The organism is Breznakia blatticola, assembly GCF_004365815.1.
Taxonomy (GTDB): domain Bacteria; phylum Bacillota_I; class Bacilli_A; order Erysipelotrichales; family Erysipelotrichaceae; genus Breznakia; species Breznakia blatticola.
In genome coordinates this window covers 1-57,671 of record NZ_SODD01000004.1, presented here as the reverse complement: position 1 = coordinate 57,671, position 57,671 = coordinate 1, and the positions used below count along the sequence as shown (strand labels likewise).

Sequence of the window (57,671 nt, the reverse complement as noted above, 5' to 3'; positions counted from 1 at the left end):
AAAATCCTCCAATGATGGAATTGCAATTAGTCCTTTTAAATCACTAAGAAATGCCTCTTTATATTCATTCATTATTGTATAAAAATCCATAGTGTTCACCTCGACTAATAGTTTAACACATATAAACAATTTATGGTACATGATGCACCTATCTAATTTGAATAATTTTCATATTTTATCCACGTTTACAATAAAAAAACATCACCGATGCACACAGACAAAGATGATGTTTAATGTAACTTATAGATACTTACTTTTTAATTTTTTGAATCAGTTTATTTACTGTGTGATAGTACGATATCGGAAGAACAAAATCTCCAAGATATTCTAAGACATATCCTTGGAATCCTTTCTTGAATTCATACACTCCATAATCCGGGTCACTTTTATCAAAGTTACCAGAGATTCCATAGAAATTGTAACGTTTGAATCCACCAGCAATACCATGTTTGATTACATACCATTGAATCGCATATTGTGCGTAAAAATTCATGTATTTTTCATAACTTCCACTAAACATGTATGTTATTTCATCTTCAAACAAAACAAACATTGCAGCTGATAATGGAATATAATGTCCATCTTTACACAACTCTTGCGCTTCATTCAAACGTTTCTCTAAACTATTAACCGTAATTCCCAACTCTTTTGTTTTTCCTGAATCCGGATTCTTCGCTTTTGAGTTCTCATATTTTTGCGATTCACGAGCAAGTGAAGTTTGTAGGCTTTCAATATACTTATCAACATTTAAATATGCAATTAAGAATTTCACTTCTCCATTATCATGAAATTGACGATACATTTCTTGGTAGTAAGCAAGTGGTTTGTCTTCAAATCCACGACGATCACTTGTTTCTTCAGTGATTCGTTTGTATTCAGCTAAATCGTCATATCCAACTTCTTTAATTTCAATAAAGAACTTTTCTGTTTTCTTGATGATATTTCGATGGTTTTGTTTCATCGCTTTGAATACTTCGGTTTCACTTTTACCTTCTAAATCAAGTACAAACATCCAACGTACTTGTCGTGAATAATCGTATTCCGTAATAAATCCTTCGTGTTGATAACCTAAACTTTCAAGTAGTGGTACTACCTTTGAATTATCAACTCCACCTTCCACAACATCTCCATTAATATCACGTTCTTTATGAATGATTCCTGGATTAATATCCAATTCATAACCCTTTTTTGATTTTAGAAATTTCTTCACTTCAGTTGTAAAAAATGAAAGAACTTCCTTATCGTTGTAATCGAGTAATGGTCCACGAAATGCACTAAAAAAATACTGACCAAAACGGTTTTTTATTCCAGCCAATCGACAAGCACCAATGAGTTCACCATGTTCACGAATTCCAACATAGTAAGAGACTTGCCCACTTACTTTTCCAACTTCACCCATTTGTGAAGTTTGCATAAAATTATGTAACGGATGTTTTCTAGCAAATGCATCAAACTCCGTAGTTGTTATTTCTTCAAAAATCATAATTCACCTTTATCTTATATGTTCCATGTAATTATACACGTTGTCTACGTGCTTCTCAAGTTAATCACAGTTAAAGCACTCATAAAAAGAACATCCTGTTATGGACGTTCTTTTACTTATTTCTTATCCGTGTTATTTGTCTCTTTCGCTTTTTTTGCATTTGCTTGATAGATAGTTCCCATCGAAAGTGAAATCACAAAATAGCAAATGGCTAGTACCATACTATCAGATAACAACATCAAGACTGAACAAAGCAAGAAACAAACACTAGAAATCAAAAATAGAATATTAAACTTTTGATTTTTCATCGCTTATTTTACTTCCGTTGATTCAGTACTTTCTTCTGTTTTAGCTTCTTTCACTTCTTTTTTTACTTCTTCACGTTTTGGACGTTCGATAAGTGCTTTTGCTGAAACATTAATACGACCACGGTCATCAATTTCAGTAACTTTAACTTTGATTGTATCACCAAGTTTAAGTACCTTATTTACATCTTCCACTCGTTCGTGTTTGATTTTTGATACGTGAAGCAATCCATCAACTTTACCAAATAGGTTCACAAATGCACCAAATTTTTCAATACGAACAACTTTAGCATCATAGATGTCACCAACTTTTGCTTCTTTTGTGATATCCATAATCATTTGTGCAGCTTTATTGATTGCATTTTGATCTGAGTGATAAATAATTACACGACCATCATCCTCAATGTCAATTTTTACATTGTCACAAGCTTCGATGATTTCGTTAATCATTTTCCCACCAGGTCCGATAACATCTTTGATTTTATCTACATTGATGTACATGATGTGTGTTTTTGGAGCATATTTAGAAACTTCTGGACGAACTTCAGAAATTGTTGCCATCATGTTTTCTAAGATTTGTGCTCTTGCGATACCAGCTTGTGCAAGTGCTTCTTTAAAGATATCTCTTGTAATACCAGTAACTTTGATGTCCATTTGAAGAGCTGTAATTCCTTTAGGTGTTCCAGCAACCTTAAAGTCCATATCTCCAAAGTGGTCTTCCATACCTTGAATATCGGTTAATACTGTATATTTTTCGTTGTCTTCATCCATGATTAGACCCATCGCGATACCAGCAACTGGTGCTTTAATTGGTACCCCTGCTGCCATCAATGACATTGTACCTGCACAAATTGATGCTTGTGATGATGAACCATTTGATTCTAATACTTCAGCAACTACACGAATTGCATATGGGAATTCATCAACACTTGGTAATACTTGAAGTAAGGCACGTTCACCTAATGCACCGTGACCAATTTCACGACGTCCAGGTGCACCCATTCTTCCTGTTTCCCCTACTGAGTATGGAGGGAAGTTGTAGTGGTGCATGAAACGTTTACGATCTACTTCACTTAAGTCATCGATAATTTGTTCATCATTAAGTGCTCCTAAAGTCGTAACACTTAATACTTGTGTTTCTCCACGTGTGAAGACTGCACTTCCGTGAACTCTAGGTAGTAAATCGATTTGCGAATCCAATTTACGTAGTTCTGTAATTTGACGACCATCTGGACGTACTTTGTCTTCAATAATTAAACGACGTACTTCATCTGCTTCAATACTATGGCAAATTTGTTTTGCTTGTTTTGCAGCTTTTGCTTTTTCACTGTCGTTTTCGAATTCTTGTGCTTCAATCATTGCAACTGCTTCAGCAGTAATTTCATCGATTTTTCCATAACGTTCAAGTTTCTTTTCAATCGATACAGCAGCACGTAATTCTGCTTCATATTTTTCACGAACTAATGCATTGACTGCTTCATCAACTACATATAATTCAATTTCGCGTTTTTCTTTTCCAACTTTCGCAATAATTTCTTCTTGGAATGCAACTAGTTCTTTAATTGCTTCATGTCCAAACATAATCGCTTCTAACATTTCTTCTTCAGTTACTTCTTTTGCACCTGCTTCAACCATGTTAACTGCATATTTTGTCCCTGCAACAGCAAGGTCAATTAATGAAACTTCTTGTTGTTCCGGTGTTGGGTTAATGATGTATTCACCATCGATATAACCAACGTTAACTCCAGCAATTGGCCCATTGAATGGAATATCACTTACACATAAAGATAAAGATGCTCCTAACATTGCAGTCATATCTGCACATGCTTCTTGGTCAACTGAAAGTACTGTATTTACTACTTGTACTTCATTACGGAAACCATCCGCAAATAATGGACGGATCGGTCTGTCAATCATACGCGCAGTTAATGTCGCTTTTTCAGATGGACGTCCTTCACGTCTTAAGAATCCACCAGGGATTTTCCCTACTGAATACAACTTTTCTTCATACGTTACCGTAAGTGGGAAAAAGTCTAAATCCATTTTTGCTTGTGAACTTGCAGTAGCTGCTGATAATACAACTGTATCACCATATCTAACTAAGACAGATCCACCAGCTTGTTTGGCTAACTCACCAGTTTCTACCACGATCCCCCGACCGCGGAAATCTAAACGAAATACTTCTTTCGCCATGTCTATTACCTCTTCTTTCAATATGAACTAATAATATCATAAATTCATAGCAAACAAAACAAAAATGGAAGGTATTAGCCACGGAATGCAAATATACATCACTTTCTATTTCGTTGTCATCGTGAAACAAGTAGAAAAGTCATATCCACAAAAAAACTTCCTCAAGAAGGATTCCTGAGAAAGTATTTATATTACCATCTACTTTTGTTTAACGTAGCGACTACCACCAACATCAAGTAAGTCAAAACCACATGCCGTAAGTACATGCATGGAAGCAGTATTATTTGTATCAATGTCAGCAGTTATCACTTCTGCATTTGTATGCGTGAATATATACTTGGTAAGCACTTGGATCATTTGTTTTCCAAACCCTTTACCAAGAAAATCTTCTTCACCTATAAAGTAGTCAATCCCATAAGCATGACTTGTATCTAGAGATCCAAAATCTTCATCTTTACTATCAATGCATGCATAGTATTGGCAAAATCCAATGGGTTTGTTTTGATAGCTCAAAATAAAGTAAGTAATCCAGTTATATGTAGTATCTCTTTCATGGATTTCATGCATCCAGTCATCAATACTTACTCCTAAGTGTGGAATATCATACCACTTTTTTACATGCTCATTTTGTAACCACTTTTCAACTAACCTTACATCATTATCTGTGAGTTGTCGTAGTTCTAACATATCATTTGTCTCCTAAATTCCCTTTAATATTGTATCAATGTCTTTTTGAATCAATGGTCGAAGCGTATCTTTATACTTTGATAGATCCATTTGTTTTAATTTACATTCGACTTCTTCATGTAGTTCATCTTTATAAAGCAAGATTTGATTTATATGTGCAAGACATTGACGTACAGCAGTTCCTTTTTCATCATCTAATGCACTTAAAATCTTAGCAATATTTCTATTGATTTTGTCTTCTTTATCCCATGCTGCAAGATGACACAATAAACGAAAACCACGAATACGAATATAGGTATTCGAATCATCTAACATTTCCAAAAACGTATCAAAATATGGATACAACGCATCCGATTTCGCACATTCCAATTCTAACTCTAATAATGTTGCATAAGCTACCTTTGTATCTTTACTGTAGAGTTTTTCAATTTGTTGTTGCATATACGGTTCTCCTATTCAACTGTAAAACTTGTCCACTGTACTTGACTAAATTCCATCACATCTTCAGATTTCTTCATTCCAAATTTTTCATAGAATGGTATTGCATCTTGATTTGCCACTAGATAGATAGAAATATCATCTTTTGAACCAGCAAGTTCATGCGCTTGTTGCATCAATCGCTTTCCAATTCCTTGCTTTTCATAGTTGCGATCTACCCCTAAATCTGTGATAAATAACCAATATGCATAGTCTGTCAACCCAAACAGAACACCTACAATTAGTTGTTTCTCATTTCTAGCAACTAGGCTTATATCTGCTTGATTAACAAGTGTTTCAATTCTCTTTTCAAAACGTTCTTTTGGATACTGTGAACCTAAGTTTGTTCGTTTAAGAAAATCAATGTATTCTATAGCCGTTATTCGTTCTTCTTTAATTTGTATGTTTGATTTCATAATCTTTCCCTTTTTTTCAGTTATCTATATTTATAACTTTGTAATATCTCCTATATGCACTCCAGACATAATGATTGCCTCATAACCAATCCACACATCATTACCAATAACAATGTCACCCTTATGGTCCCAAGCGTTTGTTATATCCTTAACATCTAAATCCCATTCTTCAAAGAAGATTGGAAATGTATAGGTCGATAATGAATTGAGACTATGATTGGCACTATTGAATATAAATTTGGCTCCACACGCGATGGAACAAAACTTCCCTATTTTAAGTTGATCATGATTGATTGGGTATTGGTACAATACATTGCGATTTTCAAAATCTTTTGGATCATTAACAAAATCATTGTAAATTGTGAAGTCACCAATTTCTATGTTTGGATTTGTAATGACGCGATTTAAGTATACTGTTTGTTTATCATTTGAACGTGGATATATTTTTTTCTGATTCATATAGCTATCCTCACACTTTCTTTTATCATATCACAGTACCAATTTTTCAAATAAAAACAAAAAAACTGGAACGAATTCCAGCTTTAAATGAATTATTTACGTAATCCTAAACGTCCAATCAATGTAGTGTAACGTTGTAAGTCTTTGTTTTTTAAGTATTTAAGTAAATTACGACGTCTACCAACTTTTTGCATAAGTCCACGTTGTGAGTGAAAGTCATGTTTGTGTTCTTTCATGTGAACCGTTAAACGGTTGATTTCTTCAGTTAATACTGCAATTTGAACTTCTGGAGAACCTGTATCTCCTTCTTTCGTTGCATATTCTTTCATGATTGCTTGTTTTTCTGCTTTTAATAACATTTTATTACCTCCTATTTTCTTATGGTCGTTCAGTTCCAAGTAAGTGGTTGGAGTATCCAAAAACCTAGAATTAAACCTTGTTTATAATATCATTAGAACTGACTAGAGTCAACTACTTTATCGATAGTTTCAACAACTTTATTTACAGGGATTGCAAACCCAAGTCCTTCGATTTCATCCCCAGCTTTTTTAAGCGTTACAATTCCAATCAATTCACCTTTCGCATTGAATAACCCACCACCAGAGTTTCCTGGGTTAATCGCAGCACTTGTTTGTAGTAATTCCATTTCTACACCATCAACATTCATCGTACGTGAAGTAGAACTTAAAATCCCTTCAGTCACTGTTCCACCAAGTTCACCTAATGGATTTCCAATTGCTAGAACATCTTCTCCAGTAACCAGTTTATCACTGTCACCTAATACAACTGGATTTAAATCTTTTGCATCGATTTTCACAACCGCGATATCATCTGTTTCTGAGCCACCGACATAGGTTGCATCATACTCTTTTCCATCACTAAGTCTTACTTTACATGAACTTGCTCCACTAATAACGTGATAGTTTGTCACAATGTATCCATCTTCACTTAAGATTACTCCTGAACCAGCACCTTCAGTAACATAGTTACCATAGAATGGGTGTCTAGATACAACTTCAGTGGTAATTTCTACAACACTACTACTTGCTTTCTCAATTACCTTCGTTCGATCGGTTTCATTCTTCGATGTGTTTTCTGCTTTTACAAGTGTGATTCCCGAATCTTTACTTTCATCGAAGTGATTTGCAATATTGACTCCAGCAAAAGCACCACCTGTTGCTAATGCAAAAATAGCTAAACCAATTACAACATAACGTAAAATAGAACGTTTTGGTTTTTGTGGTGGAACTTGGCTTTCTGTATATTGCGTGTGATTTGCATTACCATTTCCACTTTCTGCATTCCATGTATATCGATTAAACTGATCATCTTGATGTGGCTGATATGAAAATCCACTCACATTGTGTTCATTATTCGCATTACGATTTACTTCGTTATTTGTGTTTTCTGTATGAGACATTTCATTATTTCCTTCTACATTTGAATTGTCTTTATTGAATTCATCATTATTAAAATTTTCCATCATCGACCTCCATAGTTACTATCCCAAATCATTGTGAAATGTAAATGAATAAAAGGGAAATGTTTATAAAAAATTATAAGAATAATTCTAAAATTTGTCTACTTATATGACATACGATACATTGATTTTACTGTATACATACGATACAATTTATGTAGCAACAAAGATAGAAACACGACCCGGCTGGTAGTCCGGGTGCAACCTAATTTGTCAGTAACCTGCCTCCTTGGCTGTCCATTCTTTGTGTTGAAAAAACAAGGAGGTTTTTATATGCAAAAAACACAAAGTACTTTTATAGTAGTATTTGATGCTCCCTATTGGGTTGGAATTTATGAACGTGTTATTGATGGTGACTTAGAAGTGTGCAAAATAACATTTGGAAAAGAACCAAAGGATTATGAAGTATATACCTATCTATTTGAACACTGGTATACTTTATCTTTTAGTCCGCAAGTACAAGCAACTAATCATACATCAAGAAAAGTAAATCCAAAACGAATGCAACGTTTAGTCAAAAAACAAATGCAAGAAAAAGGAATTACAACAAAAGCACAACAAGCACTAAAGGCACAACAAGAAGCGCGTATACAAGAGAAAAAGCACACAAAGAAAGTGCAAAAACAAGAGCAAAAACAACAACAGTTCAAACTTCGCCAACAAAAGAAAAAAGCAAAACATCGTGGTCACTAACAGAATGCAAGCAAATTCTAAATTAGCATTTCTAGATGATTTTCTAGTATAAACGAACACCACTCACAGTGATTGATAAGTGGCGTTCGTTTCATTATTAGATTTTTTATCATGTAATGTCAGACATTACACAAAATTATTTACAAGTTAAGTTTTTTAAATCATCCAATTCTTTTTTTATCTTTTTTGCAAAATCAAATGTTTTTTTGAATGCAAAACTGCTTATTCTAACGGAATTATTCAATATAATTATTTTGCGTAATTGATTCTCAAACTCGAATATTACTGCAATTTCATTAATAATTTTACTCGATTTTTCTTTCATCTGTTTCTCTAATTCAAAAAGATTACTCTTTGGTTTCGTTTCGATTGAAAACGAATGACAGTGATTAATGTCATACAATTCAGGTTTCTCACTTGATTTAACAACATTAATATTATTGGGAACACAAAACCTTTGTTTATCTTCATCAATTAAGATATAATTTCCAATCTTTTTTGTTACATTAAACTCTTTGAATGGATCGTAAGATTGATTTTTATTAGAAGCGTAAATACTGTAAAGTTCAGTTTTACTTCTATTTCGAATGGTTGTCTTAAATTGATTTGTTAAAATCGCATAACACTTTTTACATGCATAACCATCTTTGAATCGAAACTTTCTAAACTTCAATTGTTCTCGACAAAATTCACATGTTACTTTCATAACGTACCTTTCATTCCTTATCAAATTGCTTCATTATATTGTACATATGTAAGAATGCATCAAATTGCTTGTCATATAATTTGGCAATTTTACTATTTGGAAAAAACTTCTTTGATAGAATTCTCTCTTCTTTGTCAACAACATTATGATCATGTTCCCACGCAATTAAGCAAGCACCATAACATGGACTGGTTGCACCACAATATACTTCTATTTCACAATTTAAGACATGTGAAAGAACTTGCATCCAAACATCACTTTTAGAACCACCACCATTAACTTTTATTCGTTTAGGCATATTGCCTTGTAAAACTTCATGAATTAGCAATCGTGTAGCGTGTGATATTCCCTCAAATATAGCTAGTAACATATCAGAACGTTTTGTATTAAGATCTAAACCAATAAAACTTCCCCTTAAATTTGGATCTGCATAAACAGTTTTATCCCCATTCATATACGGAAAAAATCTTACTGTGTTTTTTCCAATTCTATCATCTGAGATTATATCTTGATCAATGGAAAGGTCATTAGATTGAATAATACGTTTTACCCACCATAAATGTGTTGCTCCTGCGGCTTGCAATGATCCTTGTACAATATTGCTAAATCGTTTACCATCTTTTGAAAATAATACATTTTTTCCTTTTCCACAAAACTCTTTATCATCTCTAGGCACAATAATTACTCCTGAAGTACCAAAAGACAGTAATGGCTCTTTATTTTTAATTATATCGCATGCAATTGCACTTGCTGGATTATCCCCAGTACCAACTCTTACTTTTGCATAACGATTTATTTTAAATTCACTAATCCATTCCTGAGTTAATGTTCCAACTTCATATCCGCTTGGATATACTTCACATAGTTTGTCTTCACTTATTTCTAATTTGTTTAGCATATATGAAGAGTAACACTTGTTGCTTATATCATATAGTGAACTTGTTGATGCATCACAGAAATCAGTACAAAATCGACCTGTAAGTTGATATGTTAAATAATCTTTGACACTACATACTTTCGATATTTGTTTATAGTTATTTGGTTCATTTTCTTTAACCCATAAAAGTGAAGTTGCCATACATCCAGTTGAAATGCTTTTAGATATAAACTGTGTTTGCACATTATCTGATAATTCTTCCTTCAACAATTGAACCTTATTTTTCATACGTGTATCATTCCACAAAATAGCTGGTCGAATTGAATTACCAACTTCATCAAGGAATACTGTAGTATGCATTTGACCAGTGATGCAAATTGACTCAATTTCAATAAGGTTAATTGTATTTGGGATTTCTAGAATCATTTTCTTTAGAGCTTCGAGATACTTCTTTGGATGAATTTCTTTGTATCCTTCTGTTGGATGATTGTATTCATAACTACAACTATTTTCGTAAAGTATTTCTTTTTTATTATTAATAATCATACACTTCATTGATGAAGTGCCTGCATCTATACCTAAATAATACATACTTAACTATTAAACTTCATAATAACCTTAAATGTGTCTGGTTTTAGTGCCTCTTGAAATGCTAAATCCACATCAGTAAAAGGTAACACTTTATGAATTAAAAATTCAGGATCTATGATTTTTTTGTCTAACATTAATACCGCTTGATTAAATGTAGGAACAGTCGGACTTACTGATCCAAGTATTTCAATTTCTTTTGAATGAACTCGCCCTGCATCAAGTGCTATTGGTGTATTTGGATGAATTGAACTAAACAACATACATCGTCCTCCTGGACATGTCATCTCGATAGCTTGTTGTGCAACTTTGGCAATCGAAGTTGTATCAAAAACTACTTCTGCACCTCGTCCGTCAGTTAGTTTTTTCACTTCATCAACTACATCATATTTTGTAGGGTCAAAAGCAGCGGTACATCCATAAGAAATGGCTAGTTTTCGTCTTGACTCATCAGGCTCACTTAAAAACACACGGGCTCCCTTTCGTTGTGCAACAAGTAGATGCAGCAATCCCATATAACCACCACCGATGATAACTACATCATCACCAAATTGAACATTACATTTATTCACACTGCTGATAACACACGCTAGTGGCTCAGTCATTGCCATTATTTCAAAAGGTACTTCATTTTCATAAATATAAACATCTCTTGCTTTAACTGCCACATATTCAGCAAATCCACCAAAACCTGAAATCCCACCTTCATTTTGAAATGTCTTGCTACTTGGAACATCTTCACATAGGTTTTCTTCATTTCTTTTACAAAAGTAACACTCTCCACAAGCAGGTATAATGTAAGCAACTGCTCTTTTTCCTATGGCAAATCTTTTTTTATTGACTTTAGATCCAACACTATGAATTACACCACTATACTCATGCCCTCCAATTCGAGGGAGTGAATAAATACTACCTCCCTTATAATCTCGAAGATCATTTGTACATATTCCACTTGCTTTTACTTCTATCAATACCTCATCATCTTGTAATATAGGTAACTCAACATCTTTTACTTTATAGTTATATGCTTTATCTAATACTAACGCTTTCATCTTTTCCTCCTAAAAACAATACAGATGTAAATAATTACATCTGTATTTTAATTATTTACTTTATGCAAGAATTCCCGTAACACCACCAACGATTGCAATCAATATGATAATTCCAATAATTTTTAGTGAAGAAACTCGTTTCTTTAATAACCAATAAACAAATAATGTAAACCCAAACGGTAAAATTTTTGGCATTAATGTGTCGAAAAACTGTGTTTGTAAATTAAACGTTGATGTTGAACTTACAATTTCTATACCTGTTTGCATCGAAACATAGTTCGCAATCAATCCACCCATTACAAGACAACCCATTACTTCTGCACCCTTAAGTATCTTTTTCAGTGTTCCTTTTTCAAGGAAATCCATTATTGCTTCACTTCCTGAGCGATATCCGAACATGAAGTTTGCATAACTTAGTGCATATGCTCCCACAATAATGGCAACTGCATAAATAATTGCACCTGCAACAGTTCCCCCTAATGTAATATCAATACAAATAGACAATAAGATAGGAATTACTACTCCTTGCCAAATAGTATCACCTACTCCTGCAAGTGGACCCATAAGTGAAGTCTTTATGCTTGTAATAAATTCTCCAGGAATATCTCCTCCCAAAGCTTTTTGTTCTTCCATGGCGATTGCCATCCCAATGATACAAGAACCAAATTCAATATGAACATTAAAGAATTCAATTTCACGTTTCATAACTTCTTTACGTTTTTCTGGTTCATTTTTATAAAACTTCTTAATAAGTGGTGCAAACACATGAGCGACAGATTGTCCCATCATTCTTTCATAGTTATAACAGCATTGTGGAAAGGTTTCCCAAATTAGAAATGACTTTAATAAATCCTTTTTTGATAACAACTTGTTTTTTTCATCAGCCATATTATTCACTCACCCTTTCTCTATCACTTAATTGTACGTATACAACTGCTACTAACCCAGCAATTACACCTAGTGGTAATAATCCTAATCCAGAGTATACGGCTAGTACAAATCCTAAGAATAAGAAGACTCTTGCCTCACCTTTAAAAATGTATTGCAAAGTAATTCCAATACCTAAAGCAGGCATCAATCCACCAATTATTTTAAAGACAGTCAAAATTGTTCCGCTCATTAACTCGATGAATCCACTAATGTATGACGCACCAAAATATGCTGCTAATGTACATGGAATAATTGTAATTACTGCTGCAAACAATTGTGGGAACAATACATTTGCACGCCAAATTTTATGATATTCCTCATTTTCTATATATCGATCTGCGATATGTACGAAGATTGAATCAAACGTCATTCGTAAATACCAAACAATTGTTCCTAAAATTCCAATTGGCACAGATAACGCTAGAGCTGTCTCAGCATCTAGATTTCCAGTAATTGCAAAAGCAACACCTAAAATACCTGCGAGCGCCATATCTGCTGGCATACTTCCTCCAGCTGACATAAACCCTAAATACACTAAGTTAATAGTTCCACCAACCATGGCTCCAGTCAATGGATCACCTAAGATAATCCCAGTGACAAAACCACATACGAGTGGTCTTTGTAGTGACCATAACCCAACAAATGGTAAATTACCAATTGCAAAATAGTATACGACACCACATAAAATAGCTTGTATAATTGACATAATATATCCTCTCTGTTTTTAAATATAACTTGTTACTTCAATAACTTTTTGCTCAGGAACAAGTTGGTAATAAACATGTACTCCTTTATTTGTTAAATTGCGGATAGACTCAATTTCTGAATCATCACATGCAACGTTTTTAATAAAAGGTTTTCGTTCATTTCGAATTCCCATTCCCCCAAGATTTACTTCTTTTAACTCAACTCCTTGGTCATGAAGTTTATCAAAAACAATTGGTGTTTTAGTAAGAATCATTACACGTTCTTTGCTATTCCCTTCTGCTTTAAGTGCATCTACTCCATCTGAAACAGAATAAATTTCGATTTTCACACCCGATGGAGCTAAAGCCTTTAACACACGTGTATTAAACATATCCTTTGCTACAATATCATCAATTACGATAATACAATTAACACTTAAGCTTGGTGTCCATACCGATACAACTTCTCCATGTATGAGTCGATCATCAACTCTAGCTAATACTATATTTCTCATCTAGTTTGCCTCCTTTAAACATTCCTTTACATCAATGATTGTATTATTTGCATTTGCAAGTAAAGACTTGCACAATTCTGCTGGCGTTATATCTTCATTCATTCTTGCCATTAACGCTTCTAGAATAAGTGGAAGATTCATACCTGTTATGTGATATATATCGTATTTACCCATAAGTGAAACTACTGCATTAAATGGACTTCCATGAAACAAGTCAGTAAAAAATACGATATTATCCATTTCTGATTTTAAAAACTCTGTCTCGATTTTATTTTTTAGGTCATTGATGTCATCTTCTGGATACAATCCAAAGGACACTAGATTCTCTTGTTGCCCAGCAATCATTTGTGAACTCTCTACCAGTCCCTTTGCAAAAGAACCATGTGATACCAAAATAAACTTCATTCATTTCTCCTTTCGTAAGTTATAAACTTGTTAAGCGCTTACATATAGTTTCTAACCTGCTTATAACCTACCACATTATTTTCTTCTCTTATTTTTATTTTATTTCGTATAGTTAGCGCAATTCACTAAACCAATCACGTAATGATTTTTGTAGTACATTAATGAAATTGTCATAACTTAACTCGCTTATTACTCCATCTAAAAATGTGCGATCAGAAATCATTCGTGATACATAACTCCATATTTTGAAGGCTTGCGCATTATTCTTTTCAACGCACACAAGCAATACCATTCTGACTAAATTTTTATCTTCATCCCACTCTATTGGCTTATCTAATAAAGCAACACTAATAAATGAATCATTAGACACCGCATGCATCGGATGTGGTATCGCAACATAATTTCCAAAAAAAGTGCTACCTAATTCCTCACGAATCATGACCTCCTCATATAAGTTTTCAATATCAAACTCATGTTCAGCGCGTTTACTCATAACTTCTAGGATTTCGTGTCTTGATGTGAATTTACCTTTTATAAACAGTTCCTCTTTAAACATCTCCGTTACATCGTCAATGCTTTTGAACCCTTCTATGTAAACTTTCAATCGATAATAATCTCTTTTATTCGGAAATGAACTGATATATAAAGCCACTCCTTTTTCATATAATTCATTCTTCTCAGTCGTGAGTATAATATTATATAAATCAAGATGAACCTCGGAAAATTCATGCATTGTTAGAAAATCAATTTTCCCTACATCGTTTGGAAACCATTGACGAAGTACTTGTTCAAGTAGAAAAGATTCACTTCTTTTTACCGAGGAAATTACAAGTACACTATTCACCTCTTTTGTCTTTTCTACATTCAATAAACCACTATTAAAGTAAATTGCGAAAAAAGCTATTTCATCATCATTAATACGTTTGTTGTATTTTTTCTGTAAAAGATATCCGAAATATGTCCCAATTTCAAAGGCAAGTGGTGACATTTGCTTTATATGAAACAATAATTCATTTTTCAGCTGTAGATCGTATTTGATTCTTGTAATTAATGGAACACAATGTAATGCTAAAGATATCCTTAAATCTACATTATCAATTAAATCAATATTGAATTCTTCTTTTATCGTCACCAAAGCATCAAATATAAAATCATTTAATTCCTTGGTGATATAGCTTTGATTATCATGATCTCCTTTACTATTAAGCGTAACAGCAAAGTAATTGACTTCCACATCTCTAACATCCAATTGAAATTTTGATTGGAGAATATCGAAAAACTGTCTAGCAATCATCTTTTCTTTCTCAAAATCATCTCCAATAATTGAATTGATCTCATCTTCTAAATAAAAACCATGCGCAATTCTTTTTACTGAGATATTTGTTAGGATTATAAGATTCTGCAATTCCACATCGGATATTTTATATTGTTGATCAACAAGAACGTCGACAAGTACCTTTTTTATCGTATTAATACGCTGCTCATCACCTAGAATTAAACGATCTTGTTCAAATGTACCAGTAAAATACAAGTCCTTATCCAACAAGCACATTCGTTTGTCTTTTTCTAATCCTTTTACCCATATTTCATAATGAGATTTTTTTATTAATTTCAAGCTATATCTTGACAATACGGTCGACACTTCTTATAAATCCTTTAATATCGTTGACTTTGAAACAAATACAGAATCTGCCAATGCCTGTAAACTTAGTGGTTGTCGTTGACGTAAAAGCTTTAATAACAACTTATTAATTCGACCTTGTTGATAGGCTAATGAGTTCCCATCAATCGTTGTCTCAGCATGATCAATGAAGTCATCAAATGCATCACGATCATGTACAACTAATTTTGTTCCCTTTGATGTTGCTGAATCTAGTGTAGCAAAATCTAATTTAGCTAATTCCTTCTTCAGTTGCTTCATGTCGTTTTGTATTGTTCGATGACTAACATTCATTGTATTAACAAAATCATTCGCTGAAAAATATTCATTAGGATGTTGCTTGAATATCTTTAAAATATCTAGTTGTCGTTTTGTTAGTATTTCTTGTGTCATACGGAATCAACCCCTCTTTTTTATTGATTAATAATCGTAACAAGCTCCTTTGCTTTATTTCGAACGTTTTTTGTTGCTTTCGTGCTTAATCCGAATAAATTTGCTTCGTTATGATTTAACTCATAAGCTTTACCGAACGTTTGAATGTATGCTTTGCGTAAATCAGAACCATAATTCACTTTTATTAGATTAAATTGCTTCATTTTGCGAATTACATCAAAATCAATCCCTGACCCACCATGCAACACTAATGGCACCGGCGAAACTTTTGCAATTTCTTCTAACAAATGCAAATCTATTTTGGGTGTTGCTTCAAGTCCATGAACATTCCCTACTGAAACAGCAAGCAAATCACAACCTGAGCGCTCTACAAAATCTTTCACTAATTCTGGATCAGTTTTACAATCTGCTTCATTAACATCATCATCCTCTTTTCCAGAAATTGCTCCTAATTCTGCTTCAACAGGAATTCCATATAAATGACAATAATCAGTACACCTGCGAACTTCCTTAATATTCTCCTCATATTCTAAATGTGAAGCATCAATCATAATAGATGTAAAACCTGCATCAACACATGCTTTTACATCTTCATAACTTTTTCCATGATCTAAATGTAAACCAATTGGTACATTAGAATTTGTTAATGCATATCTTGTTATGTCAGCAATAACTTGTGGACTTGATAGTTGTAAGTTATTTGATGATATTTGAACTAAACCTGGTAAATTTGCATCATTTAACCCTTGAACGATTGCTATAGTCGTCTCTAAATTCGTAGTATTAAAAGCAGGTAATAAGAGTCTCCTCTCCTGTGCATAGTTTATTACGGAAAAACCATTTACAATTTTCATTTTTCTTACCAAATATAACGATTTATCGTTTCCTTCCTTAATCACTTAATTACGTGCACGATTAAGATTGACTTCATTATATATAAAAATCTCAAGTCTTTTATTTATGGTTTTGCGTAAACTTAACGAAAGAATATCGATATAAATATTATAACATTTGCGTAAAAGCGTACTAGAACAACTTTGCGAACACTGAGTTTGCGATTATATACTTAGCAAATATCACTTAATTATCGTTTTCAATTAATTAAAACAAGCATATAATAAATACGAGGTGGATAAAATGAAAATAGCATGGATAGGAACCGGTGTTATGGGTAAAGCAATGATTACTAACTTATTACAAGCCGGTTATGAAGTACATACCTACAATCGTACGTATGAAAGAATGGATGATATCGATACGCCATTCAAGTTTAAAACAATTAAGGAATGTGTCGAGAATTGTGATGTCGTTATTACAATGGTTGGATATCCTAGTGATGTAGAAGAAGTATATTTTAAAGATGGTATTTTAGATTATGCAAAAGAAGGAGCCATTTTAATTGATATGACAACTTCTTCACCAGATCTAGCTAAAAAGATTGCAAATGCAACAACTAAACACGGTGTACTTGACGCTCCAGTTTCTGGTAGTGATGTGTATGCAAAATCAGGAAAACTAACAATCATGGTTGGTGGAAATCAAGAAGACTATGATAAAGCATATCCAATTTTTGATGTACTTGGTGCAACTATTAACTTAATTGGCTCACATGGTGCAGGTCAACACTGTAAAATGTGCAATCAAATCGCAATTGCTGGAGCTATTAGTGGAGTTGCTGAAACAATTACCTACATGAAAAAGCAAGGTCTTGATCCTGAAAAGGTATTTGCGGCAATAACAAAAGGAAGCGCGCAAAGTTGGCAACTTGACAACAATGGACCAAAAGCATTGAAACAAGATTTTGCCCCTGGTTTTTATATTAAGCATTTCATTAAAGATATGAATATTGCACGTGATGAAGCTCGTTTAGCAAATATTGATTTAGAAGTGCTAAACACTGTATGTAACATGTACGAAACACTTGCATCAGATGGTCTAGAAAACGATGGAACTCAAGCCCTAGTGAAATATTATGAATCAAAATAAGCCAAGATATATCGTCTTGGTTTTTTCATGCAAATAAGAAAAGAATTAAAGAAGCTTACTATATAATACAATTGACAAGATAAACACACATATTTCATTGAAAGCATGAAATAGAAGTGCTATGATGATTTCAATACTTTATAAGAGAGGGTAATTATGAATATTATTGTTGCTGGTTGCGGGAGTGTTGGGTACTCCATCGCTAAGGTTTTACGTGAAGAGGGTCACGATATCACCTTAATTGACCAACGAAAAGAAGCTTTAGAAACTGCTTGTACGGATTTAGATGTTCTTGGTGTTGTCGGACACGCTGGAAGTTATAACATTCAACAAGAAGCTGGAATTGAAAACTGTGATATGTTTGTTGCAGTAACAAATGTTGATGAATTGAATTTGCTATGTTGTGTTATGGCAAAAAAGGGGCGAAACATCAACACGATTGCTAGAGTTAGAAATCCAATCTATAAAAAAGAAGAAGAACATATTAAGGATGCGATTGGTTTATCGATGATTATCAATCCTGAATATACAGCAAGTAAGGAAATCTTAAGAATCTTACGTTTTCCTAGTGCTACAAAAATTGATACATTCTCACGTGGTAAAGCAGAAATTGTACAATATCCAATTCCAAAGAACTCACCACTTGTTGGTTTGAGTATGATGGATTTAGGAAAAAAACGTTTAGGCGATTACTTAATTTGTGCCATCGAGCGTAAAGATGATGTCATTATTCCAGATGGAAATGTCACGATTCATTCTGGTGATATTATCTATGTTCTTGCTACTCCAAAATACACAAGTAAATTCTTTTATGGTATTGGAGCAGGAATCAAACCCGCTAAAAATGTAATGCTTGTTGGTGGAAGTATGATTTGTCATTACCTTGCAAAACAATTATTAGAAAAAGGTGTGGGTGTAAGTATCATTGAATCAAAATATGATCGTTGCATGGAACTATCTACCCTACTACCAAAAGCTAATGTCATTTGTGGTGATGCAACTGAACAAAACTTACTTGAAGAAGAAGGGTTGTTGGAACATGAAGCAATGGTTACCTTAACGGGTATTGATGAAGAAAATATCATGCTAAGTATGTATGCACAAAATATACCAACCATTAAAAAGGTGGTAACAAAAGTAAAACGTTCGACCTTTGATAGCATCATTTGCGAACTACCTATTGGTAGTATCATCAATCCAAAACTATTAACTTCATATAGCATTATTCGCTATGTGCGTTCCCTACAAAATCCACTAGGTAGTGCTGTAGAAACCTTCTCACGCATTATTGATGGAAAAGTAGAAGTCTTGGAATTTCATGTCGGTGAAAACTGTGCAGTCACAAATATTCCACTTATCGATTTAAAAACAAAAGATCATTTACTTATTTCTTGTATCAATCGTAAAGGAAAAATTATCATTCCTAAAGGTAATGATGTACTATTACCAAATGACCATGTCATTGTTATTACACAAATTCATGGTTTAAAAGATTTGAATGATATCCTGGTTCGTTAATATGAGAAATTCAAAATTACGTTTTATCTTAGGATGGGTTTTAAAAATTGAAGCATGTTGTATGCTATTTCCTGTCCTAACAGGTCTTTATTATCAAGAAGATGCAACTTATGTTTATTTAGGCGTTGCTATTGCAACCTTTATTGTTGGAAGTATTTGTACTTTACATAAACCAAAAGCACGTAGTTTTCGTGCCAAAGAAGGATTTCTTGTTGTTGCACTAAGTTGGATTGCACTTTCAATTGTTGGGATGCTGCCATTTATCTTAACTGGTGAAATTCCAAAAGTACATGATGCATTATTTGAAATTGTATCTGGTTTTACAACCACGGGTGCAAGTATCGTGCCAAATCCTGATGTATTAAGTAAAGCAACTATTTTATGGCGTAGCTTTTCACACTGGATTGGTGGAATGGGAGTTCTTGTATTTGTACTAACAATCTTACCAATAGAAAGTAACCAACAAGGAAACACCATTCATATGATGCGAGCTGAATCACCAGGACCAAGTGTTGGTAAACTGGTACCTCGCATTAAGGATACTGCACGTATTCTATATGGAATTTACTTTATTATGACAATCGTGCTCATTGTGACTTTAATCATTGCAGGTATGCCAATATATGATGCAATTACCATGGGATTAGGAACTGCTGGTACTGGTGGGTTCTCAATCAGTAGTGCAGGTGCAGGAATTTATGCACCACACATTCAAGTAATATTAACTGTAGGAATGATTGCCTTTGGAATTAACTTCAATATTTATTACTTGATTTTACTACGTCGCTTTAAATCCGCATTTAAATCCGAAGAATTACGTGCCTATCTTGGTGTAATTATTATAGCGATTGTACTTATTTCATTTAATATTTATGGACAAGTTGGTAACCTATGGGATACAGTACTACAAAGTAGTTTCCAAGTCGGTAGTATTATTACAACTACTGGTTATACAACCGTGGATTATAATACTTGGCCAATGTTCTCAAAACTCATCTTACTTGGATTGATGTTGACAGGAGCGATGGCAGGTTCTACTGGTGGTGGATTTAAAATTCAAAGACTTGTTATCATTTGTAAGAATGCACTTAACCAACTGCGCAACTTTATTTCACCTCGTCGGGTACAAGTTGTCCAAATGGATGGAAAAGTTGTGGAAAGCGATGTTGTAGCAAGTACGAAAAGTTATTTAGTTCTCTATATTGCAATTATGGGTATATCAACACTCATCGTGTCTTTAGATAACTTTGACTTAATGTCTACTTTTAGTGCAGTGAATGCAACATTCAATAACATCGGTCCAGGAATGAATATGGCTGGACCTGTAGAAAGTTTTGCCAATTTCTCAATCCTTTCTAAGTTAACAATGACCTTTGACATGTTAGCTGGACGTTTGGAAATTATACCTATGTTACTATTATTCTCGCCATCTGCTTGGCGTAAATAGAAAAAAAACGATTCTCACATCAAATTGTGAAAATCGTTTTTTTATTTCTTCATAAATTGCATATATTTTAAGATCGCGACAATCGTCTTTCCATCTTTAATTACATTATTACTTATCATTTCAAGTGCTTGATTCAGTGGTATTACTTCAACATGGACAAACTCTCCAGGATCGAGTTGTTGCTTATGGTATACACAGTTTCTAGCAAGGACCATATGAATGACTTCATCAGCATATGCAACTGTAGGATATAAATACCCCATATATGTCACATCACTAGATACGTATCCTGTTTCTTCTAACAGTTCACGCATACCTGTTTGCTCATGTGTTTCATTTTCATTATGTTTTCCACCAGCTAGTTCATATAACTCTTCTTTTGATGGATAGCGAAATTGCTTTACCATAATGATGTTTTCATCTGGATCTAATGCGAGTACACAAACACCACCTGTATTATGTGCAACCTCTCTTGTACTTATCTTTCCATCTTCAAGTTCTACTTTGGAAACACTAACATCCAAAATCTTTCCTTTATAGATCGTTTTTGTCTCTAAGGTTTTCTCATACATCTTGTTCATCCTCCATGATAATATCAATGACTTCCATGAATTGTACTAAATGGGTATGTAGTAATAACATCCCCTCTTCACTCATTGCAAAATGTGTTGGACTTTGAATGGCTTGATGGTATAAAACAAGACGTTCAATTGCATCGTCAAATAAATCATCAAAACTACGATGAAATATTTCTTTGAATTTGACCTTATCAATTCCTTTTTTTGTTCGTAAATTCATCATTAAATACTCAATTAAGATATCTTTATCAGACAAGTGTTCTTCAAAAAGTGTACCCCCATCATTAATATATGTATCCATAGTTCCTGTAATTGCATAACGTAAATGACCATCTTTTCCACTGGCACCTAAGCCAACTCCATAAAAATCTTCATATGCCCAATACACTTGATTGTGTTTTGACTCATATCCAGCGCGTGCATAATTGGCGATTTCGTAGTGTTCAAATCCATGTGTTTTTAAATATTCACGACCAAGAATGTACATATCTGCTTCAAGATCACTATCAATCGGTTTTACACCTCGTTTTCCAAATACACTGTTATCTTCAATGGTTAATGAATAAATTGAAATGTGCTTTACATTAGGGTTGCTTGTTGCTTTCTCTAGTGAATCAAGCCATATCTCTTTACTTTGGTTTTCAAACCCATAAATAAGATCAATGGATATATTAGGAATATAGGAAGCAATTGTGGCAATTGTCGAATCGATATCTGCTGCTTTATGTTTACGGTTCATATACATTAACAAATCATCATTGTATGACTGTACACCTAAAGAGATACGATTCACCCCATGAGCTTGCATTAATTCTAGTTTCGCTTCTGAAATGGATTCTAAATTTGATTCCATGGTATATTCAGCAGCCGTGTGTGTATATGGCTCTACAATATGTAATAACCTTTCTAATTGTGCTTCATGTAAGCATGTAGGTGTACCTCCACCAATATAAATCGTATGAAGCATTTTATTTTGAACCCGAGCAGTTATTTCTTTTTCAAGCTGTGATAAAAATGCATCTACCACCTCTTGGTTGTAGACACTTCGTTTGAAATCACAGTAATAACAAATATTCTCACAAAAAGGAATATGTATATATAATGCATTTATCATACAAATAGTATAACACGATTCCTTAACACTTGTAGATAATAACTATTGTAAGTCCTTTGTATATCTAACAATATAATAGAGTGCAAGCAAGGCAACGAATAGTTCGGTAATTGGCATTGCAAACCACAAAGCATTTACATTAACTACAACTGGCAACAACAAAATCAAAGCTCCGCTAATTAGGCAACCACGTAATACAGAAACTAAAAATGCTGCTTTTGGTTTTAATATGGCTTGGAAATAATACGTAGAAAAAATATTTAATGGCAACAAAATAAATGACAAACTATACCTGCGAATAATCGCTGGTGCTGCTGCTAGTATACTATCCGTTGGTTTCATGAAAATATAGATATACGCATTTGGCCACACCATACTAAAAACGGTCCAAAATAACGCAAAGATACTTACAGTATATAATGCGTATTTCAAAGTTTCTTTGATGCGTCCATATTTCTTTGCTCCATAGTTAATAGAAATGATAGGTTGTGCTGCTTGTCCAACACTATATGCACAACACTGTACAATTGTACTGACATTAATGACTGGTCCATAAATTGCAAGAGCATCACTATCTAAGTACTTCATAATTTGACGATTAAATAAGATGGTGAGTATTCCCATTGCAATATCGATAAAAAATGTTGGAAATCCAGTAATTACTATTTCCTTACATGTCGTAAAAAATGTATCAACTTTTACTATACGTAATGTATTTTTCTTCGACCAAAAATGCGTGAGCATAACTATAAAAGTGATAAGTGCTCCTATAGCAGTTGCTAGTCCTGCTCCAAATATTCCCATATCTAAAGTAAACACAAACACATAATCACCAACAACGTTGAATAATCCACCTGCTAAGACACCTGCTGTTGCTAATCCAGGATGATTATCATTTCGCAAGAAAGCTGCTAGCATTTGATTAAATAAAAATACAGGTAATACAATTTTTACTGGTAATACATATGCACTTGCTAGTTCAAGCAGATTTGGATCAGCACCAAATAAAACTAGGATTTGCTTCTCATATAAAAGCAAAGCAGCCCACGCAAGTAGTGCAAACACTATAGAACCAATAAGAGCAACACTGAAATACGTATTTGCTCGATGTGTATCTTTTTCTTTTTGCCCCATCATTGTGCTAAACATTACAGAACCACCAACACCCATTAGTAAACCTAAACTGTAGATCACATTCCAAATTGGTGCAACCACAGCAAGTGCTGCAGTTCCTTCTGGACCTTGATAATTCCCTACCATCGCCATATCAACTAATGAATAAATTGATGTAATCATCGCACCACCAAACGCTGCAGCTAAATATTTCGTATACGTACGTTTGATATTTCCTTGTAATAAACTCATAAAACTCTCCCCTCTTCAAACAAAAAACCGGATAAGATACGAACAGTGACAATCTTCTTATCCGGTGCTTTCATACGCAAAAGCAACGCTCCGAAAATTATATATTCGCTATCTTATCCGGTCTTATACTTACGTTCATAAGTCCTCCGATAACTGATGTCTACAGTAACAAAATACGCTTTGTTTGTCAAACATCTTTTTATTCTTCTGTATCTAGAATTTGTACATCAAGAATATCATCAAAAAGAATTCTATGTTTATCTTCTAACATGATGTATCGTTCATCAATACTCATCTTCCTAACAAATGCATGAAGTGTAATAATTTTACCACCTTCTTTTTTAGCATCTGGCTCAAAATAAGAAACACGTATGTCTGGTGTATTTGTAATATTTATAAATACTTGCTGTAACATATCATTGATTTGAGTCTTCTTTTCTTCTGATAATACAGGTCGATGATCCGTAAGTCTTGCTTTTTCTGCAAGTGCTTGATCATATCCAGTAAGTGCTGCAAATGGTGCAAATTGTGCTGCGCGATTACGTAGCGACATTGGTTGATGTTTTTTTGAAATTGGACGAGCATGATTGATGATATCCCCATACTTCTTTAATACTTGATCATCACGTTTCATTTCTTATGTCCTCCAATTTGATTGTTGCGATCTTTTGCAGTTGCACCATCTAGTAAACTCGTTGCTTTCAATATTGCATTTTTACCAAACTTCTGTTTGATTTTAAGCAGTGCTTCTTGTTCTTTACGCTCTTTATCTAAATAGGCATTTTGTTGTTGCTTTTCTTTTTCAATCGATTCATAATCTGTAAAAAGATCCAATTGATCCGATTTCTTTTTGGGTTTAATCACAGTACCTTCAGGAAATGTCGCAAACGACATACTAATTCTACGTACAAGTAACCCTTTATGCACCAAACGGTCAAATAACGCCAATAGCGCTTGTGTAATTAAAGAAGCTGAAGATGTTAGCTGTTCAAGGTTTTGTGTCCCATGCGCACTCTTAGGCACCTGACGTCCATAAAAATCCGTTGTAACTTCTCCTGTGTATGCATTACGTATTTTTGGAATTTGCAAGCTCTCTTTATCATATCCAACAGAAAGCACCACTTTATTGGTTACAAGCTTTTTCTCTAACATATCAAGAGCAAGTGCTTCAGCCATTTCTTTCACGATAATTCGCGCTTTGGAAAATGGATATGGCGAATGTAAGACTTGGCCTGCACCAAAACTATGATTTGCTGGCTTATAGTTTTTTATTTCCTTCATCGTACATGGTTCATATCCCCACGCATGATCAATAAGCAATTCTGCATTCACACCAAATAAGCGATACAGTATTTCTTCATTTTCTAATGAACAACGTGCGATATCTCCCATGGTATATAGACCGTGTGCTTCTAATTTCTTTGTATATCCACGACCAACACGCCAAAAATCAATAAGTGGACGATGATTCCATAAAGTATGACGATATTCCATTTCATCTAGTGATGCAATGCGTACGCCATCTTTGTCAGGTTCAATATGCTTAGCAACGATATCCATTGCTACTTTTGCCAAATACAAATTGCTTCCGATTCCTGCAGTCGCAGTGATTCCCGTTTGTTTATATACATCTTGTACAATTTTTAGTGTTAATTCATGTGCACTCATTTTATATGTATCTAAGTATGGTGTTACATCAATGAAAACTTCATCAATGGAATATACATGAATATCTTCTTTTGACACATACGTCAAATACACTTCATAAATTTGTGAACTGATTTCAATGTATTTTGCCATCTGTGGTGGTGCTACAATAAAATCCACCTCGTATTCTGGATGTGTAGCTAAAAACTGTGCATCATAACTATCATCGATAAATGTACGATTTGTCGCTTTCTTAATTCGTTCTTGATTAACTTCACGTATTATTTTTTGTACCTCAAACAAACGTGGTCTACCAGGTACTCCATATGCTTTTAATGATGGTGATACTGCCAAACAAATGGTCTTTTGCGTACGACTATTGTCTGCCACAACTAAATTCGTTGTTAGTGGATTTAAATTGCGTTCTTTACATTCTACCGAAGCGTAGAATGATTTTAAGTCGATTGCAATATATGTATGATTCATTCTAGCTCCTTTCACAGTTTTCTATAACTATAGTTTACTATACTTTCATACATGAATCATGTAAAAAAAATACTTCATCAAGAAGTATTTTACGCTTTTCTAATAATATCTTTTCGCATGTAATAATCATCCATAACAAAACCATTACCGATGTCATTTACTGCTTCTTCAAAGATTTCAAATCCCATTTTCTTATATTTAGCAATTGTAAGTTCATTATCTTTATTGCATGTTAACCAAATTCCAGTTGACCCTTTTTCGCGTGCAAGTAATTCAATAAACTTTAAAGCAAAGCGACCATATCCTTGTCCACGTGCACTTTCTTTTAAGTAAAACTTACTTAAGAAAGCATCTTCACCTTCTTTGAACACAATTGCAATATAACCAATTGGTTGGCCATCAATGATTTTGAAATATGTATAGTTTTCTTCTTCCATTTGACGCGTCATCGCTTCTTCATTTTGAAAATGCTCTAGCATGTACGTCACTTGTTCTTGTCCAATAATCGGCAAGAAATGTTGACTCCATATTTCTTTAGCTAAACTTGCTAATAACGTTACATCATTTGTATCACATTTAAGTATTTCAATCATATGCGTTTCCCCTATTCATACAGTTATTTAAACAACAATCACTGGCAAAGTCAACGGAAATATCAGATGACAGAAAAAAGGATTCGAACAAATGTTCAAACCCTTATGAATTACTCTGCAAATTGTGCATTATACAATTGTTCGTAATATCCTTTTTTCGCTAATAGTGTTTCGTGGTTTCCTTGTTCCACAATATTTCCATCTTTCATCACCAAAATGACATCTGCATTTTTTATTGTTGATAGACGGTGCGCAATCACAAAACTTGTTCTTCCTTCCATGATTTTCGACATTGCTTCTTGAAGCATTTGCTCCAAACGTGTATCGACAGAACTAGTTGCTTCATCTAGAATCATGATTTTTGGATCCGCAACAATTGCTCGTGCAATTGTTAGTAACTGCTTCTCACCTTGCGAGATATTATTTCCTTCTTCATTGATCACCATGTTGTATCCATCTGGCAATGTACGAATGAAGTGATGTGCATTTGCAATTTTGGCAGCTTCTTCAATTTGCTCATCAGTAGCATGATCGACTCCATACGCAATATTTTCTTTAATCGTTCCTTTAAATAGCCATGTATCTTGTAAAACCATTCCAAACATACTACGCAAATCATCACGTGCTAGATCACGAATATCAACACCATCAACGCAGATTGCTCCACCATTTACATCATAGAAGCGCATTAATAAATTGATCAGTGTTGTTTTTCCTACTCCTGTCGGACCAACGATTGCTACCATTTGTCCAGACTTAATATCAACAGATAAATCATGCAATAAAATCGTATCTGGTGTATAACCAAAGGCAACATCCTTCATTTGCACAGAACCATGTACATCTGCAATTGTTTTTGGTTGCTTATGATCTGGCAATTCTTCTGTAGCATCTAAGACTTCAAAAATACGAACTAATGAAGCAACTGCAGCTTGTAAGATTTGAATTAAATCACTCATTTGGTTTAGAGGATCAGAAACTTGCCAGATGTAACGAATAAATGCTTGTAGTTGTCCAACTAACATCACTCCTGCTAATACATCAAGACCACCTAAATACACAACAACCCCAATACATAAATATGTAATTAAGTTAATTCCAGGAGTAAGCATTCCACTTACAAACTGAGACATAAAACTTTGATTACAAAGATTTTGGTTTACTGCCATGAACTCTTCAATAGAATCCTCTTGTTTATCAAATAGCATAATTTCTTTATATCCACTGTATTTCTCTTGAATAACTCCATTTAAATCTCCAAGTGCATTTTGTAAGTTTTGATATCTTGGTTGAGATTTCTTCACGATGAATTTTCCATATACTAAGGTGAATGGAAGAATTAGTGTAACAATTAGTGCAAGTTTTACATTAATTGCATACATCGCTCCAATTGCAAATAACAACATTAAAATACTCGATACAAAGACGGCTAAACTTTGTTGGAGTGCATTACTTACTGTTTCCACATCACTAGCCATACGACTCATCAAATCACCAGTTGTATGTTTATCAAAATACGAAACGGGTAATTTATGGATTTTCACATTGATTGCTTGTCGTAAATCTTTCATCATATTTTGTATTGCTTCTGTAAGAATGAATTGATATAAAATACGACTTCCTGAACCAGTTATATAGATTCCAAGCAATACTGCAATTAACTGTAAAATATATTGAAAATTGATTGCTCCATTTTTACTAACAACACTTAATAAATATGTCGTAATCATCCCTTCTACATATGGTGCAACAACGGTCATCGTTGAAGCAAGTACAATAAAGAAGATAGAGAAGATAAAAAACTTTTTAAATGGAGCGATAAATGGCATTAAATCTTTAAGTATTTGTTTTAATTGTTTCATAGTGCCAACTCCTTTTCACTTAACTGACTACGTGCGATTTCTTGATAGATTTCACATGTTTCTAATAATTCACGATGCGTTCCTTTTCCAACAATTGTTCCATTGTTTAATACGATAATTTGATCAGCATTCATAATCGAACTAACTCTTTGTGCAACAATTAACGTAATTGCATCTTCTGTTTCTGATAATAAGTTTTTACGTACTTCTGCATCCGTTTTAAAATCAAGCGCAGAAAAGGAATCATCAAAGATATAAATTTCTGGTTTTCTAACAACCGCACGAGCAATGGAAAGTCTTTGTCTTTGACCACCAGAGACATTTGTTCCACTTTCAGCAATACAGTCTTCAAATTGTTGTGGTTTATCTTGAATGAATTCATACGCATTCGCAACTTTTGATGAAGCAACAACTTCATCTTCACTTGCATCATGTTTTCCATATTTAATATTTTCTTTGATTGTTCCTGAAAACAACAAAGCTTTTTGCGGAATAAAACCAATTTTTTGACGAAGTGTTTTGATATCGTATTTACGTACATCGACTCCATCCACTTTGATATTTCCAGCACTTACATCATAAAAACGCGGGATTAAATTAATAAGGGTACTTTTCCCACTTCCCGTACTTCCAATAAATGCAACCGTTTGCCCTTTATGTGCTTCAAAACTGATATTTTGTAAGACTGGCAATTCCCCATCTGGATATTGAAAACTCACTTGATCAAAAACAAGTGTTGTATCTTCTTTTCCTTCAAATACTGGATTGCTTGGATTTTGAATCGCTACTTCAACATTTAACATTTCTTCAATACGATCCGCACTTACTTTTGCACGTGGATACATCATAAACATATTTGAAAATAACATAAGTGAGAATAAGGCATGGAACATGTATTCTCCAAATGCCATCAATTGTCCAACTTGTAGATTTCCTGCATCAATTAAGTTAGATCCAACCCAGTAAATAATCAAACCAGCACTATTTAAAATAAAGAAGAATAGTGGTTGCCCAATGGCCATCAATTTAAATAGTTTCTTCGCTACATTTGTATAGTCTTCACTAGTTTGGCTAAAGCGTTGTTCCTCATATTTATTTTTACGAAATGCTCGAATCACACGTACACCTGTAATATTCTCTCTTGTGATTCGATTTAAATTATCCATCTCTTTTTGTTGTTTCTTTGATAATGGACCACTTGCTTTAGCAATCAAATAAATCGAAAATATGATAATTGGTAAACTTCCAATGATGACCATTGCTAAGTTTTGACTTGTTTTAATAACCATGAAAAAACTAGCTACAATCATAACTGGTGTTAATAGACCTGTACGCATTAACATGTTGGTAAATTGCATCAACATATAAGCATCAGGATTCGTTCTTGTGATCATACTTGAAACACCAAACATATTGTATTCTCTAGGTGAATACGTTTGTGTCTTTTTGAAAATATCATTACGAATATCTCGCACGACATAACTACTCATTCGAGCTCCACAAAATGAAAGAATTAATCGTCCAACTCCCCCACATATTGCAATTAGCACTAAATATAGCAACATCGTTTTCATCAGCGTTACATCATGATTGCGAATTCCTTTATCTACGATTTGCGCCACAATAGAAGGAATTCCTAATTCCGCAATAATAAAACCGGCAATCCCCACAAAGTTCAATACCAGTATCCAACTATATCTTCGCAAATATTTCCATAAAAACTTCATACTTCACCTCTTGTAAATCCTCTTAATCTAAACTATAAGGTAACCTTACAGTCAACACATAGGAGAAAGAAAGTGAAAAAGAATACATATTTAACTTCAGGAGAGTTCGCAAAACTGTGTGGTGTAGAGAAACACGTATTATTTTACTATGATGAAATAGGTTTATTCTCTCCTGTATATACAAAAGAAAATGGCTATCGCTATTATACATATCGTCAATTTGATACATTTGAAATGATCAAATGTCTGCAAAAAATGAATATGTCGTTAGAAGATATTAAGTTTTATTTAGAAAAACGATCACCAGAACTATTTATTTCCCTACTTGAAGAAAAGGAAAAGAAAATCCAAAGTCAAATAGATGAACTTAAAGCAATATCGCAAATGGTTCAACGCTTTGCTTCAAATACAAATGAAGGAATGCAAGTCAAAGCTGATGAAATTACAATCGATTATTATCCAAAACAAAACATCATCTTAAGTTATCCCATCAAACATGGTAAGGAAAAGGATTTAACTTTATCACTTATTAATTTTCAAACCTATGCAAATAAGCACATGCTCGTTATTCAAAAAAACGTAAAATATGTAATGCGTATTGATACACTAAATACAAAAGATTTTAGTACACCTGACTTTTTATACACAGAAGCCAACAAATATATCAAAGGTGTTACTACCCTTCGTAAAGAAATAATGATGCTCACTATTATTCATCAAGGTGACTACGATAGTTTACCTGTCACATACAATAAACTGCTTGATTATGCAAAAGAACACGACATACCGCTTGGTGAATATGTTTATGAAGACTATTTATTTAGTCGATTGAACCAACAAGACCCAAGTAAATATCGCACCAAGATTATGATGGAAACAAAATTACCAATAAAAAAAGTTGATCGTAGCTGACCAACTTTTTTTGATTTATGCTTTATCTTTAATTGGAATCCAAATAGCACTTTCGAAATCGTAATCTTCGATTTGTCCGTTTTTGTACCATTCAATACTAATTGGTAAAGAAATTTCATATTCAGGGTGATTAGGAATCCATTCTTTAAAGATTCTTGTGTTTGTTGTTTGAAGTGCGTGTGGCATTGGACCAACAACTGGGAAAATCATCCATGTACTTGCAGGAACTTCAAATAGTGTGAATCCTTCAGGAACTTCTCCACCTTCATACATACCTGCAATATAATAATCGAATGAACCGCTTTCTTGACGTTGATCAAAACTTACTGCAAACTCACCAATGTGATGTTTTTTATATACTGCTACTTCTTTAGAATTCGGATTCATACACTCTTTGCGGTATATTTCCCAATACTTTGGAATCTCTTGATAAGCAGTTTCATACACCACTTCATACTTTTTACCAATCATTTTCATTACGTCTTTGTCTTTTGCAAAATTTTGCATATCTTGTCCTCCTTTGACATCAATTACAAGTCGTAGAGGTTGAAATATTGTAATCTTGGATGGATGTTGTTGTAACTTTGTTGGAGAAACTCCATGCATTCGTGTGAAAGCTTTACTAAAACTCTCAGGTGTTTCATAACCATAAGTATATGCAATATCGATCATCTTCTCTTTTGCTTGAAGTACATCTAGTGCAGCTAAGTATAGTTTGCGATTACGAATGTACTCTCCTACAGTATAACCAGTCACGATTTTAAAACTTTGTTGGAAATACATCGGTGAGATTCCAACAGAACAAGCAACCTCATTTACTGTGACATTTTCCATTAAGTGTTTCTCAATATAGTTCAATCCTTTTGTTAGTGCATCCATCCAGTTCATATTTCTATCCTCTTTCTTGTACTGTCATTGTACGAACAATCACTACGAACATCTTGTCATTTTTCACAAACATTTGTCAACTCTATATAAACTTACATCTTTGTAATATGCTATTTCTTGTTTTTTGTAGTCCAATTCTATACAATGTGTAAAAGGAAGTGTGCTATGGATTTTATATTACAATTAATCGAACCTCACTATTTACGCTTTGCCAGATATGTTTTCGTATTGCTGGCATTTTTGATTTTTATTGAAATTAAACGCTTAATTTTATACCGTCAAGAAAAGCAACGAATCTTAGCTGTCTTAAACGTAGGTAACGGAGTCGAAAAAATACCAATCACGAATTATGAAGTGACAATTGGACGAGCTTCTACGTGTGATGTCATCATTAATTTACGATTTATCTCTAAACAACATGCTGTTTTGGTCATGAATGATGATGGATATTGGAACTTAACAGATACACGCTTTGCTGGCGATATACTGGTAAATGATCAAAAAGCAGATGATCAAACACCAATTCATATGGGTGATACGATTTCCCTTTCTGGTGTAGAGATGGTCATTCAACCACCAACATATGACAATATCAAAGCATATGAAGAAAAACTACATAAACAAAAGAAACGTCTTTCTTTTAAATTTATGCAAAGGTTGAAGTTCATTGGACGTAAAGATGGTAGTTATACTAAAGCAATGGTGTTATTGAACATCTTTCAAATCTTGACTTGCATCCAAATGTATTTTGCAATTGATGCAACCTATCACAAAGAAATATTTTTAAGTTTTGGTGCATTATTTATCTTACCTTGGATTTGTATTCCAATCGGTAAAATGCTAAAACTTAAAAACTTAGGAGCGGAAGCTGCTGCATTTTTTCTTACTACCATTGGATTTAGTATGATTGCTAGCGCTAATCCGCAAGATGTCTATAAGCAATTATTAGCATGTATTATTGGAATTGTACTTTATATTATTTTATGTCTAGCCTTACAAAATTTAGATACAATTATGAAATTGCGTCGTTATGCTGCATTATTATCCATTCTTATTCTTGCATTTACCCTTGTGTTTGGAAGTAATATCAATGGACAAACCAACTGGATTCGTCTTGGACCACTGAGTTTACAAACCTCCGAGTTAGTAAAAGTGCTCTTTATCTTTGCCAGTAGTGCAACACTCAACTGGCTATTTAAAAGTAAGAATCTAAGAAATTTGATTGTCTATTCAACTGCATGTGTTGGTTTACTATTCTTAATGGGAGATTTTGGAACTGCATTAATATTCTTTGTTACTCTCATTATTTTGATGTTTATGACAAGTGGAGATATCAAAGCAATCTTTATGACATTACTTGTTTCTGGATTGGGTGGACTTATGGTGTTAAGTTTTCGTCCATATATTATGCGTCGATTTGAAACTTGGCGACATGTATTTGCACATATGTATGATTCAGGATATCAACAAGCAAGTGCGCTTATTGCACTAGCTAGTGGTGGACTGTTAGGTCTTGGTGTTGGAAATGGATTTGCGAAAAATATCTTTGCTGCTGATACGGATATCGTTATTGCCATGATTGGTGAAGAATGGGGGCTATTGATTGCCATCATGGTCTCAATTATGTTTTTAGTAATATTACTAGGTGCTATTCGTTCGCATAAAGTTGCACGAAGTAGTTATTATGTAATTGCCGCATGTGCTGCAGCTGGTATGTTTGTTATTCAAGCTGCACTCAATATATTTGGAGCACTTGATGTACTTCCTTTCACTGGAGTTACCCTGCCATTTGTAAGTAACGGTGGTAGTAGTATTGTAGGAAGTTGGGGGTTACTTAGCTTTATCAGTGCCTCATTAAACTATGCGACACCAAATGAACACCAAGAAGTAAAACCTGTTGATGTTGGAGGTGAAGAGTAATGAAACGAATCTCTGCAAGAGCAAAGTACTTAGTTATCTTAATGGTTGCCTTTATTGCATGTGCAGCGATCTTTGCAAGTGACTACATTACTGGTGCAAGTAGTTGGGTCAGTTATCAAACCAATCAAAACATTTATCACGATGGAGAACTTACCGTTGCTGGAGAAATATATTCTTCTGATGGTGTGCGTTTACTAAGTTCTAGTGCAAATGGAATGATGTATGCAGATGATATGAATGTTCGTTTAGCAACCTTACACACAATTGGTGATAAAAATGATAGCATTTCAAATAGTATTTTAACTACAAAACGAGATAAACTAATTGGTTACAATGTTCTAAATGGTCTTTTCGATTCAAAAAGTAAAGAGCATGAAATGCAACTAACCATCAATGCACAATTATCAAGTTTAGCCTATCAATCACTAGGTGCAAATCATGGTGCTGTTGCGATTATGAACTACAAAACAGGTGAAGTTCTAACAATGGTATCAAAACCATCATTTGATCCAGATAACCCACCAAGTGATGATGCTAGTGATGAAGATGGTATTTACTTAAATCGTGTACTTAATGGTTTATATGTTCCTGGTTCAATTATGAAACTTGTCACTACATATGCAGCAATTGAAAACATCAGTGACATTGAAAGTCAAACATTTGATTGTCAAGGTGGAATTACCATTGGCGACCAATGGATTGAATGTAATGGTGTCCATGGTCATCAAACATTTGAGCAAGCACTTGCCAACTCATGTAATGTAGCTTTTGGTTTAATTGCAAATCAATTAGGTAATGATACCCTAGCAAACTATGTAGATAAAAGTGGTTTAACCGCAAGCACAAATATCGATGGTGCAAAAACAAGCCCATCGCGTTTCAATCTAGAAAATGCATCAAGTGCAGATCTTGCTTGGGCAGGTATTGGACAATATACAACACTGGTTAATCCAATGCAGTTTCTTGAATATGTATCAGCAATTGCAAATGATGGTACATTAGAAGCCACACATTACATTAAAGATACTTCTTTCCTATCATCGATTACAAAGATGACAGAAAGTGATACGCGTTTACTTGATGAAACTAGTGCTAAAAAGCTTCAAGAATTAATGCGAAATAATACAATGCAAAACTATGGAGATTATAATTTTGCAGGTTTAAATATTGCAGCAAAAACGGGTACTGCTGAAGTTGAAAATGATAATCCACATGCATGGTTTGTAGGTTTCTCAGCAAATGATGATACACCATATGCATTTGTCTTCATCGTTGAAAATGCCAGTTATACAGGTGCTGCAATGGATGCAGCTATCAGTGTATTAAATCAAATCCCAAATATCGTAAAATAAAAACGCAGGTGTCTGCGTTTTTTTAGTCGACGGATTTTAAAGCTTCAATCATATGAATATGTTTTAATTTAACATGTGTGATACATGTCACAATAAGTGTAAATGCAATTGTTAAAGCAGCTGCAATCGCATATGCGTATCCTTTAATGACTACTGGGAATACTGCCAAATCAGAAGATGCCATTGCAAGAATAAACCATGTAAGTACATAACCTACACCAAACCCTATTACGATACCAATAATGGTAAAGAATATGTTTTCTCGAACAATATGCATGGTTACTTCCTCACTATGAAATCCTAGTACTTTCAGTGTTGCAAGTTCCCTTTCCCTTTCAGATATATTGATATTTGTCAGGTTATACAACACAACAAACGCTAAAGTTCCACTTAGTAAGATAATAATAATCACAACTGGTGATAAACTATCGACTAGTTTTGCTTGTTTATCTTTTTGTGTACTCATATAGGTTACATTTTGCACACCTTCTTTTTTCATAAGTGCTTCACGTAAGTCTTGCTCTGCACGGGAATTCATATGATCAGTCTTCACTAAGAATGTATTATCATGCACCGCTTTCTCAGTAACATTTTCATAATACGTACTTGATACATACACGTTATGTCCTAGATAGTTTTCAGCAATTCCTTTAACTTTAAGTGTGTATACATCTCCTTGTGCATTTGCCATCTCAATTTGATCACCTACTTGTACATCAAATATTTGCGCAAGACGATCACTAATAATCACTCCATCTTCTGCTAAGGAAAGTTGTTTACTTGAATCACGTAAATCAAAGAACTCTGTATATGTAGTGTTTGTATTTAGCACATATAAAGATGCATTTTGCTTACTTACATCTGAACCAGAAAATGTGACTTGTTCGCTATAAACCTCAAGTACTTGTTTTACTTTTGGATCTTTTGTAATAAAGGTAGCCACTTGATCAAGTATACTTTGATCAACATCACTTTCCATGGTAATAATCGCATCACTTTTTTGAAGTTCATCAAATTGAAGTGTTGCTGGTGCTCCAATGGAAGACATTAAACCAAAACCTGTCACCATCAATCCACAACATCCAGCAATACCACTAATCGTTAAGATGGACCGACCTTTATATCTAAACATATTACGGAATGTGACTTTCATTTGGAAACTAAGACGTGACCAAAGTATAGAGAATCTCTCAAGCAAAATTCGTTTACCTGACTTCGGTGCTTTTGGTTGTAATAGTACGGTTGGTTTTTCTCTAACATCTTTAACTAGTACATATGCAGTTGAACACAGTGTACTAGCTAAAGATAGCCCTGTTGCAATCAAAATCGGAATACTCCAATAATGGGTTTCATATGTTGGAATAATATATTGTGATTGCAGCATCGTAAACACGAGGGCAGGAAGTAACTTTGTTCCTACAAGTACTCCTGTTCCAATTCCAATACTTGATGCAATGAGTGCATAAAGTACATACTTGATTGCAATTTCTCCATTATGGTATCCAAGTGCTTTTAAAGTTCCTATCTCTTTACGATTTTCTTCGATCATTCGTGTAATTGTCGTAAAGGTAATAAGAATCGCAATTGCAAAAAAGAAGATAGGAAATGCATTGGCAATCGCATCGATTCTATCAGATAAACTCGTGTATTCACTAAAACCAGGTAAATCCTTTCGCTGGTTTGTAATATATGTAGCTTCATGCATCGAAGCAATATCACTCTTAGCCTGTTCAATTTCAACTTTTGCTTCATCTATTTTCGTTTGATTTTCTAGTAGTGTTGCTTGTGTTTTTAAAAGTGTTGCTTCTTGCTTAACAAGTTCTTGTTGTCCACTCTCGATTTGAACAAGTCCAGCATTTGCTTGTTGTAATCCGTTTTCTATTTGTTGCAATGGTTGCTCAAATTGTGCATTTGCAACATCCGCACCATATTGTGCTTCAATTTGTGCCTTTTGCTGTAACACTGTCGCTTTTTGATCTTGTAAGTTTTGGATTTGTCCTTGTACTTCTTGCTTTTGTGTATCTAGATTAACTTTTTGATTTTGAATGGTTGATAGTCCTGTACTCACTTGGGTTTTGGCATTATCCAATTCTTGTTGTTGCTCATTGAGTTTAGTTTCATTTTCTTGAATCGTTGTATAAGCATCTTGCTGTAATTCTTCTTTGCGTTCGACTTTTCGCACACTTAAAAAATCATCCAGTGTTTTTGTATAACTTTGTAGTTTTGTTTTATATTCACTAGAAAACATATCTACATTTTCTAAGTCTTGAAATTGAATATACATGATAGAAGTCACATCACTAGCAATTGCATCATCTGTAACATAAGCAAATCCATGTAACTGTCCATCACCAATATTTGTAACACCACGCTCTGCATTTGCAATAAATAGTACAGATTTTACATATCCAACTACGCGGAACTCTTTATGTACTAATCCATCATCATCCAGTTGCATGACACTACCTAATGGATACTCCTTTTTTAGTTGCTCATCCACAACAATTTCATCTGCATTTGAAGGTAGACTTCCCTCTTGTAGTAGTAATTCGTTTTGTGTCGATTTTTTTGCGATATCGTATATTTGGAGGTTTTTTTGTTTTGTTTCTTCAATTACTGGAAAACTATAAGCTAAATCAATATTTGCAGTTTTCAGTTTACTTTCTAATTGTTCTTTATCTTGTTGTGAAAAACCAAGCGTGGATTGTACAACGATATCTGACATACTTTGTTTGTCGATGACTTGTTGTAGACTACTTTCTAAATCCGGTCCAACTGACTTGATTCCTACAAACAAAAGCACACCCATGAAAATAATCAAAACAATAGCGATAAAACGCCCAAAGGATTGTTTAATTTCACGGAATGTGGTTTGAATATACAATCGTAACTTCATTACCAGACCAACTCCTCTACAGCTACAGGATGTTCATTAATTTCAATCTTCTTTACCTTTGCATCATTGATATGAATTACTTTATGTGCAATTGGTGCAATGGCATGATTATGTGTAATGATGACTACCGTTTTCTTAAATTTCTTACATGTATTCTGAAGAAGTTTCAAAACTTGTATTCCTGTTTTGAAATCAAGTGCTCCAGTTGGTTCATCACAAAGTAATAATTTAGGATTTTTAGCAAGTGCACGAGCAATCGCCACACGTTGTTGTTCCCCCCCAGATAATTGTGAAGGAAAGTTTGACATACGATTTTCCAATCCAACATCTTTTAGTACTTGTTCTACATCTAATGCATCCTTAGAGACTGCAGTAGCAAGTTCTACATTTTCTTTAGCAGTTAAATTTGGCACAAGGTTATAAAATTGAAAGACAAAGCCAACATCAGTTCTTCGATAATTTGTTAATTGTCGACTGTTGTATGTAGCAATATTCTCACCATCAATGATAATATCTCCATCTGTCGGGCTATCCATTCCCCCTAATATATTCAAAATGGTACTTTTCCCTGCACCACTAGGTCCTAATATAACAACAAGTTCACCTTCATCTATTTCAAAATTCATGTCTTCATTTGCAATGATTTCATGTGATCCCATTTTATAAATTTTAAATTCGTGTTTTACTTCAATATATGACATAGGTCCTCCAATATTTCAACACTATGTTGATTTCATCCCACACTGTTATTATAATAAAAGTAAGAAAGGTAGACAATATGCAAAGCACATCAAAGTGTTATTGATTCAACACTTTTGTGATGATTGTCGAAAGTACGAACTATGGCTGGAGTTAAAAATAACCGACGTGTCCAATATACCAAACACGTAATCAAAGAAGCGTTCCTCTCTTTGCTTGAACAAAAAGAATTATCTAAAGTAAGCGTAAAAGAAATTTGCGAATTGGCCGATATTAATCGTGGTACATTTTATTTGCATTATCAAGATACTACGGATTTGTTCAATCAAATCGAAGATGAACTTATGGAAAGTGTGATGCCAATCTTAGCTTTTGATGGAGAGCGATTTATTCATGTATGGTTAAGTAAATTGATTCATTTATTAAATCAAAATCGTGCAGTAAGCCGTATTATTTTAAGTGATTACCAAAATAGCCGATTGGTACATAAAGTATTTGCCAAGGTACAAGATATGGCATTGCATGATTTTCAAATGGAATTCAATGAAGAAGATCCACGAATTTTAAATCTATATTTTGTCTTCTTCGTACAAGGAACCATAGGAACCATCCTCGAGTGGTTAAAAGATGATCATGGCGTCAGTGAGAAAGAATTAACCGATTCACTTACAGATGTACTAGAGCGAATGAGTATTCATGATTTGAACCACTTGTAGGTTTATTGATATAGGTCTACTATATGAGTATATAAAGGGGGCAACATTTATGTCAGAAAAAATTGCAATATTAGGTTGTGGTAATGGTGGACATGCTGCAGCTGCAGATTTAACCCTAAAGGGTTTTGAAGTAACAATGTATGAAGATCCTGCATTTAAAGATCAACACCAAGAATTATTTAAGCACAAAATTGTGCACTTACAAGGTGCTGCTGGCACTGGTGATATTAAAATTCACGATGTAACTACAAACTTGGAACAAGCAGTCAAAGGTGCAACGATTATTTTAGTTGTTGTTCCTGCTTTTGTGCATGCTTCATTAGCGAAAAAACTAGCGATTTATATTGAGCCAGGACAAATTGTATGTTTACTTCCAGGAACTTTTGGTTCGTTGATTTTCTATAAGGAATTTAAGAAAGTTGGAGTTAATTATGTACCAGTTGCTGAAAGTCATACACTTCCTTATGCAACACGTTTAATTGCACCTGCCACTTCCCTAGTTATGTCACGTTTTAATCCACTAAAAATCGGTGTCATACCAGCAAATAAGACTGATGAAATTCTTACACGTCTTTCACATCTGTTTGATGGCTTAGAAGCTGTCGAAAGTGTTATTGCTTGTGGTCTATCAAGTCTAAATCCAATCATTCACGTACCTGGATGTATTTTGAATGCAGGAAGAATAGAAATAGCTAAAGGTGATTTCCATTTCTATACAGAGGGATTTAGTGATAGCGTGGTTCGCGCAACAGAAGCAATCGATAATGAACGAATTCATATTTTAAAACAGTTTGGTTATGCCCATGATATTGCAGCCCACGGAGTTGGTGGAAGTATCCAAAGTGATTCCATTAAAGAAGTTATCGCAAGTGATCCAAATTTCGCCAAAATCACAGGTCCTGCAAACTTTAAAAATAGATACTATGCAGAAGACATTCCATTTGGTTTAGCTAGTTGGGCAAAACTAGCAAATGCTTATGATGTAGCAACACCAATTATGGACTCTATGGTCAATCTTGGTAGTCTTATCATGGAAGAGGATTGTTGGAGTATTGGTCGTTCACTTGGTGAATTAGGAATTGAAGATATGAGTCTTGAAGATCTTAAAAACTATGTACAAAATGGATAATACAAATTAAAGCCATCACGCTGTGATGGCTTATTTTTATGATAAGAATTTATCTGGCAATGTGACTTGAAAGTCCTTCGCAAGTTGACGCAACTCTTCATCGTTAATTTGATTGATTCGTGGCAAATTCATTGATCGTGCTTTAACAATAATTTCTGCTGCTTTTTCAATGGTATGCATTAAACCAAAAGTAATATCTAAGCTTTCTCCTGAGCAGAATAAACCATGGTGTGCCCAAACGATTGCATCATATTCTTTCATTTTCTCACTTGAAGCTACTGCGATATCTTTTCCTCCAGGTACCATCCAATCTACAACACCTACACCACTAGGAAATACAACAGGACATTCTGTAGCAGCACCCCATAATTCTTTTGTGAATACTTTGTCATCAAGTGCAAATACAAAAGTTAAAGCAATTAGATTTGCTGGATGTGCATGATAAATTACACGATGACTTCCATTTGTTGCTAGCATTTTTACTTCATGATTCATTAAATGTGAAGGTAATTCACTCGTTGGAACACTGTGATTGCGTAATCCCCAACACTTATAGTAACGTTCTCCTGTTGCATCAATTTGAATAATCCCAATTGATGCTTCTGGATCTAAAACTACATTTCTAAAAAACTTACCAGAGCCTGTAACCAAAAAGTATGCATTTGCAAGATGTGGTACATGTGTTCCAATGGGATACGATGTATCATGTACTTCTAGTAAATACTTTGTATCTTGAATATCTTCATCGGTTAAACGATAAGTTAAATTTCCACCATTTCGTTCATGCCAACCTTGTTGGTAACCATCACTACACATACGAATAAAATCGTTAATAAATTTAGGATACTTATTCATGGTGAGCTCCCCTCTTTTCTAGTTCACTTGTCTCATAGTTCATCACTTCATCATACCAACTAAATCCAGTAGGACAATCGTGTGTTTGTAAGTAGTAATTCCAAACATCTCCAAGTGGGAATGTTTTTAATGTTTCTTGGATTGCCATAATTTGTGTAAAATCTTCTTGGTCTTGCAGTGTACGTAAGGTATCCATCGGCATCAACAGTGCATGAAGCAAGGCTTTTTGCATATTGTGCATACCAACAGTCCAAGCACTAATACGATTGATACTTGCATCAAAGAAATCAAGCCCAATATATACACGATCCAGTGCATCATTGCGTACAATCTCTTTTGCGATTTCCTTTGTTTCATCATCAAATAAAACCACATGATCAGAATCCCAACGAACTGGACGAGTTACATGTAATGCAACCTTGTCAAAAAATAGTAAAGTAGAAGATAACTTATCACTTACGACTTCGGTTGGATGATAATGTCCATTATCAAGTAGTGGAGCAATATGTGCTTGTTGTGCATAGTTTAATGTAAATTCACTTGAGCCAACTGTATATGATTCCATACCAATTCCAAAGACTTTTGACTCTAAACAAACAATAACTTTCTCTTTGTCATAATCGATGCTTAAAATTTCATCCAAAGATTGTTTAAATCGTTTTCTAGGTCCTAAACGATCTCCTGGAATATCTTTTAATCCATCCGGAATCCAGATATTCATTAAACAATACGTATCTAATTCTTCTGCGAAATATTGTGAAATGCGAATACATGCTTTACAGTGATTTATCCAAAATTGACGAATACTTTCATCAGGTGAAGCCAGTGTAAGTCCGACAGCTTTAGGATGTGCAAACAACGTCGGATTAAAATCAATGCCTATCCCTCTTTTCTTTGCATATTGCATCCATTTTTCAAAATGCTTTGGTTCTAGTTTATCGCGATCTACTTTTTCATCATCAAAGATTGCATATGATGCATGTAGATTGATTCGATGGGTTCCTGGTACCATCGAGAATACTTCGTCCATATCATCCATTAATTCTTGTACGTTTGTTGCGCGTCCTGGATAATTTCCTGTTGTTTGGATTCCACCAGATAAACTATCTGCTCCATCAAAACCGACAACATCATCCCCTTGCCAACAATGCATGGATATTTGAATATCATTCAACTTTTTTAGTGCTGCATCTGTATCCACACCAAATTGTTTATACATTGCTTTTGCTTCTTCATAACGTCTATTTATCATACGCTTCTCCTTTATAATGTGTAATTTCAAATGATTGTTTAATTATTTGTTGGGCTTGTTTCATATCCTGTATTTTGTGATCTGCAATACACTGACATAGAACATTGCCTATTGCAGTTGCTTCTGATGGTCCTGCTATTACTTCTTTATTTGTTAATGTGGCTAGCAGTTCATTAAGCAACTCATTTTTACAACCTCCACCAACGACATTGATAGTTGTGTACGTTTTATCAGTGATAGATTCGAGTTCATCAATTGCTTGTTTGTAAGAATGTGCAAGTGAATGATATACACAATATGCTATTTCACCTACATGTTGTGGCGTTTTCTCATTTCTTTCTTTGAAGTAGTTTTGAATTTCATGAACCATATGTTTTGGCTTTAAGAACCGTGGATCGTTAACATCAAATGTACCTGTAAATACGTGTTGTTTAGCAAGTTTTACTAATTTCGCATAACTATATTCATATTGATAACAACGTGCGACTTCTTGAATAATCCATAGTCCCATTATGTTTTTAAGAAAACGATACGTTCCTTCATATCCACCCTCATTACTAAAATTTTCATGCATTGCCGCTAAGGACGTATTTGCCCTGTTTTGTATAACGCCAAGTAATGACCAAGTTCCAGAACTTAATAAGATTGCATCATCTTTTATCGCTCCCATATAAGCGCATGCACTATCATGAGTCGCTGGTACGATTATCTGTGTATCAAAACCAAATTCAGCAACAAGCTCTTTTTTTAGATTTCCTATATATGTACCTGGTGCTACGATTTGTTTAAAAATACTTGGTTGAATATCTACTACTTGTAAGATACTTTCATCAAGTTCACCAGTTGTTGCACTAAGTAGTTGTGTAGTACTCATATTCGTATATTCATTGACCATATTACCAGTTAAACAATAATGCAAATAATCTGGAATCATCAAGAAATGCTTCGCTTGCTTGCGCACGTCTTTTGCTTCAGAAGCTAGTTGATAAATACTATTGAATACTTGAAACTGAATTCCCGTTTTTTGATACAACTGCTCTTTTGTGATACGTTGATGCACATTATCAATAATAGAAAGTGTTCGCTCATCACGATACGCATATGGTTGATGCAATAGTTGTTTATTTTGATCAAGCAACACATAATCTACTGCCCACGTATCAATTCCTAAACTTTTTGGAATTTTACCAATGTTTTTACACCGCATAATCCCCTGCTTTACATGTTGATACATAGCATCAATATCCCAAAATACATGTCCATCTTTGTATATCATTTTATTTTCAAATCGATAGATTTCTTCCATTTGCAATATTCCGTGTTCTAAGAAAAATAGCATATGTCTTCCGCTACTTGCACCTATATCAATTGCTAAATAATAGTCCATAATTCCACCTCTAAAATAGCATAATAAAAAACAAGTTACGTGATAATAACGCAACTTGTTTTATTGACTATCCTATTTTGCAAATACTGATATTTAATTTTCTTCATCCATAGAAAGAACAGACATAAATGCTTCTTGTGGCACTTCAACAGAACCAACAGATTTCATACGTTTCTTTCCTTCTTTTTGTTTTTCTAATAACTTTTTCTTACGTGAGATATCCCCACCATAACATTTAGCAAGTACGTTTTTACGTAAAGACTTGATATTACTACGAGCAATAATCTTTCCACCAATTGCTGCTTGAATTGGAATTTCAAATTGATGCTTTGGAATCAATTTCTTTAATTTCTCAACAATCGATTTTCCACGGTTATATGCAAAATCACGGTGTACGATGGTACTCAAGGCATCGACGATTTCCCCATTTAGTAAGATATCCATTTTAGCAAGGCGCGATGTTTGATATCCAATAAGCTCATAATCAAAACTTGCATAACCTTTACTTAACGATTTTAAACGATCAAAGAAATCAAATACGATTTCTGATAGTGGAAGTTCATAGATTAAATTCATTCTTGTATCATCAATATAAATCATATCTTTGTAGTTTCCACGTTTCTTTTGACAAAGCTCCATAACTGGCCCAACAAAGTCATTTGGAACCATAATTGATGCCTTTACATAAGGTTCTTCAATATGGTCAATTTTTTGTGGGTCTGGTAGAAAACTTGGGTTATCTACTTGAACCATGGATCCATCTGTTAAATATGCATGATATACAACACTTGGTGCAGTTGCAATCAGTGGGATGTTGTATTCACGTTCAATACGTTCTTGAATTACATCCATATGTAATAAACCTAGAAATCCACAACGGAACCCAAATCCAAGGGCTTGTGATGTTTCAGGCTCAAATTGTAAGGCTGCATCATTTAATTGTAGCTTTTCTAGTGCTTCACGCATATCGTTGTATTTGGCATTATCGATTGGATAAAGTCCACAATATACTGTTGGATTCATAATACGATATCCAGCAAGTGGCTCAGCAGCAGGATTGTTTTTGATAGTAATCGTATCCCCTACACGTACATCCTTTACAGATTTAATAGCAGCACTAATCCATCCAACTTCACCAGTCACAAGTTGTTGCTTCTTGACCTCTTTTGGATTTCGTATCCCTACTTCTAATACTTCATATTCAGCTCCAGTTGCCATGAACTTAATCATATCTCCAACTTTAATGCTTCCTTCTTTAATTGATATTAGTGCAAGAACACCACGATATGGATCGTAAACCGAATCAAAGACAAGCGCTTTTAGTGGTGCATTTACATCACCTGTTGGTGCTGGTATATATTTTACGATAGCTTCTAATACATCCACGACATGTAATCCACTTTTTGCAGATATTTGTGGTGCATAGCTTGCATCTAAACCGATAACATCTTCAATTTCTTGCATGATTTCATCTGGTCTAGCACTAGGTAAATCTATTTTGTTGATGACAGGTAGAATTTCCAAATCATTATCTAATGCTAAATATACATTTGCAAGGGTTTGCGCCTCAATTCCTTGTGCTGCATCAACAACAAGAACCGCTCCATCACAAGCCGCTAATGAGCGTGATACTTCATAGGTAAAGTCGACGTGACCTGGTGTATCAATCAAGTGAAAGATATAGTCCTCACCATCTTTTGCAGTATATTTCAATTGTACTGCATTTAATTTAATTGTAATTCCACGTTCTCTTTCCAAATCCATGCTATCGAGCAACTGTGATTTCATTTCACGCATTTCTACTGTTTCCGTAAGTTCTAAAATACGGTCAGCAAGCGTGCTTTTCCCATGGTCGATATGTGCAATGATTGAAAAGTTACGAATATTTGACTGTTTCAAATACATTCTCCTCTATTTTATTTAATCTTTTTTATATTTGTTGGCAATTCGCACAAATGGTTGATATGCAAGTAATGCGAAGATTACACATACTCCACCTTGTACGAGATTTCCTTGTATGCTTGGTAAAGCAGCAATGAAATCTTGTAATAAGATCACATCTGTTACATAATACCCAGCAATCATTATCAGAGCTCCACAAACAAATGCAGCTACACGATAGGTTGTTTTTATTTTATGAAATAGATATGCAACCACACATCCTTCTATACCTTTGATAATTAATGTAAATATAGCAAACTGTGTATATCCTAAGTATATATCTGCTAATGCACTACCTACTCCACCTACAAAAAATGCAGCTAATGGATTTAGTGTACAAGCAAATAAATAAATAATAGAATCACCAAAATTTACATACCCCATTCCTGGCATCGGTAATACGATAATCACCGTTGCTAGAAATGTTAACGCTGCCCCAAAGGCACATAATACGATCTTCTCTGTTTTCATCGGCAAAGTACTATCCTGTCGCCATTTCCATTAATGAATTCTGCACAGCTACAGGCTTTTTTCCCTTCTAGTTGAACCTTAGTAAGTTGTAAGCATCCTCCTAGACATGAAAGATACAATCCTTTCTTATCTCCTTGTTTGCGAAATACAGTTCCTACAGGTTCATTTGTTTCTACTGTTGTTCGTGCTACACCATGAATTTTTAACTTTCGTTCACAAAACATAATGTAACCAACTGGCCATGGAATTAAACCTCTAATTTGATTGTAAACTTCATCTACAGGTTTGCTTAAATCAATAATTTCTTCTTCTTTTGAAATATTGTAAGCAAATGTTGCTTTACTTTCATCTTGCGGCGTAAAGATCGCTTTTCCGTCAACAAGCAAAGGAATGGCTTCTGTGATCGCTTTAGCACCTGCAATCATCAGTTTGTCATGTAAACTTCCTGCTGTGTCTTCATCAGTAATTGCAACTTTCTCTTGCAACATGTAATCTCCAGCATCCATTTTCTTTACCATTCGCATGATTGAAACACCCGTTTCCTTTTCACCATAAATAATCGCTTTATGGATTGGTGCTCCACCTCTTAATTTAGGTAGTAAAGAAGCATGTACATTTAGCGCTCCATATGTTGGTGCTTGTAATACCACTTCAGGAATAAATTGTCCATATGCACATGTTACGATAAGATCTGGTTTTGTATCGAGTATCTCTTGATAATCATCTTTGATTTTCAATGGTTGAAACACTTGAATTCCATAACTCAAAGCTAACTTTTTAACTGGAGTTTCTTGAATGATTTGCTTTCTTCCAACGCGTTTATCTGGTTGACTCACCACACCGACAACGTCGTATTTTGCATCAACTAAACTCTTCAAAATGGAACATGCAAATTCTGGTGTTCCCATGAATACAATTCGTATATTTTTCATACCATCACCCCAATCTTTACCATTATACTTGAAGTTACCTAAAAGTTAAAGGTTGTTATTGCATTTTATTTGTTCAATTGCTATAATGTTAAAGCATTGAAATTAGGAGGTGTCAGAATGCCTAACATTAAATCTCAAAAGAAACGTGTTATTACTAATGATAAAAAACGTTTAGCTAACGCATCACAAAAAACAAAAATTAAAACTGCTATTAAAGCTGTTTTAAGTGCTGTTGAAGCTAACGACAAGGACGCTGCTACTAAAGCATACGCTGAAGCTAGCAAACAATTAGACCGTTCAATTACTAGTAACATCCATCACAAGAATTATGTTTCTAGACAAAAAGCACGTTTAGCAAAAGCTGTTAACGCAGTAAAATAGTAAATGAATAAATTAAAGGTTGCGGATTTCATTCCACAACCTTTTTTCTATGTTACATTGTATGTTTTAATAAGAAGACTTCAAACCCTTGTTGTTTATCTATACGTCCAGTTTTTATATCTTGATCGAGTATTGATAAATCTTTAAGAATAGTAAGTAAATCCTCTTTACGATATTGTCCTACATTTTTAACTGTGTGCCAAATGCGACCTGGTGATGTACTTAACTCACGCGCGATATTATCATTTGAGTATCCTTCATTTTTCAGTGTTTGTACTTGCACTAGAAAACGGAACTGTGCAGCAAGTAAACCAATAAGCGCAATAATTTCGACATTGTTTTGTTTAAAATCTCGAATCAATGAGAACACTTTTTTTGTATCATGCGTAAATATTGCATTACTTAACAAGAATGTATCATCTTCAATAGGACGACTAATAAGCGCTTCTATGACTTCTTTCGTAATTTGACCACCATGCAATTCAAGTTTATCTAACTCTGTATACAAACGGTTCAAATCAAGTCCTACACGTATTTGAAACTCTCGCAATGCTCCTTGATCCATTGTGATTTGACGTTTTTGGCATTCTTCACGAATCATTCGATTTCGTTCTTCCTCACTAATTTGCTCAAAACGAAACTCTTTTGTCAGTTTTGCTAGGTCTTTTCCAACTTTCTTTCTTGCATCTTTTTTTCCATCATAATCCAAAACAACAATTGTTGTTGGATTTGGTGCTTCTAAGTAGTGAACAAGTTCATCTACAGTATCTTTATTTGATGCTCCAAAAAACGTACAATTTTGAATAACGACCATTTTATGTTCACTAAAAAAAGGCATGGTGTTACATTCTTCTAAAATATGATCCATCGTATCCTTTGTATAGTCAAAGGTAATTAAATTCATATCGTTAATATCATGCTCTTTTTTTAATTGATTTAGTTTTCGTTTGCGAAGATAACTCTCGCTTCCTATAAGTGTATAATTCATTCCTTTGTTATTATACCAAACTCTTGCGTCGCTGTCCTAACGAGTTGAAAGTTTTTAATAAAATAAAAATGAATACTCCCATGTGTTTGTGTGTTAAAGATATGTGAACGTTGCTTCTTTAAATTTTCGATGACTTCATCATGTGGATGATTGTATGTATTATTGTATCCACTACTAATTATCGCTAGATGAGGTTGTATCACAGAAAGAAAGTTGGATCCCGTACCACTATTGGAACCATGATGGCTCACCTTTAATATATCTATGTCTAGTTGTCGATATCTTTGAATGATTTTATCTTCTACTTCAAGTCCAGCATCGCCAGTAAATAAATAGTTAAAGCCGTAGATATGCGCAAATAGAACCATACTTTTTTCGTTCTCATCCAGTGAAGTTGGTTGTTCATTCAAATTTGTGAAATACAATTGATCCAATTGAATGTTTCCGCTACGCACAACTGCATCAATAGGAATTAACTCCTTAAGTGTATCTAAGCCACCAGAATGATCATAATCATCATGACTAATTGCAACCACATCAATTTTTCGTATGCCTTTTGATTTTAAGACTGGATAAATTACCTCATTTGCAACGTCTCTTTTTACGTGACCTGCTACATCAATTAGCATCGTCTTTCCGTAAAATGGTTCACGAATAAATATCGTATCACCTTGACCGACATCAATAAACATCACTTCGCCATAAGGTAAGATATATTGAATTTGGTGTTGAATTATTAATAAGATTGCTAGATATACAACATACTTTTTCTTTCGATAACTAATCATACACAAAACAAGATATATCCACGTAATTAGCCAAAGTACATGTGGAAATCCATAGATTGTGAGCTGCTCAATTTTTAAATTTGATACAAGAGCTTGTATTTGCAACAAGTAATCTACAAGTGTAAAGATTTGTGGAATGATTAATCCAACCAAACTTACAATAAACATAAGTGTATTTAAATATTGAATCCAAGAAAAGCATAGAATTGCAAATATATTAACCTCATGAAAGAAGTACAGATGAATTGGAATTAACACCAAACAAGTAAGATATAGTCGTGAGCGTTTTTCGATATTAAAAATTGAGATAGTCGCTAAACTTATAGAAATCACATATCCTAAATGATACAAATAATTTGGATCATAACATAATAGTAGGAATGCCCATGCGTGAATTTTATATGCTTTTTCTAGTTTTGGAAATAGACATTCGATTGCTGCACGCACACATAAAGAAAGCATATAAAAACGCAAAGGAAAAAAGACTAAAGCAACACTTGAACAAACAAGAATGGTTGGCCATTTATGAAGTTTTGTATATTTTGTTAGTAAAGAGACAAGTAGATATATGTGAAACCCACTTAAAAATGTCATTTCCATCATCTCTTGTTTTTGATTGTACAAAGTATTTAGAAAATATACTTTAGCTGGTGAATCTTGTCGAGAAATCCATGTATACATATTTGCTTTAAGTGAATTGCTTTTTGCGAGCACTGTAAAATCATTTGCATACGCTTGATAATATGCTCCCTCTTGATTTGCATATTGCATAAAAGAAAATGTATGAAGATTTTGATATGAATGAATTTTCTCATAACTTCCTTCAAAACGGATAACATCATGAAAACTTACATTATCAATATTGTAGATGTACAACTTTTGCTTATCACTTTTGCCAACTACATATCCTTCTTTTATATCTATAACTTCAATGATCGTATGTGCTGGCATTTCTGGAACTTCCTTTATTAACAGTGTATTAAATGCACATAACACAACAAGCCAAAACAGTATAAATCTACGTGTTTTATACGTTAGATAGCCGATTGACAAAATGATGATTAGAAGATTTGTCTTGGATTCTCCATTGATGATTAGCAGTATTGCACTAATCCATATATATCCAATGTATTGCATTATAAACAGATATAATCCTTAATCTTTAGAAACAGCTTTTCCTTGATTCCCTTCACCTGCATAATATCTTCAACATTTTGAAATGCACCATGTTCATTTCGATAGTCTACGATCTTTTGAGCAGTTGCTGGACCAATACCTGGTAGACTTGCTAATTCTTCAATAGAACCAGCATTTATACTGATCTTTTGTCGTTCACTTTTAGCTGGTATAACAATTACATCTTCATGTCGAAGTTGTTTTGATAAATTCAGCGATGATGTGTCTGCATGTTCTAAAGGTTGTGCTTTTTCTACAAGTTGCTTCGTTTTTGCATTGTAAGGCAGTTGATAAACTCCAGGATGCATTACTTCTCCTTTTATTTCAACTTCAATTTCCTTTGATTGATAATCTTCTAAATCAACATAACTATTCTTATTCCAAAATAAAAAAAGAAGGAATGCTCCAATAAGTAAAATTCTCTTCATAATATCACCTATTTAGTATTCACTTCTTTTTATTTTAATCCTTAATTTTCATCGAACTTTTCGTAAGCATCGATAATTTTTTGAACCAATGGGTTTCTTACAACATCTGCACTTGTTAATTCAACAAATGCAATATCTTCAATATTTTGTAATACTTGTCGTGCACTCAACAATCCAGAATCATGTTTCTTGATTAAGTCAATTTGTGTAACATCTCCAGTAACCACAACTTTGGAATTAAATCCCATACGTGTTAAAAACATCTTCATTTGCGATTTTGTCGAGTTTTGTGCTTCATCAAGAATAATAAATGCATTATTTAATGTACGACCACGCATATATGCTAATGGTGCAATCTCAATAACTCCTTTATCAATCAACCGTTGCACACTATCTGCTCCTAACGCATCATTTAATGCATCATATAAAGGCGTTAGATAAGGATCTACTTTTTCCTTTAAATCACCTGGTAAAAAACCTAAACTCTCCCCTGCTTCTACTGCAGGTCTAGTTAAGATGATTTTTTCTACATCATTTTTCTTTAATAGACTTACCGCATACATTACAGCAAGATAGGTTTTCCCAGTTCCAGCAACCCCAGTAGCAAAAACGATATCCTTTTCACGCATACATTTAAACAAGTAGGATTGTCCTAATGTTTTTGGATAGATGATCTTTCCATCGTTTGTACGGTTAATTACTTCTTTATGTATCTTTTCAAGTTTATCGAGTTTTCCTTGATCGGCAAGCTTACATGCATATAATACTTCTCGTTCTCTAACTTGTAAGCCTCCATCATTTGCACTTATCATATAACGAATTACTTTTTCAATTCGTTTTGCAATTTCTTCATCCACATGCATAATGGATACACTTTCCTCACGAAATACCATCTCCACTTTATAGTAGTTACGTATTACGTCCAGATATGCTTCGTGTGGACCAAATAGATGACTATATTGATCAAAAGAAACATCTGCTAAGGAAATCGTATATTTTTCTATCATTACACCCCTTCTTTCTTGTTACATTTATTTTACTTTAAAAAAAAGGAAATTGGGAGTCTTACACTCCAATTTCCTTTTGAATTCTTTCGATAATTTCACCAATTGCTTGTTTTTTGCTACCTTCTTTTTCCATTCCAGCGTAGATTTCTTCAAATTTCTTTAGTTGAGAGAACCAAAATTGGTGAAATACACTGTTTTTCACCATACGGCGTCCAAACATAATTTCATCGTTTGATAATGGCTCATCACATGCCACATCAAACACCAAAATTTGATAGTAATGATGATCGTGAACAACAACTTCTTCCTGAATATGATAGCGTTTTTCACTGATGAACATTCTTAGTTTTTCTACATCTTTATTGGATTGAATAATAATTTTACGAGCTTGTTTTAACTTATCCTCACTATTTTCAAGAATATGTTTTATCGTTTCAAAGCCCATTCCAGCAATGATAAAGATATCTGCATCTGCTGGAACAAGTTCCAGTCCATCACACAAGATTGCTTCAACCTTATCTGTACATTCACTTCTTTCGATTGTTTTTTTCGCAGCCTCTAATGGCTCACGACCAATATCACAAGCATATGCCTTTTTTGCGATTCCATCGTTGACTAGCGCACAAGCAAGTTGTGCATGATCACACCCAATATCCGCGATTATTGCATCTTGATCGACGAAGTCCGCAATTGCTTGAAGTCTTTTGGAAATTTTCATTCTATTGTTTGTCCATGAAGTCTTTTAAACGTTTCGAACGTGTTGGGTGTTTTAGTTTACGTAACGCTTTCGCCTCAATTTGACGAATACGTTCACGTGTTACATTAAATTCTTTACCTACTTCTTCGAGCGTTCTTGTGCGTCCATCATAAAGTCCAAAACGTAAACGTAATACTTTTTCCTCACGTTCTGTTAACCCTTGAAGAACCATATTGATTTCATCTTTCAACAATTGGTTATTTGCATATTCATCTGGTGACATTGCATCTTTATCTTCAATAAAGTCACCTAAGTGAGAATCATCCTCTTCACCAATTGGTGTTTCTAACGAAACTGGTTCAAGGGCAATTTTTTGAATCTCACGAACTTTTTCTGGTGTAATTCCACCCATTTTTTCTGCAATTTCTTCTGCAGTTGGATCACGTCCTAAATCTTGTACAAGTTGACGTTGAATTCTTGTCAGTTTATTGATGGTTTCCACCATATGTACTGGAATACGAATCGTACGTGCTTGGTCAGCGATCGCACGTGTAATTGCTTGACGAATCCACCATGTTGCATATGTTGAGAATTTAAACCCTTTTGTATAGTCAAATTTCTCTACTGCTTTTGCTAGACCCATGTTACCTTCTTGAATTAAATCAAGGAATAACATTCCACGTCCTACATATTTTTTGGCAATCGAAACAACAAGACGAAGGTTTGCTGCAATCAATTTCTTTTTCGCTTCTTCATCACCTTCTTGAATACGTTTGGCAATTTCTGGTTCCTCTTTTGGATCAAGTAATTCTACACGTCCAATTTCTTTTAAGTACATCTTAACTGGATCATTTACTTTACTTTGGCTACTTGCCGCAAAGGATTGTTCCAACGTTTCCAAATCACTTAATTCTTTTTTATCTTCTTCTTCATCTTCACCTAGTTCACTAAGCAAAGCATCATCAACATCATCAACATCTTCCACATCGATTTTGTCATCTTTTCCTTCAACGATTGTACTTTCGTCAATTTCTAAGTCATCTTCATCAATTGGAATGTTATTTTGTGTAAACCAAGCGAATAGATCCTCAGTATCTTGATCAGATAAATCCAAGTGTTCTACTTGTTTATCAATATAAGATTGGGTAATTTTACCTTTTTCTTTATGTGTTTTTAATAGATCCTCTTTTACCTGATCTAATGTTTTTACTTCATCTAATACTTTCTTTTTTGCCATATTAGTAATCCCCTTTCTCTCTTTTCAACTTAGCGATTTCTACAGCTATATTCGCTTTTTGTTTAGGGTCGCTCAATTCTGTAGCTTGTTGTCTTAAGTTCTTAATTTTCTCATCCACCATACATCGTTTGATTTTTTTGATGGAATCGCGAAGCAATACATCTGAATACTCTGGATAGGCTAATTTCCAGTCCACCACATGTAACAGAAGTTCCTTCATTTCTTTTTCTTCTAAAGCGTTTAGCAAATCGGCTACTTCAATCGTATCATGTTCACGATAATGGTTAATCATAGCAAGCGCTAATTGATTATACGCATCTGTAGGTAGAAATCCTAGTTCATGTCGAAAGATCTCACCGGCTTGTTTTGCTAACAACAATTGACTTAGGATATGATACTGTGCCACTTCGATACCTGGTTGAGGCTTACGCAAAACATTTGTATTTTCAACAATCGTTTGCGTAGGTGTTTGTGGCTGTTGATTCATATTCCGTAAATCAAACCCGCTGTATTCTTGCAATAATGAATAATAATTTTCTTTTTCAAAATCATCTTTCAGTTTTGCAATTTGTTCACCAACAAGCTTTGCATATTCTTTTTTTTCTGAATAATTTGCTAAGTTAAACTTCTTAGCTAAATAATTCATCATAAACTCTATCCACGAAATTGTCTTCTTACAAATACTTTGTAATTCTTCAATTCCGTAAGTTTCAATAATTTCATCAGGATCTAACCCAAGTTCATTTTTTACAACTTCTACTTGGAGTCCTTGTTTTTGGCTCAATAAACCAAATTTATAGGTTGCTTCTTGACCTGCTTTATCACCATCGTAAAATAAGTATACTTTTGCATTGGTATAACGAATCAGTTTACACTGACTATCAGTAGCTGCAGTACCAAGAGTTGCAACACCATTGGTGATTCCCGCCTTTTCCAAGGCAAGTACATCCATTGCACCTTCCACTACATAAATTATACCACTTTTTCTTGCTTCATCCTTAGCTCGGTGATAATTAAATAATAAGTGTCCTTTACTATAAATTGGCGTATCTGAAGTATTGATGTATTTTGCATCACTTGATGCATCAATAATACGTGCTGTAAATCCTACAGGATTTCCATAGCTATCATGAATTGGAATCATAAATCGATGGTAGAATACATCACGCAATCCTTGTTGTGTAAGACGTACTACACCTGTTTTTATAATATCTTCATCACTATGCTTTTTCGCATGCAAGAAATGATACAGTTTATCATTGATTGGATTGAATCCAATTTGGAATTTTTCCAATATTGCATCATTGATATTACGACTTTTTAAATACTCGTAAAATGGTTTTCCTTCTTGTGATTTTAATTCATAGTTTGTAAATTCAATTGCATCATTCAATACATTGTATAATGCCTTTTTTGCTGGATCTACTTTTGGTACACTCGAACCAACATCATAATCAAAAGGTATATTTTCAATTTCAGCAACGCGTTTTACCGCTTCAACAAAGCCAACATTCTCATAGTTTTGCACAAAGGTAAATACATTCCCACCAGCTCCGCAGGCAAAACAACGATAAATTTGTTTATCTACATGCACAGACATTGATGGGTCATGGTCATCATGAAACGGGCATACCCCAGCATAATTTTTTCCTTTTTTATCTAAAGGCATATAATGTGAAATTACATCAACAATATCACTTTTATTTCGGATGTCGTTAATGACATTTTCTGGGATTCTTGCCACAAAATCATCTCCTATAATTTAATCTTACTTGCAATATAACTTTCAAGTTCATCTATCTTAATACGAACTTGTTCCATCGTGTCTCGGTCACGAACCGTTACACTGTGATCATCTTTACTATCAAAATCATATGTAATACAGAATGGTGTACCGATTTCATCTTGACGACGGTATCGTTTTCCAATACTTCCTGTTTCATCATATGTAATGGCAAACAAACTTGCTAATTTTGCAAACACTTCTTTTGCCTCATCACCTAGTTGTTTACTTAATGGTAAAATACATGCTTTATATGGTGCTAAGAATGGGTGTAAATGAAGCACTTTACGTGTATCATTTTCAAGTTGTTCTTCTTCATATGCATCACACATAACTGCAAGCATCATACGTTCTACCCCAACTGAAGGTTCAATACAATATGGTACATATTTTTCATTTGTTTGAGGATCTTGATATTCAAGAGATTTTTTACTTTCATTTTGGTGAGCAGTTAAGTCAAAATCTGTACGGTCAGCAATTCCCCATAACTCTCCCCAATCATTTCCTTTACCAATTTGGTAACGGTATTCAATATCACTTGTTCCATTTGAATAGTGTGATAATTCTTCTGCATCATGTTCACGTAAACGTAAGTTATCCGCTTTAATTCCTAATGTTGTTAAGAAATTCATACAGTAATCTTTGTAGTAGTCATACCATTTGATATCTTCACCAGGTTTACAGAAGAATTCAAGTTCCATTTGTTCGAACTCTCTTGTTCTAAAGATAAAGTTACCAGGAGTAATTTCATTTCTAAAACTTTTACCAATTTGACCAATTCCAAATGGTAGTTTTTTACGCATTGTACGTTGTACATTCTTAAAGTTTACAAAGATTCCTTGCGCAGTTTCAGGACGTAAGTAAATGGTATTCTTACTATCTTCTGTAACTCCTTGGAATGTTTTAAACATTAAATTGAATTCACGAATATCTGTCCAATCGTGCTTTCCACAATTTGGACAATTTACATGATGTTCTTCAATATAGTTTTTCATTTCTTCTTTTGACCATCCTGATGGATTTACTTCTCCTTTTGAGAAGTCTTCAATCAATTGGTCAGCACGATAACGTGTTTGACAAGATTTACAGTCCATTAATGGATCTGAGAATCCACCAACGTGACCACTTGCAACCCATACTTGAGGGTTCATTAAAATCGCACTTTGCATCCCTACATTATTTGGATCTTCCTGGATAAATTTTTGCCACCAAGCTTTTTTTACATTATCTTTAAGTTCAATTCCAAGTGGACCAAAGTCCCAAGTGTTTGATAAACCACCGTAGATTTCACTACCTTGGTATACAAACCCCACACTTTTCATATGATTAACTACTGTTTCAAAGTTACTTTTACTCATAATATCCTCTTCTTTTCTATATAGAATGTGTATTTTACACATTATGATACAGTCTATATAATAACACGAAAGTCAATTTCTATCAATACGACATACGTGCATAGCAAAAAAAGTGAATCGCTTCACTTTTTACTACATTTCTGCAATTTC

55 protein-coding genes and 1 pseudogene (1 of these 56 running past the window's edge) are annotated in these 57,671 nt (G+C 34.0%); 11 read left to right on the top strand and 45 right to left on the bottom strand.

Going from position 1 to position 57,671, the window contains the following annotated elements:
- From pepV to EDD63_RS02200, 10 genes are all read right to left on the bottom strand, one after another.
- Positions 1 to 90: the beginning of a dipeptidase PepV gene (pepV, locus tag EDD63_RS02245; RefSeq protein ID WP_134168057.1), read on the bottom strand. Its footprint begins 1,308 nt before the window's first position; 90 of the gene's 1,398 nt are visible here — the first part of the coding sequence; it begins with the start codon at positions 88 to 90; its stop codon lies off the left edge, out of view.
- A 160-nt stretch (positions 91 to 250) separates the two neighbouring features.
- Positions 251 to 1,483, bottom strand: coding sequence for a peptidoglycan bridge formation glycyltransferase FemA/FemB family protein (locus EDD63_RS02240; RefSeq protein WP_134168055.1), 1,233 nt, complete (start codon positions 1,481 to 1,483; stop codon positions 251 to 253).
- A gap of 116 nt (positions 1,484 to 1,599) precedes the next feature.
- Positions 1,600 to 1,791, bottom strand: coding sequence for a hypothetical protein (locus tag EDD63_RS02235; RefSeq protein ID WP_134168053.1), 192 nt, complete (start codon positions 1,789 to 1,791; stop codon positions 1,600 to 1,602).
- A 3-nt stretch (positions 1,792 to 1,794) separates the two neighbouring features.
- Positions 1,795 to 3,981: a polyribonucleotide nucleotidyltransferase gene (pnp, locus tag EDD63_RS02230; RefSeq protein WP_134168051.1), complete on the bottom strand. Its 2,187-nt coding sequence runs from the start codon at positions 3,979 to 3,981 to the stop codon at positions 1,795 to 1,797.
- A 198-nt stretch (positions 3,982 to 4,179) separates the two neighbouring features.
- Positions 4,180 to 4,668 carry a GNAT family N-acetyltransferase gene (locus EDD63_RS02225; protein ID WP_134168049.1) on the bottom strand — a complete coding sequence of 163 codons (489 nt, stop codon included), beginning with the start codon at positions 4,666 to 4,668 and terminating at the stop codon, positions 4,180 to 4,182.
- 12 nt (positions 4,669 to 4,680) lie between these two features.
- On the bottom strand, positions 4,681 to 5,109 hold the full coding sequence (locus EDD63_RS02220; protein ID WP_134168047.1) for a SufBD protein: 429 nt from the start codon (positions 5,107 to 5,109) through the stop codon (positions 4,681 to 4,683).
- 11 nt (positions 5,110 to 5,120) lie between these two features.
- A complete protein-coding gene (locus tag EDD63_RS02215) occupies positions 5,121 to 5,561 on the bottom strand; it encodes a GNAT family N-acetyltransferase (protein ID WP_134168045.1) in 441 nt (146 codons plus the stop codon).
- Between the two features lie 30 nt (positions 5,562 to 5,591).
- On the bottom strand, positions 5,592 to 6,020 hold the full coding sequence (locus tag EDD63_RS02210) for an LbetaH domain-containing protein (protein ID WP_208318287.1): 429 nt from the start codon (positions 6,018 to 6,020) through the stop codon (positions 5,592 to 5,594).
- A gap of 92 nt (positions 6,021 to 6,112) precedes the next feature.
- Complete coding sequence (gene rpsO / locus EDD63_RS02205) at positions 6,113 to 6,379, bottom strand: 30S ribosomal protein S15 (RefSeq protein WP_134168043.1); 267 nt, start codon at positions 6,377 to 6,379, stop codon at positions 6,113 to 6,115.
- Positions 6,380 to 6,471: 92 nt separating this feature from the next.
- Positions 6,472 to 7,503 carry a S1C family serine protease gene (locus tag EDD63_RS02200; RefSeq protein ID WP_243833723.1) on the bottom strand — a complete coding sequence of 344 codons (1,032 nt, stop codon included), beginning with the start codon at positions 7,501 to 7,503 and terminating at the stop codon, positions 6,472 to 6,474.
- Between the two features lie 270 nt (positions 7,504 to 7,773).
- Here EDD63_RS02200 and EDD63_RS02195 point away from each other — a divergent pair, with 270 nt between their 5' ends.
- Positions 7,774 to 8,193 (top strand): YjdF family protein, encoded by a 420-nt coding sequence (locus tag EDD63_RS02195; RefSeq protein WP_134168042.1) that lies wholly within the window; start codon positions 7,774 to 7,776, stop codon positions 8,191 to 8,193.
- Positions 8,194 to 8,329: 136 nt separating this feature from the next.
- Here the strand turns inward: EDD63_RS02195 and EDD63_RS02190 are convergent, their stop codons facing one another.
- The 10 genes from EDD63_RS02190 to EDD63_RS02145 all read right to left on the bottom strand — a co-directional run bounded on the left by EDD63_RS02190 (position 8,330) and on the right by EDD63_RS02145 (position 16,859).
- Positions 8,330 to 8,899: a hypothetical protein gene (locus EDD63_RS02190; protein WP_134168039.1), complete on the bottom strand. Its 570-nt coding sequence runs from the start codon at positions 8,897 to 8,899 to the stop codon at positions 8,330 to 8,332.
- Between the two features lie 10 nt (positions 8,900 to 8,909).
- Positions 8,910 to 10,367, bottom strand: a complete 1,458-nt coding sequence (locus EDD63_RS02185) for a xylulokinase (protein ID WP_134168037.1) — start codon at positions 10,365 to 10,367, stop codon at positions 8,910 to 8,912.
- 2 nt (positions 10,368 to 10,369) lie between these two features.
- On the bottom strand, positions 10,370 to 11,416 hold the full coding sequence (locus EDD63_RS02180) for a zinc-dependent alcohol dehydrogenase (protein WP_134168035.1): 1,047 nt from the start codon (positions 11,414 to 11,416) through the stop codon (positions 10,370 to 10,372).
- Between the two features lie 60 nt (positions 11,417 to 11,476).
- Entirely contained in the window at positions 11,477 to 12,304 is an 828-nt protein-coding gene (locus tag EDD63_RS02175) for a PTS system mannose/fructose/sorbose family transporter subunit IID (RefSeq protein ID WP_134168033.1), read from the bottom strand.
- Between the two features lies 1 nt (position 12,305).
- Positions 12,306 to 13,052 (bottom strand): PTS mannose/fructose/sorbose/N-acetylgalactosamine transporter subunit IIC, encoded by a 747-nt coding sequence (locus EDD63_RS02170; RefSeq protein WP_134168032.1) that lies wholly within the window; start codon positions 13,050 to 13,052, stop codon positions 12,306 to 12,308.
- A gap of 18 nt (positions 13,053 to 13,070) precedes the next feature.
- Positions 13,071 to 13,547 (bottom strand): PTS sugar transporter subunit IIB, encoded by a 477-nt coding sequence (locus tag EDD63_RS02165; protein WP_134168029.1) that lies wholly within the window; start codon positions 13,545 to 13,547, stop codon positions 13,071 to 13,073.
- Complete coding sequence (locus tag EDD63_RS02160) at positions 13,548 to 13,952, bottom strand: PTS sugar transporter subunit IIA (protein WP_134168027.1); 405 nt, start codon at positions 13,950 to 13,952, stop codon at positions 13,548 to 13,550. It abuts the gene before it with no gap.
- Between the two features lie 112 nt (positions 13,953 to 14,064).
- A complete protein-coding gene (locus EDD63_RS02155; protein ID WP_134168025.1) occupies positions 14,065 to 15,567 on the bottom strand; it encodes a BglG family transcription antiterminator in 1,503 nt (500 codons plus the stop codon).
- A 30-nt stretch (positions 15,568 to 15,597) separates the two neighbouring features.
- Entirely contained in the window at positions 15,598 to 16,005 is a 408-nt protein-coding gene (locus EDD63_RS02150) for an HTH domain-containing protein (protein WP_134168023.1), read from the bottom strand.
- A 20-nt stretch (positions 16,006 to 16,025) separates the two neighbouring features.
- Complete coding sequence (locus EDD63_RS02145) at positions 16,026 to 16,859, bottom strand: class II aldolase (protein ID WP_134168021.1); 834 nt, start codon at positions 16,857 to 16,859, stop codon at positions 16,026 to 16,028.
- A gap of 265 nt (positions 16,860 to 17,124) precedes the next feature.
- On the opposite strand from EDD63_RS02145, the pseudogene EDD63_RS11795 reads away from it, so the two are divergent.
- The 4 genes and pseudogenes from EDD63_RS11795 to EDD63_RS02130 all read left to right on the top strand — a co-directional run.
- Positions 17,125 to 17,598: pseudogene (locus EDD63_RS11795) on the top strand (NAD(P)-dependent oxidoreductase); the annotation flags it as partial.
- Complete coding sequence (locus tag EDD63_RS11790; protein ID WP_481748721.1) at positions 17,572 to 17,991, top strand: NAD(P)-dependent oxidoreductase; 420 nt, start codon at positions 17,572 to 17,574, stop codon at positions 17,989 to 17,991. The pseudogene EDD63_RS11795 and the gene EDD63_RS11790, both read left to right, overlap by 27 nt.
- 156 nt (positions 17,992 to 18,147) lie before the next feature.
- Positions 18,148 to 19,509, top strand: a complete 1,362-nt coding sequence (trkA, locus tag EDD63_RS02135) for a Trk system potassium transporter TrkA (protein WP_134168016.1) — start codon at positions 18,148 to 18,150, stop codon at positions 19,507 to 19,509.
- Position 19,510: 1 nt separating this feature from the next.
- Positions 19,511 to 20,956: a TrkH family potassium uptake protein gene (locus EDD63_RS02130; RefSeq protein ID WP_134168014.1), complete on the top strand. Its 1,446-nt coding sequence runs from the start codon at positions 19,511 to 19,513 to the stop codon at positions 20,954 to 20,956.
- Between the two features lie 41 nt (positions 20,957 to 20,997).
- On the opposite strand, the gene EDD63_RS02125 is transcribed toward EDD63_RS02130, so the two are convergent.
- The 8 genes from EDD63_RS02125 to EDD63_RS02090 form a co-directional block, all read right to left on the bottom strand.
- Positions 20,998 to 21,528, bottom strand: a complete 531-nt coding sequence (locus EDD63_RS02125) for an NUDIX domain-containing protein (protein ID WP_166667514.1) — start codon at positions 21,526 to 21,528, stop codon at positions 20,998 to 21,000.
- Positions 21,521 to 22,648 carry a radical SAM family heme chaperone HemW gene (hemW, locus tag EDD63_RS02120; protein WP_134168010.1) on the bottom strand — a complete coding sequence of 376 codons (1,128 nt, stop codon included), beginning with the start codon at positions 22,646 to 22,648 and terminating at the stop codon, positions 21,521 to 21,523. Before hemW ends, EDD63_RS02125 begins: the two co-directional genes overlap by 8 nt.
- 42 nt (positions 22,649 to 22,690) lie before the next feature.
- A complete protein-coding gene (locus EDD63_RS02115; RefSeq protein ID WP_134168008.1) occupies positions 22,691 to 24,013 on the bottom strand; it encodes an MATE family efflux transporter in 1,323 nt (440 codons plus the stop codon).
- Between the two features lie 199 nt (positions 24,014 to 24,212).
- Positions 24,213 to 24,647: a hypothetical protein gene (locus EDD63_RS02110; RefSeq protein ID WP_134168006.1), complete on the bottom strand. Its 435-nt coding sequence runs from the start codon at positions 24,645 to 24,647 to the stop codon at positions 24,213 to 24,215.
- Complete coding sequence (locus EDD63_RS02105) at positions 24,644 to 26,146, bottom strand: Y-family DNA polymerase (protein ID WP_134168004.1); 1,503 nt, start codon at positions 26,144 to 26,146, stop codon at positions 24,644 to 24,646. Before EDD63_RS02105 ends, EDD63_RS02110 begins: the two co-directional genes overlap by 4 nt.
- Positions 26,147 to 26,235: 89 nt before the next feature.
- The gene (locus EDD63_RS02100) at positions 26,236 to 26,739 is read right to left on the bottom strand and encodes a GNAT family N-acetyltransferase (protein WP_134168002.1); all 504 of its coding nucleotides are present in this window, start codon (positions 26,737 to 26,739) and stop codon (positions 26,236 to 26,238) included.
- 110 nt (positions 26,740 to 26,849) lie between these two features.
- Positions 26,850 to 28,601: an ABC transporter ATP-binding protein gene (locus EDD63_RS02095; protein WP_134168000.1), complete on the bottom strand. Its 1,752-nt coding sequence runs from the start codon at positions 28,599 to 28,601 to the stop codon at positions 26,850 to 26,852.
- On the bottom strand, positions 28,598 to 30,328 hold the full coding sequence (locus tag EDD63_RS02090; RefSeq protein WP_134167998.1) for an ABC transporter ATP-binding protein: 1,731 nt from the start codon (positions 30,326 to 30,328) through the stop codon (positions 28,598 to 28,600). The genes EDD63_RS02095 and EDD63_RS02090 overlap by 4 nt, the downstream gene beginning before the upstream one ends.
- Positions 30,329 to 30,400: 72 nt before the next feature.
- Here EDD63_RS02090 and EDD63_RS02085 point away from each other — a divergent pair, with 72 nt between their 5' ends.
- The gene (locus EDD63_RS02085; RefSeq protein ID WP_134167996.1) at positions 30,401 to 31,240 is read left to right on the top strand and encodes a MerR family transcriptional regulator; all 840 of its coding nucleotides are present in this window, start codon (positions 30,401 to 30,403) and stop codon (positions 31,238 to 31,240) included.
- A gap of 15 nt (positions 31,241 to 31,255) precedes the next feature.
- Here EDD63_RS02085 and EDD63_RS02080 read toward each other — a convergent pair whose 3' ends face one another.
- On the bottom strand, positions 31,256 to 32,128 hold the full coding sequence (locus EDD63_RS02080) for an AraC family transcriptional regulator (RefSeq protein ID WP_134167994.1): 873 nt from the start codon (positions 32,126 to 32,128) through the stop codon (positions 31,256 to 31,258).
- A 165-nt stretch (positions 32,129 to 32,293) separates the two neighbouring features.
- On the opposite strand from EDD63_RS02080, the gene EDD63_RS02075 reads away from it, so the two are divergent.
- Positions 32,294 to 34,048 (top strand): FtsW/RodA/SpoVE family cell cycle protein, encoded by a 1,755-nt coding sequence (locus EDD63_RS02075; protein ID WP_166667513.1) that lies wholly within the window; start codon positions 32,294 to 32,296, stop codon positions 34,046 to 34,048.
- A complete protein-coding gene (locus EDD63_RS02070; protein ID WP_134167990.1) occupies positions 34,048 to 35,400 on the top strand; it encodes a penicillin-binding transpeptidase domain-containing protein in 1,353 nt (450 codons plus the stop codon). Before EDD63_RS02075 ends, EDD63_RS02070 begins: the two co-directional genes overlap by 1 nt.
- 22 nt (positions 35,401 to 35,422) lie before the next feature.
- On the opposite strand, the gene EDD63_RS02065 is transcribed toward EDD63_RS02070, so the two are convergent.
- Both EDD63_RS02065 and EDD63_RS02060 read right to left on the bottom strand, forming a co-directional pair.
- Positions 35,423 to 38,296 carry an ABC transporter permease gene (locus tag EDD63_RS02065; protein WP_134167988.1) on the bottom strand — a complete coding sequence of 958 codons (2,874 nt, stop codon included), beginning with the start codon at positions 38,294 to 38,296 and terminating at the stop codon, positions 35,423 to 35,425.
- Positions 38,296 to 38,997, bottom strand: a complete 702-nt coding sequence (locus tag EDD63_RS02060; protein ID WP_134167986.1) for an ABC transporter ATP-binding protein — start codon at positions 38,995 to 38,997, stop codon at positions 38,296 to 38,298. The genes EDD63_RS02065 and EDD63_RS02060 overlap by 1 nt, the downstream gene beginning before the upstream one ends.
- Before the next feature lie 141 nt (positions 38,998 to 39,138).
- Between EDD63_RS02060 and EDD63_RS02055 the strand changes: the two genes are divergently transcribed.
- Together EDD63_RS02055 and EDD63_RS02050 are read left to right on the top strand one after the other, a co-directional pair.
- Entirely contained in the window at positions 39,139 to 39,711 is a 573-nt protein-coding gene (locus tag EDD63_RS02055; RefSeq protein WP_134167984.1) for a TetR/AcrR family transcriptional regulator, read from the top strand.
- Positions 39,712 to 39,760: 49 nt separating this feature from the next.
- Positions 39,761 to 40,840: an NAD/NADP octopine/nopaline dehydrogenase family protein gene (locus EDD63_RS02050; protein WP_134167982.1), complete on the top strand. Its 1,080-nt coding sequence runs from the start codon at positions 39,761 to 39,763 to the stop codon at positions 40,838 to 40,840.
- A gap of 36 nt (positions 40,841 to 40,876) precedes the next feature.
- Here EDD63_RS02050 and rhaD read toward each other — a convergent pair whose 3' ends face one another.
- The 6 genes from rhaD to fmt all read right to left on the bottom strand — a co-directional run bounded on the left by rhaD (position 40,877) and on the right by fmt (position 47,678).
- Complete coding sequence (gene rhaD, locus EDD63_RS02045) at positions 40,877 to 41,695, bottom strand: rhamnulose-1-phosphate aldolase (RefSeq protein ID WP_134167980.1); 819 nt, start codon at positions 41,693 to 41,695, stop codon at positions 40,877 to 40,879.
- Positions 41,688 to 42,947 carry an L-rhamnose isomerase gene (locus tag EDD63_RS02040; protein ID WP_134167978.1) on the bottom strand — a complete coding sequence of 420 codons (1,260 nt, stop codon included), beginning with the start codon at positions 42,945 to 42,947 and terminating at the stop codon, positions 41,688 to 41,690. Before EDD63_RS02040 ends, rhaD begins: the two co-directional genes overlap by 8 nt.
- Positions 42,937 to 44,334, bottom strand: coding sequence for a rhamnulokinase (locus tag EDD63_RS02035; RefSeq protein WP_134167976.1), 1,398 nt, complete (start codon positions 44,332 to 44,334; stop codon positions 42,937 to 42,939). Before EDD63_RS02035 ends, EDD63_RS02040 begins: the two co-directional genes overlap by 11 nt.
- A 93-nt stretch (positions 44,335 to 44,427) precedes the next feature.
- Positions 44,428 to 46,239: a translation elongation factor 4 gene (lepA, locus tag EDD63_RS02030; protein ID WP_134167974.1), complete on the bottom strand. Its 1,812-nt coding sequence runs from the start codon at positions 46,237 to 46,239 to the stop codon at positions 44,428 to 44,430.
- A 15-nt stretch (positions 46,240 to 46,254) separates the two neighbouring features.
- Positions 46,255 to 46,746 carry an ECF transporter S component gene (locus tag EDD63_RS02025; protein WP_134167972.1) on the bottom strand — a complete coding sequence of 164 codons (492 nt, stop codon included), beginning with the start codon at positions 46,744 to 46,746 and terminating at the stop codon, positions 46,255 to 46,257.
- Complete coding sequence (gene fmt / locus EDD63_RS02020; protein WP_243833722.1) at positions 46,743 to 47,678, bottom strand: methionyl-tRNA formyltransferase; 936 nt, start codon at positions 47,676 to 47,678, stop codon at positions 46,743 to 46,745. The genes EDD63_RS02025 and fmt overlap by 4 nt, the downstream gene beginning before the upstream one ends.
- 117 nt (positions 47,679 to 47,795) lie before the next feature.
- On the opposite strand from fmt, the gene rpsT reads away from it, so the two are divergent.
- On the top strand, positions 47,796 to 48,059 hold the full coding sequence (gene rpsT / locus EDD63_RS02015) for a 30S ribosomal protein S20 (RefSeq protein ID WP_134167970.1): 264 nt from the start codon (positions 47,796 to 47,798) through the stop codon (positions 48,057 to 48,059).
- 52 nt (positions 48,060 to 48,111) lie between these two features.
- Here rpsT and holA read toward each other — a convergent pair whose 3' ends face one another.
- Genes holA through EDD63_RS01975 form a run of 8 tightly spaced genes read right to left on the bottom strand, consistent with a single transcriptional unit; the run spans position 48,112 to position 57,521 of the window.
- A complete protein-coding gene (gene holA / locus EDD63_RS02010; RefSeq protein ID WP_134167968.1) occupies positions 48,112 to 49,047 on the bottom strand; it encodes a DNA polymerase III subunit delta in 936 nt (311 codons plus the stop codon).
- The gene (locus EDD63_RS02005; protein ID WP_134167966.1) at positions 49,044 to 50,972 is read right to left on the bottom strand and encodes an MBL fold metallo-hydrolase; all 1,929 of its coding nucleotides are present in this window, start codon (positions 50,970 to 50,972) and stop codon (positions 49,044 to 49,046) included. Before EDD63_RS02005 ends, holA begins: the two co-directional genes overlap by 4 nt.
- Positions 50,972 to 51,439, bottom strand: coding sequence for a ComEA family DNA-binding protein (locus EDD63_RS02000; RefSeq protein ID WP_243833721.1), 468 nt, complete (start codon positions 51,437 to 51,439; stop codon positions 50,972 to 50,974). Before EDD63_RS02000 ends, EDD63_RS02005 begins: the two co-directional genes overlap by 1 nt.
- Positions 51,440 to 51,480: 41 nt before the next feature.
- A complete protein-coding gene (locus EDD63_RS01995; RefSeq protein WP_134167964.1) occupies positions 51,481 to 52,446 on the bottom strand; it encodes a PhoH family protein in 966 nt (321 codons plus the stop codon).
- 58 nt (positions 52,447 to 52,504) lie between these two features.
- On the bottom strand, positions 52,505 to 53,164 hold the full coding sequence (locus tag EDD63_RS01990) for a tRNA (adenine(22)-N(1))-methyltransferase (protein WP_134167962.1): 660 nt from the start codon (positions 53,162 to 53,164) through the stop codon (positions 52,505 to 52,507).
- A 1-nt stretch (position 53,165) separates the two neighbouring features.
- Positions 53,166 to 54,380, bottom strand: a complete 1,215-nt coding sequence (gene rpoD / locus EDD63_RS01985; protein WP_134167960.1) for an RNA polymerase sigma factor RpoD — start codon at positions 54,378 to 54,380, stop codon at positions 53,166 to 53,168.
- A 1-nt stretch (position 54,381) separates the two neighbouring features.
- A complete protein-coding gene (gene dnaG / locus EDD63_RS01980) occupies positions 54,382 to 56,124 on the bottom strand; it encodes a DNA primase (RefSeq protein WP_134167958.1) in 1,743 nt (580 codons plus the stop codon).
- Between the two features lie 11 nt (positions 56,125 to 56,135).
- A complete protein-coding gene (locus EDD63_RS01975) occupies positions 56,136 to 57,521 on the bottom strand; it encodes a glycine--tRNA ligase (RefSeq protein ID WP_134167956.1) in 1,386 nt (461 codons plus the stop codon).
- Positions 57,522 to 57,671: the final 150 nt, after the last annotated feature.

Excerpts from the sequence above, each read along its gene's own strand:
- EDD63_RS02240 (WP_134168055.1), bottom strand. The coding sequence starts at position 1,483 with ATGATTTTTGAAGAAATAACAACTACGGAGTTTGATGCATTTGCTAGA.
- EDD63_RS02225 (WP_134168049.1), bottom strand. The coding sequence starts at position 4,668 with ATGTTAGAACTACGACAACTCACAGATAATGATGTAAGGTTAGTTGAA.
- EDD63_RS02070 (WP_134167990.1), top strand. The coding sequence starts at position 34,048 with ATGAAACGAATCTCTGCAAGAGCAAAGTACTTAGTTATCTTAATGGTT.
- EDD63_RS02025 (WP_134167972.1), bottom strand. The coding sequence starts at position 46,746 with ATGAAAACAGAGAAGATCGTATTATGTGCCTTTGGGGCAGCGTTAACA.
- EDD63_RS02060 (WP_134167986.1), bottom strand. The coding sequence starts at position 38,997 with ATGTCATATATTGAAGTAAAACACGAATTTAAAATTTATAAAATGGGA.
- EDD63_RS02125 (WP_166667514.1), bottom strand. The coding sequence starts at position 21,528 with ATGTATGAGAAAACCTTAGAGACAAAAACGATCTATAAAGGAAAGATT.
- EDD63_RS02235 (WP_134168053.1), bottom strand. The coding sequence starts at position 1,791 with ATGAAAAATCAAAAGTTTAATATTCTATTTTTGATTTCTAGTGTTTGT.
- fmt (WP_243833722.1), bottom strand. The coding sequence starts at position 47,678 with ATGAAAAATATACGAATTGTATTCATGGGAACACCAGAATTTGCATGT.
- EDD63_RS01990 (WP_134167962.1), bottom strand. The coding sequence starts at position 53,164 with ATGAAAATTTCCAAAAGACTTCAAGCAATTGCGGACTTCGTCGATCAA.
- rhaD (WP_134167980.1), bottom strand. The coding sequence starts at position 41,695 with ATGAATAAGTATCCTAAATTTATTAACGATTTTATTCGTATGTGTAGT.
- lepA (WP_134167974.1), bottom strand. The coding sequence starts at position 46,239 with ATGTATTTGAAACAGTCAAATATTCGTAACTTTTCAATCATTGCACAT.
- EDD63_RS01975 (WP_134167956.1), bottom strand. The coding sequence starts at position 57,521 with ATGAGTAAAAGTAACTTTGAAACAGTAGTTAATCATATGAAAAGTGTG.
- rpsO (WP_134168043.1), bottom strand. The coding sequence starts at position 6,379 with ATGTTATTAAAAGCAGAAAAACAAGCAATCATGAAAGAATATGCAACG.
- EDD63_RS02220 (WP_134168047.1), bottom strand. The coding sequence starts at position 5,109 with ATGCAACAACAAATTGAAAAACTCTACAGTAAAGATACAAAGGTAGCT.
- EDD63_RS02190 (WP_134168039.1), bottom strand. The coding sequence starts at position 8,899 with ATGAAAGTAACATGTGAATTTTGTCGAGAACAATTGAAGTTTAGAAAG.
- EDD63_RS02095 (WP_134168000.1), bottom strand. The coding sequence starts at position 28,601 with ATGAAACAATTAAAACAAATACTTAAAGATTTAATGCCATTTATCGCT.
- EDD63_RS02105 (WP_134168004.1), bottom strand. The coding sequence starts at position 26,146 with ATGAATCATACATATATTGCAATCGACTTAAAATCATTCTACGCTTCG.
- rpsT (WP_134167970.1), top strand. The coding sequence starts at position 47,796 with ATGCCTAACATTAAATCTCAAAAGAAACGTGTTATTACTAATGATAAA.
- EDD63_RS02180 (WP_134168035.1), bottom strand. The coding sequence starts at position 11,416 with ATGAAAGCGTTAGTATTAGATAAAGCATATAACTATAAAGTAAAAGAT.
- hemW (WP_134168010.1), bottom strand. The coding sequence starts at position 22,648 with ATGATAAATGCATTATATATACATATTCCTTTTTGTGAGAATATTTGT.
- EDD63_RS02170 (WP_134168032.1), bottom strand. The coding sequence starts at position 13,052 with ATGTCAATTATACAAGCTATTTTATGTGGTGTCGTATACTATTTTGCA.
- EDD63_RS02065 (WP_134167988.1), bottom strand. The coding sequence starts at position 38,296 with ATGAAGTTACGATTGTATATTCAAACCACATTCCGTGAAATTAAACAA.
- EDD63_RS01995 (WP_134167964.1), bottom strand. The coding sequence starts at position 52,446 with ATGATAGAAAAATATACGATTTCCTTAGCAGATGTTTCTTTTGATCAA.
- EDD63_RS02160 (WP_134168027.1), bottom strand. The coding sequence starts at position 13,952 with ATGAAGTTTATTTTGGTATCACATGGTTCTTTTGCAAAGGGACTGGTA.
- EDD63_RS02130 (WP_134168014.1), top strand. The coding sequence starts at position 19,511 with ATGAGAAATTCAAAATTACGTTTTATCTTAGGATGGGTTTTAAAAATT.
- EDD63_RS02055 (WP_134167984.1), top strand. The coding sequence starts at position 39,139 with ATGGCTGGAGTTAAAAATAACCGACGTGTCCAATATACCAAACACGTA.
- pnp (WP_134168051.1), bottom strand. The coding sequence starts at position 3,981 with ATGGCGAAAGAAGTATTTCGTTTAGATTTCCGCGGTCGGGGGATCGTG.
- EDD63_RS02175 (WP_134168033.1), bottom strand. The coding sequence starts at position 12,304 with ATGGCTGATGAAAAAAACAAGTTGTTATCAAAAAAGGATTTATTAAAG.
- trkA (WP_134168016.1), top strand. The coding sequence starts at position 18,148 with ATGAATATTATTGTTGCTGGTTGCGGGAGTGTTGGGTACTCCATCGCT.
- EDD63_RS02215 (WP_134168045.1), bottom strand. The coding sequence starts at position 5,561 with ATGAAATCAAACATACAAATTAAAGAAGAACGAATAACGGCTATAGAA.
- EDD63_RS02150 (WP_134168023.1), bottom strand. The coding sequence starts at position 16,005 with ATGACACAAGAAATACTAACAAAACGACAACTAGATATTTTAAAGATA.
- EDD63_RS02145 (WP_134168021.1), bottom strand. The coding sequence starts at position 16,859 with ATGAAAATTGTAAATGGTTTTTCCGTAATAAACTATGCACAGGAGAGG.
- EDD63_RS02185 (WP_134168037.1), bottom strand. The coding sequence starts at position 10,367 with ATGTATTATTTAGGTATAGATGCAGGCACTTCATCAATGAAGTGTATG.
- EDD63_RS02005 (WP_134167966.1), bottom strand. The coding sequence starts at position 50,972 with ATGCAATACATTGGATATATATGGATTAGTGCAATACTGCTAATCATC.
- EDD63_RS02080 (WP_134167994.1), bottom strand. The coding sequence starts at position 32,128 with ATGAACTGGATGGATGCACTAACAAAAGGATTGAACTATATTGAGAAA.
- holA (WP_134167968.1), bottom strand. The coding sequence starts at position 49,047 with ATGAATTATACACTTATAGGAAGCGAGAGTTATCTTCGCAAACGAAAA.
- EDD63_RS02165 (WP_134168029.1), bottom strand. The coding sequence starts at position 13,547 with ATGAGAAATATAGTATTAGCTAGAGTTGATGATCGACTCATACATGGA.
- EDD63_RS02100 (WP_134168002.1), bottom strand. The coding sequence starts at position 26,739 with ATGATTGAAATACTTAAATGTGATACAAATGATGTAACGTTATTAGCA.
- EDD63_RS02040 (WP_134167978.1), bottom strand. The coding sequence starts at position 42,947 with ATGATAAATAGACGTTATGAAGAAGCAAAAGCAATGTATAAACAATTT.
- EDD63_RS02035 (WP_134167976.1), bottom strand. The coding sequence starts at position 44,334 with ATGGACTATTATTTAGCAATTGATATAGGTGCAAGTAGCGGAAGACAT.
- EDD63_RS02090 (WP_134167998.1), bottom strand. The coding sequence starts at position 30,328 with ATGAAGTTTTTATGGAAATATTTGCGAAGATATAGTTGGATACTGGTA.
- EDD63_RS02200 (WP_243833723.1), bottom strand. The coding sequence starts at position 7,503 with ATGGAAAATTTTAATAATGATGAATTCAATAAAGACAATTCAAATGTA.
- EDD63_RS02115 (WP_134168008.1), bottom strand. The coding sequence starts at position 24,013 with ATGAGTTTATTACAAGGAAATATCAAACGTACGTATACGAAATATTTA.
- EDD63_RS02195 (WP_134168042.1), top strand. The coding sequence starts at position 7,774 with ATGCAAAAAACACAAAGTACTTTTATAGTAGTATTTGATGCTCCCTAT.
- rpoD (WP_134167960.1), bottom strand. The coding sequence starts at position 54,380 with ATGGCAAAAAAGAAAGTATTAGATGAAGTAAAAACATTAGATCAGGTA.
- EDD63_RS02210 (WP_208318287.1), bottom strand. The coding sequence starts at position 6,020 with ATGAATCAGAAAAAAATATATCCACGTTCAAATGATAAACAAACAGTA.
- EDD63_RS02075 (WP_166667513.1), top strand. The coding sequence starts at position 32,294 with ATGGATTTTATATTACAATTAATCGAACCTCACTATTTACGCTTTGCC.
- EDD63_RS02110 (WP_134168006.1), bottom strand. The coding sequence starts at position 24,647 with ATGAAACGTGATGATCAAGTATTAAAGAAGTATGGGGATATCATCAAT.
- EDD63_RS02050 (WP_134167982.1), top strand. The coding sequence starts at position 39,761 with ATGTCAGAAAAAATTGCAATATTAGGTTGTGGTAATGGTGGACATGCT.
- EDD63_RS02000 (WP_243833721.1), bottom strand. The coding sequence starts at position 51,439 with ATGAAGAGAATTTTACTTATTGGAGCATTCCTTCTTTTTTTATTTTGG.